We start from the raw sequence: 52195 nt of genomic DNA, 5'->3' as shown, positions 1-52195 counted from the left end.
TCTATCCGTTACTTTTAAGATGCTATCCTACACTTGGCTAGTTTTATCCTCTTCATTTGGACTCCTATCCGCGCTTTGCTGCTCTATCCTCTACTTTTGAAATTTTATCCGCTACTTTTAAGATGCTATCCTGCTCTTTGCTAATTTTATCCCCTACATTTGGACTCCTATCCACGCTTTGCTGCTCTATCCGCTACTTTTGAGGTTTTATCCGTCACTTTTTAGATGCTATCCTGCTCTTTGCTAATTTTATCCTCTACATTTGGACTCCTATCCGCGCTTTGCTATTCTATCCGCTACTTTTTAGATGCTATCCTGCTCTTTGGCTACTTTTTAGATGCTATCCTGCTCTTTGCTAATTTTATCCTCTACATTTGGACTCCTATCCGCGCTTACAAGCATAAAAAAACTACACTAGCTTCAGCACTAGTGTAGTTTTGGAATTGTTTTTTTGACGCGTTTAAACTGGATGAGCATTGCGATACGCCAGGGTACTAACATGGCAAAGGCTAAAATCCAGAACATACCTGCTAATTCACCGACATCGATGGAGCTACTTAAAATCATTTTCGCCACCACTCGGAATATTAACAATCCGATTAATATAAAAACAAATGCTTTTGAACGCTTTAAATAAATATCTCGACCTTTTACTTCAAATTTAGAAGTAGCAATTAATATTGTCGAGAACACCATTCCTACCGCTGCCGCCTCTAAGATTTGCATCGGTGGTACACGGAATTGCTCGAATAAAAACATCAATGCACCTGAGGACATCGCTATTGGTGGAATAATAATTTTCTTCTCATTTGTCGGCATTTTGGAAGCTCTCATTCGTATGACCATCACAAAGCTTCCCATAAGAATGGCCATAATGGTCGACCCTATAACATAATAGTGAGAAGGGATACTGCTTAACATAAAAAATCCTCCTCTAATGTCTAATTAACAATTTTGTCCCAGTAATTGATCAGCTACAGCCTTTAATCTTTCTGGCTCGAACGGCTTTGTGATAAAATCCTTTGCCCCACTCTCAATCGCTTCTACGATTAATTTTTGCTGACCTAGTGCAGTTACCATAATGATTTTCGCATCTGGAAATTCTGGGATGATTTTTTTTACGGCTGCAATACCTGTCATAACGGGCATCGTTACATCCATTGTGACTAAATCTGGTTGTAACTCACGATACATCGCCACAGCTTCCTTACCATTTACTGCCTTACCGACTACCTCATAGCCCCATTCTGTAAACATATTACTGATTGCAACACGCATAAATAGCGTATCGTCTACTACTAAAACTGTAGGCACATGTTCATCTCCCTCCACGTTAAAGTTCGGTATGCCTCTTTAGTTTAACAAATTAAAAGCCTGTAAATCCACCGAAAATAGGCTGTAAAACGCGTGTAATATACGTTAAGCCATCAAAGAATAATAAAATCCCAACAGCAATCATGATGTACCCGCCGATTTTTACTATTTTCTGGCTGTGTGTACGAATCCATGTCATTCGTGAAATGAAGAAAGATAGCACGAAGAATGGAATAGCGAACCCTAAATAATACGCAAACATATAGCTAAAGCCCGCACCTGGGTTTGTACTTGCTAACATGATAATCGATGCAAGGATTGGTCCTGTACATGGTGTCCAGCCTGCCGCAAAGGCAATACCAATTAAGACAGACCCAAAATAGCCAGATGGTCTATTTTTAAATTGGAACTTTCGATCCTTCATTAAGAAGTCTATCTGCAATAATCCTACAATCATTAAACCGAATACGACGATTAAAATAGCCCCAACCTGTCGTAATAATGTTTGATAATTCAGGAAGAATTCTGCTGCATATGAAGCACTTAGTCCAATAATGATAAAGATAATGGAAAAGCCTAGTAAAAAGAATAGTGTGTGGAAAATGGCACGTTTTTGTAGCATACCTTTTTCTGATTTTAGCTCATCTAATGTCATACCCGTTATGTACGATAAAAATGCTGGATACAGTGGGAGAGTACACGGTGAAATGAAACTTAAGAACCCTGCACCAAAAGCTAAAAATACGTTAATATCAGATCCCATATTTTTTATTCGCTCCTTACATTTACTGCATCCATCGTACCAAAAATCAAAATAAAAAGCGCCCTTCTAGTTTGTGAACGTTTCATGGCAAAATAATGAGATTTTTAAGAAGTCCCATCAAGCTACTTCTGCATTATGCGCTCCTGTTGATTTTCTGTCAACAAAATCCGCTAAGCTTCCCCCTTTTCAAAGAGAGTTTAGCTGCTTTTCTACCTTTTTCTTGACAGTGTCGATTACTTGTCGTTAATGTTGAAAGAAGCTGCTGTATTTCAAATTCACTATCACGACCGTATTATAGTAAGAAACCATTTATTTTTTCATTCATCATCCAATCTATCTGAAAACCAAGTCATCCGATGACCGTATTATAGGTTTATATGATCCCTGATTTTTTCCTCAAATTTCGACAATCCTCTACCCTACACAAAGTGTTCATGTTAAACCATGAGTAAATGACTTATTTTCATGTATAATGATGATAGCAAATGAGCGAAAAAAGAGGTGTAGCCCTTGGAATTAAGAAAGATTAGACCAAAAAAGATCTATGAAGAAGTATCCGAAATATTACATGAAAAAATACGAGCTGGTGTCCTAAAGCCAGGCGATCGGCTTGACTCAGTGGAGCAGCTTGCCGAGCAATTGCAAGTGAGTCGTTCCGCTGTACGGGAGGCATTATCTGCATTAAAAGCTATGGGATTGATTGAAATTAAACAAGGCTCTGGAACGTTTGTCAAAAGTGTACCAGCCCATCAGCTTGACTTTCCATTATCCACAGCTATGTTAACGAATAGACAGGATATTGCTCATTTACTAGAAGTGCGCAAAATTATTGAGGTGGGAGCAGCAGGACGTGCAGCCCTCCAACGTACAGATCAGGATATTCAGGCAATGCTACAAATTTTAGAGGCTATGAAGCAGGCACATGGTGATGGCGAGCTTGGTGAAAAAGTAGATTATCAATTTCATGCAGCTATTTCCAATGCCTCTCAAAATCCCCTACTCACTACAATTTTAGATCAAATTTCTGGTTTAATGATCGAAACGATGAAAGAGACACGGCGAATTTGGTTATACTCACAAAAAACAACGAGCGAACAATTATATGATGAACATATGCAGATTTTCCTCGCGATTAAACAGCAAAATGAAGAGCTAGCCAAGCATGCGATGGCATCTCATTTAAGCAATGTTGAAAAAGTGCTATTACAATATTTCGAAACAACCGAATCCAATTCACACTAAAAACTACCTAGTACACGCTAGGTAGTTTTTCTTTTCTGAAAATTCATTAAAAAACGTTTTCACTCTTTCAAATTTGTTGTATGATTAAAATATTGATAAGTCATCAGATGACCAGTTGTTTTTAAAAAGGAGCGATGAATATGAAAGTCACACTGTTCGCCACTTGCTTAGTGGATATGTTTCAAGGGGATGTGGGAAAAGCAGTTGTTGAAGTATTAGAAAGACTTGGCTGTGACATCGACTTTCCAGAGGATCAAATTTGCTGTGGACAGCCTGCTTACAATAGCGGCTATGTCAAGGAATCGAAAAATGCGATGAAAAAAATGATTACAGCCTTTGAACATGCTGAATATGTTGTCTCTCCTTCTGGTTCCTGCGCTTATATGTTGAAGGAATATCCAGCAGTGTTTAAAGGAGACCCAATATGGGAGCCAAAAGCGCAAACATTAGCAGCTAAAACCTATGAATTCACAGAATTTATTGTCAACGTGTTAAAGACAGAAGATGTGGGAGCGCGTCTAGAAGGCAAAGCTACTTACCATACGTCATGCCATATGACAAGATTGCTTGGTGTGACGGAGGCACCTTTGCAATTATTAAAGAACGTCAAGGGCTTACATTATGTGGACCTCCCTGGCAAGGATCGATGCTGCGGTTTTGGTGGTACCTTTTCAGTTAAAATGGGCAATATTTCTGGAGAAATGGTCAATGAAAAAGTGCTGAATGTGGAAGAAACAGGCGCTGACATTTTAATAGGCGCAGACGCAGGCTGCTTATTGAATATCGGTGGTCGCATTCAACGTCAGGATAAGCCGATTAAAGTGATGCATATTGCAGAAGTATTAAATTGCCGATAAGAGGGGGAAATAAACATGGCCATGAAAACAAGTGATGATCGGTTTCAACAACGTGTCACGAAAGAGCTAGATAATCAATTTATGCGTCGTGCGGTTTCGAGTGCCCAAGAACGTTTTCAAACACGTCGCCTTCAACAAGCAGAGGAATTAGGACATTGGGAAGAATGGCGTTCTCATGGAGAGGAAATTCGCAAGCATGTTTTAGCAAATCTTGATTATTACCTTTATCAATTAAGTGAAAATGTTGCTAAACGAGGTGGGCATGTGTTCTTTGCGCAAACTGCACAGGAAGCAACCGACTATATTCAAAGCATTGCTAAAAAGAAAAATGCGGCAAAAATTGTGAAATCCAAATCAATGGTGACAGAAGAAATTAACTTAAATACAACTTTAGAAGCGCTTGGTTGTGAAGTGATTGAGACGGACCTAGGTGAATATATTTTGCAGGTGGCAGATCACGAGCCCCCTTCGCATATCGTGGCGCCAGCCTTGCATAAAAATAAAGAGCAAATTCGAGATGTTTTTAAGGAAAAACAAGGCTACAATCAAACAGAAAAGCCAGAGGAACTTGCCCTTTATGTACGTGAAAAATTACGTCAGGAATATTTAACAGCCGATATTGGTATTACAGGCTGTAATTTTGCTATTGCTGAAAGTGGCTCGATTACACTCGTTACGAATGAGGGCAATGCTGATTTAGTAACAGCGCTACCAAAAACACAAATCACAGTTATGGGGATGGAAAGAATAGTTCCTACCTTTGAAGAAATGGAGGTCCTTGTTAGTTTATTAACAAGAAGTGCTGTAGGTCAAAAGCTAACGAGCTATATTACAACGTTAACAGGCGTAAAGGACGAAGAGGATACGGATGGACCAGAGGAATTTCATTTAGTTATTGTCGATAATGGACGCTCTGCTATTTTAAGTAGTGAATTCCAGCCTATTTTACAGTGCATTCGCTGTGCTGCCTGTGTCAATGCTTGCCCTGTCTATCGTCATGTGGGTGGGCATACGTACGGCTCTATCTACTCAGGACCTGTAGGTGTTGTCCTCTCTCCACTTTTAGGAGGCTATGATGATTTTAAAGAACTGCCCTATGCTTCTACATTGTGCGGTGCTTGTACAGATGCATGCCCTGTTAAAATTCCATTACATCAGCTCATTCATCGCCATCGTCAGGTCATTGTTGAAAATGAGGGCAAGGCACCTATCTCTGAAAAACTTTTAATGAAGGCATTTGGTCTAGGGGCTTCCTCCCCTACCCTTTATAAAATGGCGACAAAAATGGCTGCACCTGCCATGTCTCCATTTACCAAAGACAAGACCATTTCTAAAGGGCCAGGCCCATTAAAAGCCTGGACCGAGGCAAGGGATTTTCCTGCCCCGAGTAAAGACAGCTTTAGAGACTGGATGAAGCATCGTACAAAAGGAGGCGAGCAATAATGACTGGTATGATTCAGCATCGAGAAACCTTTTTAGCAAATATCGCGAAGCAACTCGGACGTTCGCCTAAGACAGAACTTCCACGACCAACTTGGCAGTATCAGCCTCAAGATCGTGTGCTCAAAGATGCGACAAAGGATGAATTGGTAGAAATATTAATCCAGCAGTGCGCCAACATTCATACCGATATTGTCATTTCTAGTACTGCCACACTTCCACAGGATTTACAGAAAGTTGTTGATAATTATGGAGGTCAGTCCGTTATTACATGGAAGGATAAACGGTTCCAAGATTACGGATTAGCCGCGCTTATGAACGAACAATGGTCACAAGCCAATATTCAGCTTTATGAATGGGATCCACAGCATCCTGAGGAAAATATACGACAAGCTGAAAAGGCAAATATCGGAATGACAATTAGTGAAATGACGTTAGCAGAATCGGGAACTGCCGTGCTCTTTAGTAGCAAAGATAAAGGGAGAAGCATTAGCTTTTTACCCGAAAAGTCGATCATTCTCATTCCTAAAAGTACAATTGTACCTCGTATGACACAGGCAGCACGCTGGATTAGTGAAAAAATCCGTCAGGGTGAAAAAATTGCTTCCTGTATTAACTTTGTTACGGGACCAAGCAACTCAGCCGATATCGAAATGATTCTTATCGTTGGAGTTCATGGTCCTATTCAAGCAACCTATATTGTCATTGAGGATCAGTAAAAGAACAGGCATGCATTTCACTGCATGCCTGTTCTTTTACGTTGTTGTGTTCGCGACCCCTTTTGGTAGAGGTGCTTTTTCATAATACTCTGGATGTGCCTCTTTTAAAATAGAGGAGCGCAGCATCACAAGTGAAATGATAATAATAATGATACTCGTTACTGGTAAAATAATCGTTGCTGGTAATGTATCATATAACATGCCATAGACTACCATACCAATCGGCATCATCGACATCGCCATCGTCTCCATTAGCCCAAAAACACGCCCACGGTACTCTTCCGCAATGATTTTTTGCATATACACCCCGATGGGCATATTAATCCCCATTTCGAAAATTGCGAAAATAAAGTAAATGATGAGATAGAAGATCACGATAGCAATATAGGAAAAATCAGTGACTAATGGGATGACTGCTAAGCCAACACTTCCCGCCAATAGTAATAAGCTGATTTTTGAAAAGCGTAAAGGGACCTTTACTTCAGGTCTTGTTGCGAAATAAACGGATGCCAAGAGCATACCTAATGCACCAGACGCTTCAATAAAGCCAAAGTGTGTAGATTTTACTTTTAACAATTCAATAATGATGTATGTTCCTCCAACAGCGATGGCAGAAAAGAATAGGTTGATCCACAATGCAACCCACATAATGGTCTTAATGACGTTACGTTGCTTGATATAATGAAAACCACTTTTAAGCCCTTCCCACATCTTTTCTTTTTTCGTATCTTCCCCTCTTGTACTATAAAGGTTAAAATCCATTGTTGCCTCTAAACAAAAGGCAATCGCATAGGCCACCATATTCACCATTAAAAATACATCCATATTAAAAAATCCATACATCATACCACCAATGACTGGTCCTCCAATTGCAGCTACAGACATTGACATTTGGTTAAATGACATCGCACGCTGTAATCGCTCTGGATTGACAAGTGTGGCAATAGCCGATGAAAACGTTACACCAGAAAAGGCTGAGCAAATCGTATTAAAAACAGTAGCTATGTAAATAGCATAAACGGACATTCCTACTGTTTCTGTATAAAGCAGTAATCCCCCTACTGTCAAAATGGTGCCTGCCTGTGCTAGTAAAATCGTACGCTTTTTTGAAAAATTATCTGCGACATAGCCAGCTAATGGTGCCACAAGAGCACGTGGTAATACGGAACAAATCATATTGGTAGCAAAGCTCATTGCAGACCCAGTCATCGCTAAAATATACAAGCTAAAACCAAATGCCATGACATTTGCACCCAACATGGCAATCATTTTACTCGCAGTGAACGTCCATAAGTGGTAGGTCGCCTTTTTTAATTTTTCTACCTCATTCATCTAAATCCCTCCTTTATTTAACTAAATTAAAAAGTTTAATTAAGTTAAACAAAATATACCACAGCTCCCTCTTTTCACGCAAGCAAAAGTTTAATATAATTAAACAAAAGGAGGCGAGGCAGTGGACTCTTTAGGCACACGAATTCGCAAATTAAGGAAAGAACAAAAATTAACATTAGAGGCACTCGCCGGTGATCGTCTAACTAAAGGAATGTTAAGCCAAATAGAAAATGATAAGGCCAAGCCTTCCATGGAAAGCCTTGACTATATTGCTGAACGTTTAGGTGTAAAAGCTAGTGAATTACTGGAAGAAGTAACGCCATCCTCCATTCGCCAGCTATTAGAGCAGGTGGAAAGTTTATTTGCAGAAGTAAAACGTGGAGATGCCGATCATCATCAAGAAATTGTCGATTTAATAAAGCCGTCTGTGGAGGGCCTACCTCAAAGTTATGAAGCTGGCCGTTTATTGTATATTTACGCAGATGCCCAGTATGAAGCAGGATTAACAACATGGGAAGTCCCTCTTCAGCAAGCCCGCACTATTTTTAAGGAAATTAATTTACTCAGCCATTGGTTCAAAACCTTTATCCTAGAGATGGCTATTTTAGCAGCAAAACGTCAATATACATTGGCTTACGATCGTATCTTACAGGCAAAAGACATTATCGAACAAGAGGACTATCAGCTTGATTCTCGTGATGCCTTATTAATGACTTATTATAAAAGTATTTTCCAACTTGCAATTGGTGAACATGAGGAAGGAAAAAAATTAATTCAAGAGACGATTGCCAATGCTCATAAAAACCAACTGTTCTATCAGATTGATAATATGTACAGAATTGGTGCCTATTGTGCGATGATTGATCATGATTTTGAACAAACCAATCATATGTTTATGAAACTGGAGCAATATCAGGCATTTGCTGAACGTGTGGAGGTTGATGCTTTTATTTTTGTATTGAAGGCACATTATTATAATAATTACATCTATAATTTTGAGCAGGCTCTCCTCGAAATAGAACGTTTTAATCAGCTTCGACACGATGATTATTTAGACAAGCTTGATCCAAACTTTTATTATGCTGAAAAAGGAAAATCCTTATATTTACTTGGTCGTTATGAGGAAGCGAAAGCTGCATTTGAACAGTATAAACACATCCCGATCTATATTAGTCATCCATATGATATTTTAAGCTTAAATGAATGCTTTTCCTATAAAGCCCTTTGCTATGCACATTTTGGTAAGCTAACAACAGCCTATGAAATTGCAAAAATGGCCTATACTGATTCATTGGATTTAGTGGATTTACCCTATAAACGAAAAATCGAGGAAGTCTATCGAACGATTAAGGCACAGATTGATTCCATAACCTAATGAGTAAAGGGATTGCACGAGGCTGTGCAATCCCTTGTTTTTATTGCTGACGATCGTTCTTAATTTGTTTATGGATCTTGCGTAACGCTTTTTTCGAACCACGCTCGATATCGTGCTGAAGCTTCCGATCCTGATAGTCTACAAATAATGTCTCTAAATCATATCCTTCAGGGTATAACTCTGTTGCAGGTAATTCAAGGGCAAGTCGCTTTACGTTCACTTCTAGTATTTGCCCCTGATAGAATACCCTGACATTATTGTACGGATTCATTTCTTCATATACCAATCCCACATCATCATAGTCCAATAATTTCACACGATCCCCTTTGGCAAATGTATAAACTGCTGCCAAGCTTTTTTTCTCTTCTTTAGGCTTACGAATTTTACTGTCCTGAACGAGCGTCAGCTGATATTCTTTATTATTTATATAATCCTTCGCTCTTTGTAAAACAGCTTCGCGGACATTCATTTTTTTGGAAATCCATAAAGCATTGCTTTCTCCAGACGTGCCGATGAGTAATTGATACAAAGGCTCTAATGTTTCAGCATGAAAGCGCATTGCTGCATTCATAAAATCAGGATGCATTTCAGAAAATCGTTTAATTTCACCATAATGTGTAGTTGCCACAGTTATACAGCCCATTTGATAAAATTCCTCTAGTATCGCAATGGCTAGTGCTGCTCCTTCATTTGGCTCTGTTCCACTGCCAATTTCATCAAACAGTAAGAGTGTATGATTATTAGCAGCTCTCATAATATCGGAAAGATTTTTCATATGAGAAGAAAACGTACTAAGTGCATTCTCTATACTTTGATTATCGCCAATATCAACAAAGATATGATCAAATACAGCCATTTCCGTTCCTTCGTCCGCTACAATATGGAAGCCCGACATCGTAGCTAATGTTAAAAGGCCAATGGTTTTCAACACAACTGTTTTCCCACCAGCGTTTGGCCCTGTAATAATTAAGCTACGGTAGTCTTTCGCAATGGAAAATTGAAGGGGTACCGCATTTCCTGGTAGTAATGGATGCTTACCATTGATTAGTTGAATATAACCGTAATCATTTATACGTGGCTCCCTACCACCAATTTGTCTACTGAACTTCGCTTTGGCAAAAACCATATCGTATTGACTAATCAACTCCATGTTAATGGTGATGGCATGCAGATGTTCCATCAATAGCCCTGATAAAGACGCTAAAATCTGGTATTCCTCCACGGCTTCCTCAGCCTTTAAGGTTGCTAATTCTACATTTAATTTAGCGACAACACTTGGCTCCATAAAAACGGTTGCCCCTTTTGAGGAAATTTCAACGACCGTACCCTGTACATGATTTTTATAGGTCGCCTTAATCGGAATCGTATAGCGATCATCCTTTTGACTAATAAAAAATTCCTGGATATACGGTTTATTGGCACTGTTATTTAAAAATTTCGTTAAACGTTCTTTTATTTTTTCCTCTGTCGTTTCCATATGATGACGGATGCGTTTTAATTCACGACTAGCAGCCGAATCTACACGATTGGCTTTGATCGCAAAATTTATCTCCTCCTCCACGCTTTTAAATTCAGCCATAGAATGAGCGTAAGAGGAAAGAACAGGCGCAAAAAATGCCTTATCTAACATAAATTTTTTGATGTTGCGGCAGCCTCGTAAAAAATCGGAGATGCTCACTAGCTCACTGGGATCTAGAAGCATCCCCTTTTCAAGCTTTGTCATAATATGCTCAATATTTGATACCCCTAAAAACGGAACATGCCCCTCTGCATCCAATATGGCACGAGCTTCAGTTGTTTCATTCAACCGATTTTTTACCACTGCTAAGCTGGAGCTTGGCATTAATTTATCTAAAAGCTGTTTTCCTAACCCGCTGACACAGTAGGATTTAACGATGTCCTTTAATTCATGATATTGTAATTTTTCAAGTGTAGTATTATTCATTTCTTTTTGCTCCTCATTGTCATGTTTTATCATACATGAAGATACCTACCCAATATTAGATAGCAATGATGGTTTAAACAACATAAAAAAAGCTGTGAGGAATCCCCACAGCTTTATCTTTAAAAGGCGCGTTTTCTCGGCATCACAAATAAAACTTCATCTAATTGAAGTTTCAATCCTTTATGCCACGCTTAATAAAGTATTGTAGGTATCTACATAGGTTGTTGAAATAGGTCCATGACAAAATAAGGGGTGTTCATAACATATATCCCCTGCTGTCGTCATCGCCACTATTTCATTCAATTTTTACCTAGTTAGAACCTACCGCACTCACAAAAAGCACCTCTCATTAATTGATCATTGTTATCTAATTATTGACATTTTACTATATGCTGGCATGAAAGTAAAGGTGCCTAAGCTTCAAAAGGTTTTCTCCTAATTTTGTCGAATCTATCAAAAAGACTCTATTTGGAGGGAGTACCTAAATGCAACAAAAGACTCCCCTATGCCTGTTTACCATTATTTTTTATAATCCCTACAGCCTCTGCCACATCAACTGTGATTGATGAAAGAAACGCAATGGGCTTTCATTATGCAGTCTTGCATGAGAATGACCACTTTAAGTGGAATGAGAGTCAAGACAATGCAATATAGAGTAAGCCGTGCATAAGTTACACGCTACATTCATTGTTAGCCTCATCCTACTCAGTGCACTCCTAATGGCTGCCATTATTTGTTGGCTATTCTATAGAAAGCAAAAGCATGAGCTGAAAAATTCAGCAGCCATCGTAATCGTTTTACCATTCGTTCTAGCGATTTTAATAGTTTTCAAACAGGCACTTCATCTCAACCAGACAATTCAAGAAGCTACCTTTATTTTTTACCATATTAGTGGATGAATTTTATCGATCTTTAAAATACGATTAAACAAAATAGCGGGCAATCCGATAAGGAAATAAAAAAGTTTTGTGCATTACAAAGCGAAGTGGTAAAAGTTACATAAAAAAGACCTGTAGAAAAATCTACAAGTCTTTTACGAAACTGATTTATGATGGGCTTTTCTTGTTTCGATAATTTTGGAACCAGAAAATAAGAGTAATGCTGCCCAAATAATACTGAATGCAAGGAGCTCAACCTGACTAAATGGCTCTTTGTATAGCACGATGCCTAAAATCAGGACAATAGTTGGCGATACATATTGGATAAACCCTAGTAAGTATAAAGGTATATTTTGTGCCCCCTTCGCAAATAAAATAAGGGGGACGGCTGTTACTAAGCCACTGAAGATCATCAAAATATCTGTTTTAACATCGACATGTAAAAACGAGGCTTGATGTGTAGCAAAAAGATAAACATAATAGCCTAATGCAAAGGGTAAAATCAATAACGTTTCAATGGCTAGCCCTCTTGTTGCATCCAATGTAATTTTCTTTTTCAGCACACCATAAATTGCGAAGGATAGCGCAATCAATAAAGCTACCCACGGGACAGAGCCATAATTCATCGTTAAAATAATCACCGCAATAAAAGCAATTCCTGTCGCTACCCATTGTGCACGACTGAGCGATTCTTTAAAGAAAATCACCCCGAAAATTACAGACAAGAGCGGATTAATATAATAACCTAAGCTCGTTTCAATGAGATGATTATGCGTCACTGCCCAAATATATAAATACCAGTTCATTGAAATGACAAAGGACGCACCCGCAAGCTGCCAGAAATGCTTTTGATGTGACCATAAATATTTTAAATCTGCTACGAGGTCATGACGCATGCGAAATACGATCACTGCCAGCACCGTAAAGACAAAGGACCAAATGACACGGGATAATAAAATCTCCATACTTGGTACATGCTCAAGTAATTTCCAATATAGAGGGAATGCTCCCCAAAAGGCATAGGCAAAAAAGGCAGCCAAAACTCCTTTTTTCTCATTTGACATGATACTAACGCTCCTACTCTTATTGAAATCGGTCAACGATTTCCTATAATCTTAAACTAGTTAAAGAATAGACTCATTATAGGACTTTGAGTAGCTGCTGTAAATGCCAAATTTCTAGTTCCTTTTAAAAGCTGTTAACCTTTCTGTTCCGATTCTAGCTCAGAAATATACTTGCGTACGGTACTATAGCTAATCTCTGGATTGATTTGGCGCTTAATGCGAATATGGATTTCTTTAATTCCAACCCCTTGCTCACGCATAGCCCGAATCATCGACTTCACAGGCCCCGTCAATGTCTCTCTTGACATCGCTTTATATTTACTAAGCTCCATAAGAAGATCTGTATTTTCTTGGCGGAGCACCTTCATCTCCTCCACTACACAATTGTATTCAGTTACCTTTTTCTGCAAGACTGTGTTTTGCTGCTTTAACTTTTGTAGATTTTCTGTTAGCTGTGTATTTTGTTTTTTTAGCATTTTTCGTTCTCGTTCTAAACCATTTTGCTTGTTATCTAAATCTTTATGCATAGCATTATGTAACTCTTCCATATGCAAAAGCTCTTGATAGCGACTTTGCGGTACAATCATTAAGCTATCTGTCGTGTATAGAGCAAGCGTTCCATCTTTAAAAGGCTCATACGACAATGTAGAGGCATTTATCTTATTTGCCATTTATTTTCACTCCTCCAAGAATAAATACATGTAATCGAATACCCTTGTGCAGCATCTTTCCGCTTCCTCTTCATTTGATAATCATTCTCATTTGATTTTATCATAATCACTATTTTGCTTTTTGTCAAAGATCATTTCTCACACATGGAAGGAGTCCTTGCTCACCTACACTTTCCATAAAAAAAGCCTCTTGCAACAATAGCTGCAAGAAGCTTTAGCCTTACATTTTTTTCAGTTTCTCATATTCTAATTGCAAACGCTCAATACGTTTACGACCTTCTTCACGGTTTCTTGCTGTTTCTGCTTGAATTTGCTTCGTTTCTTGAATACCAGCCATAATTGTTTGCCATGTTGTTTCAATCGTTTCGATTTTAATGCTTGGGCTACCAGCTTGACGAGCGATATTCACACTGTTCTTACTAATATTTTCTGCATTACGCACAAGCATTTCATTCGTACGGCGATCTAGTTCCACCATAGAATCAGAAATCAACTTTTGGCGCTTCAATGTCACTGCGTGAATTAGCCCCTGCTTAAAGATCGGAATCGTTGTGACAAAGGCAGAATTAATCTTGGCAATCAAATGATTGTTCCCTTGCTGCATTAAGCGAATTTGAGGTGCTGATTGGAATGATACTTGTTGTGCCATTTCTAAATCATAGCGACGTTGCTCTAATAATTCCACAGCGCGAAGCATTGTTTCATATTCCATAGCTGCCAATTGGTCACCACTTTGAGCCTTTTGTTCAAGTGCTGGTAAAGTGGCACGGACCTCTTCTGTTTTCACTTCAATAGCTGCAACAAATTTACTTAATGATTGGAAGTAGTTTAAATTTTGTTCATACAGATTTTCAAGGTCAATGGTATTACGCTTCATTTCCCCTTCATATTTTTGAATTTCACGGTAAATGACATCCACTTCTTTATTCATGCTGTCATACTTAGATAAGAACCTTTCCAATTGCTCTTTTCCTTTGTTAAAGAGCTTGGAGATGAAACCGCCCTTTTTCTCTTCCGCAAAATCCTGTGGATCGAATTTATCCATAATTTTATTCAGGTTATTTAATAGCACACTCGATTCTTCCAGCTTACTAGCTTTCATCGTTGCGAGCATTTTATCTGAAAAGGTCGAAATGCCACTTGCTGTTTCTTTACCGAGCTCTAGCATGGCAATTTGATCTTTGACATCAATTTTTTGTGCAAGTGTATGAACCTCTGGATCTTGCTTTAACATTAGCTGATTTTGTGCGATTTGTGATAGCTCCTGCTCAGATACAAGTACCGGCTTTTGCTCAGTTGCCTGCTGTAAAAGTGGATTTGGCTGTAATAAAGGATTTTCTGAAGCGAATGGGTCCTTGGATTTTAAAAGATCATTGTTGAATTCAGACATACGTTTTACCCCCTGCAATTTATCTCTACTAATTACTTACGATTACCATGTAAAAAAGTTTCATTTTCTATAGGATGAAAAAAGAAGAATCTGCTATACAATAGCCATTTTGATTGAACTTATATTGCAAACTATATTGATTAGGGTGAGCATCATTAACAAAAATTTCCACCACAGTCCAATAGTGAAGAATTGCTTCTATTTCTTTACTTGTAGGGCATAGCTGTTGAAGCTTTTGAAAGAGCTGTGCTTTTTCTTCGGTTGTTGCTAAACGCTGATTTGATGGTCGGTCAAGGATTGTTTCCACCTCTGATTTAGCTAACATCGTCTCATCCCCTTTTATAAATTATAGCTTCTTTCTATCCAAAATTCGACTCATTCCGTAAATTCCTTTACATTGTTTGCTAACAATGGCACCATGACACCAAAAAAGCAGCTACATTATCCATGTAGCTGCCATTATGTTATGTTGTTACTTTTAATACCGTTTTAATTTTTTGAATGACACCGCCAGAGCTATATGTCAATACACTACGTTTGTAGAACGATAAACTAAATAGGTACACAACAACAATCGTTACGATTAAAATTCCTAATGAAAGTAATGGTACAATGCCACCGATATCTGTAGCGCCAATACGCATTGGCATGATCATGCCAGAAGTTAGTGGGATATAAGAGAATATTTTAATAATAATTGTATCTGGATTACCCATGCCTGTCAGCATAACATAGAAGCCGATGATCGTAATAATCATCGCAGGCATTAATACTTGACCCGCCTCTTCTACTTTCGATACTAAAGAGCCGAATAATGCACCGATGATAAGATAAAGAATAACTGTTAACAGTAGGAATACGATAGCATAGATGACATAGCCAACGGACAATTCCTTGACAATGCTAGCAGCTGCATCCCATACCATCCCACCTTTTATAAATTTCGCATAGATAAGGAACACGACCGCAATAATGCCCATCTGTGTTAAAGCAAGCAATAAAACGCCAGCAATTTTTGCTTTAAAATGTGTACCAGGTTTGACACTTACTAAGAGCATTTCCATTGCGCGTGAGCCCTTTTCAGAGGCTATTTCAGTCGTAATCATCGATAGGAATGTAGAGATAAAGAAATAGATTAAAATCCCTACCGCATAGGAAACTACTAGCCCTGATTGCTTTTCTTCTTCACTTTTTCCACCTGTTGATGCCTCATTTAAGTTTTTCGTTGAAATCGTTGTTTGAGCCGCCATAATTTGTGCTGCTTGCTCAGGCGAAAGCGATAATTGCTGAACAGCATAATGCTGACCAGCATACTGTAATAATGATGATAATGTAGATTGATCGTTCAATTTCAGTGGTGTGAACGTAGCAATTTCCGCATGTAGCTGACCATTTTGATCGTTAATCGTTACAATAGCATCAAGCTTGCCGTCCTTTACCCTTTTTTCAAGGGCTGAAACATCTTGTTCATCCTGAATAAAGGCCATATCTCCATTCGAGACAAAAATACCACTTAAATCGGCAGAGGTTTCATTGATAATCGCGATTTGCTGTGCTTCATCATCACCTGTGAATAGTTCCTTAATTTCTGACCAGAAGACAGCCACAGACATGACAAGGACATATAAACAAGTCATTAAGATAAAGGATTTTGATTTAATTTTAGCTTTATATAATTGCTTCATTAATAAATTAAACTTCGACAACATGGCCACCTACCTTATCTTTAAAGATTTCATCTAACGATAAATAATCTAAGCTAAATTTTTCAATATACTTCCCGTTGGATAGCTGCTCAAAGATACTTTGAGCAAAGCTTTCGTCTGCTAATGTAAGCACTGTTTGTTCCTTTTCAACGCGCACATCCTTGACACCCTCTAGTGCCAATAACTGTGTAGTCGACCAATCCGTTCGAACAGCAAGCTTTGTTTTACCATATTGTTTCTTTAAATCTAGTAAGCTTCCAGAAAATAAAGAAACACCTCGTTTTAATAAGCATAAATGATCACAAAGCTCCTCGACATTGTCCATTTGGTGACTGGAGAACAAAATCGTCGTACCCTGCTCTTTCAATAGTAAAATAGCATCCTTTAGTAAATCTTTATTGACTGGATCTAGCCCACTGAACGGTTCATCTAAAATTAAAAACGCTGGTTTATGGATAAAGCTCGCAATTAGCTGTACCTTTTGCTGATTCCCTTTTGATAAAGTTTCTGCTTTATCCTTGCGTTTTTCTTCCAGTTCAAAACGTTGAATCCAAAAATCAATTTCCTTTTTCAGCTCTGCTCGTTTCATGCCACGTAGCTCACCAAAAAAGTAAAGCTGCTCTTCTACCTTCATTGTTGGAAAAATACCACGCTCCTCAGGCAAATAACCAAGGACATCTCGGTTTATGGCATTAACTGGCCGGCCATCCCACGTAATTGTTCCCGCCGTCGTCTCCTGTAAATCTAAAATCATTCGGAATGTTGTTGTTTTCCCTGCACCATTTTGACCAATTAGACCAAAAATTTCACCTTTTTCAATAGTAAAATTCAAATCATCTACAGCTGTAAAATCCTTGTACTTCTTTGTAACATGCTGTAACTGTAACGTCATGTTGTCTTCCTCCTTATCCTTCAAATATATGTAAGTCTTGTTTCAAGCCCTTTTTACGATTTTCATTTTTTACTATAGGAATGAATAGCAGTAAGGCGACAATCAAATTCATGCACCCCACACTAGTGTTCATCGTTCCTACAACGAATTCACGTAAACCTAGCGATAGATTATAAATACCAATGATTAAATTTAACAGTAACACAGATATAAAAATGCGATTCATTGATTTAATATAGTTTATTTTCGAGGAAGCATCTGTAAAGATCTCAAAAGGGCCCTCCGATTTTGGTTTTCGATAATAGGCCCAACCACCAAACTTAGACACACACTCGATATTCATTTCGTCTAGAAACTCAAAGTAATCCTTCGATTTTCTATTGACAAATTCATTTCGATAAATATATTGACCTGGTGTTCCTTTTTCAAAAACAAAGTAGCCTACCACTGTCTTTTTAAGATTCCACCCCCGCTCTGCCATGTCATTGACCCATCGTTCTTCCTTTTCGTAATCAATAAAAAAACGAAACATTCTTTTTTTCATTTTGCATCACCCCTACTATAAAATCACGCTTCCTTTTTCATTATTTTCTGATTTCCCGGAAAATAATAGACGCTTCGTTAATCCGAAAATACATTTAATTCTCTCTTTGATCGATTACGTATACGCATAAGCTTATAGAATGGGAGGGTGAATAATACAACAACCACAAGATTCAGCGTATTTAACATGAAACCAACCCAGTCTGTTGTTTTCTCCGAAAAATCACCAATTAAACCGATGAGACCAATGAACAAATTAAGTAGAATAAGAGAAAGTAAGAGCATCATCTTTTTTGACAGGTTACCAATTTTCGTTTTTTTATCAAATGGACCTTCCTGTGCTGCTTTTCTAAAAAATACAATATGGCCAGAGCGATCTACTTGCTCATAGTCCTCTTCATAGGGCGAACCGAATCGCCCTAATTCATCATGGCGATAAATATAACTATTTGGTTCTCCACGTTCAAACGTAAAGCGAATCCATGTGAATTTTTTCAAATGCCAGCCCGCACAAGCCATGTCATTGACCCACTTCTCTATTGCATAGGGATTAATCATTAATCGATATTTATGCATATTATTCAACTCCTCTCGTTATACGGATACCATTGTCAAAAAGTTCCCTTAATCTCAAAATTTCATATTCCACCACTGTTTTTCCAGTTTCAGTAATAATATATTCTTTCTTTCTACCATCCCCATCAAGTGCCTCTATCCAGTCTCGTTCCAGCAACGTTTTAATCGCACCATATATGGTTCCGGCCCCTAAGCGCACACGTCCATTGCTCATTTCTTCCACCAATTGCATAATGCCATAGCCATGCCTCGCCTCATATAATGCTAACAAAATATAATAAACGCCTTCTGTTAATGGCGGATGTTCCTGCGTCATACAAATCCTCCTTTATATCGCCTATCAATATATCGTCAGTCGATATACTTAAAATATATCAGCAGTCGATATAATTGTCAACGTTCATTCATGGTGTTGCAGTTCACCGTACATTATGCTAGGATGTAAGTAATTACTTGCATGGAAGGAAGTATGTTTTTGACAACGAAAGGAACTGCACAACGAATTATCGAAGCTGCTCTACAATTGATCAGTGAAAAAGGCTATACAGCTGCAACTACCAAAACCATTGCAGAATTAGCAGGTGTCAATGAGGTCACTCTTTTCCGTCATTTTGGCAACAAACGTGGTTTATTAAAGGCCATCATAGAGCAATTTTCTTATTATCCTCTTCTACAGCAGGAGATCAATCAAAATGTAACGTGGGAATTAGAAAAGGATTTATTAAATTTCTCATTGAAGCATTTTCATTTTTTAATGTCGATTAAAGATTTTGTCATGATCGGCTTTAAGGAATCCATTCAATTTCCTGAAATTAGTGAGGAAATCGCCAATATCCCTCTCCTCATCAAAAAGGAGCTCATTCACTATTTTCAAGAGATGCATCAGCAAGGGAAAATAAGAGAAGTTGATTTTGAAGCAGCAGCGTTATCGCTTATTGCTTTGAATTTTGGTCATTTTATGTCACGTGCTCGACTTGGAACTATCGTGTCTGACTTACCAACTGAAGAACTTTTACAAACTAGTGTTGCTATTTTTTCTAGGGGACTTGTTTCCTAGAAAAAATTTTTCTAATCAATGCAAGTAAGTACTTACTTAATATTAGGGGGAATAAAAAATGACAGGTTTACAAGCACTATTGCGAGTTCGTGAAACCTATATCGGCATTGTTGCAACCATTGCCTTTCAATTAATCTTTTTTACGATCTGGATGACTGCCTATGATGGTGTCAATGAAAGAGCTGAACAGTTAAGCATTGGTCTTGTTGTGGAAGATTCTGCAATGGGTCAGCAGGTAGCACAGAACATCAAAGGCTCCATCTCCTTTTCAATGGAGGACTATCCATCAATGAAGAAAGCTGAGAGCGCATTAAACGAACGACAAATTAATATGATAATGCACATTCCTGCCGATTTTACAAATCAAATACAAGCAGGGAAAGAGGCTGAAATTATTTATGCGATTAATCAAGCCAATGCAAGTGTAGCGAAAAATATGATGGAGGGGGTAGCAAAGCAATTAACAGAAGAGATCAATCAAGCCCTTTATCCAATGCAACAAAATCAAGCAGTTGAGGTCTTCGCTCAACAATTTGCTCAGCTTCCCTTTGAGCAACAAACTGCCCAACAAATTACCACTTCTGTCAAAACAACTGTAATGAATGTCAAAGACCATGTCGTCGATGGGACCATTATAAAAACAAATAATGTAAAGGGATTTGCCGCAAACTTTGTCCCACTTATGGTCATCATCTCTTCCTTCGTAGGAGCGATGGTCATGATTATGCAACACCAGCAAGCAGCACAGCTCGTTCAAGAAAGCCTATCAAAATGGCAATTGTTCCTCGCCCGACAACTACTCAATGTGGGCGTAGCCTTTACATTACCATTCATAACAATTGGTTTGATGCACCTTTTTAATATCGCTAGTCAGGAAAGCCTGCTATCGATTTATTTCTTTCAATCTGTAATGTATCTTGCTTTCCTTAGCTTGGCCCAAGTATTTGTGATTGCCTTTGGGAATATGGGGATGGTATTTAATATTTGTGCTCTCTCACTCCAATTAGTAACATCAGGCGTACTTGTTCCAAAAACCATGCTATCTGAAGGATACAAGCAGGTCGCTGCTATGCTACCTGCCACTTATGGAGCAGATGGCTACTACACGATCATCTTTGGTGGTAGTACCGACAATCTCCTGCAAAACAGTAGCTCCTTAGGCATCATTATCTTCGTAACACTAGCCATTGCTACGCTGATCGTCACATTTAAGCCAGCTCCAGTCCGATGATTTAATAGAAAAAAGAAGGTCTACATGCTGATGTAGACCTTCTCTTTGCGTGGTTATCCGCTACTTTTTCTGTTCTATCCTTCAATTCAAGCGTTCTATCCGCCACTTCTCCTCTATCCTTCAAATCGAGCGTTCTATCCGCTACTTTTTCTCTTCTATCCTTCAAATCTGGCGTCCTATCCGCCACTTTTTCTCTCTATCCTTCAATTCGGGCGTTCTATCCGCCACTTTTTCTCTTCTATCCTTCAAATCGAGCGTTCTATCCGCCACTTTTTCTCTTCTATCCTTCAAATCTGGCGTCCTATCTACAGCTTCTTACCCTATCCTTCAAATCGAGCGTTTTATCCGCCACTTTTTCTCTTCTATCCTTCAAATCTGGCGTTCTATCCACTGCTTCTCTCTCTATCCTTCAAATCGAGCGTTCTATCCGCTACTTTTTCTCTTCTATCCTTCTATTCTGGCGTCCTATCCGCCACTTCTCTCTCTATCCTTCAAATCGAGCGTTCTATCCGCCACTTTTTCTCTTCTATCCTTCAAATCTTGCGTCCTATCCACAGCTTCTTACTCTATCCTTCAAATCGAGCGTTCTATCCGCCACTTTTTCTCTTCTATCCTTCAAATTGGGCGCCCTATCCGCTACTTCTCTCTCTATCCTTCAGATCGAGCGTTCTATCCGCCACTCCTCTCTTTATCCTTCAATTCGGGCGTTCTATCCACCACTTTTTCTCTTCTATCCTTCAATTCGGGCGTCCTATCCGCCACTTCTCTCTCTATCCTTCAAATCGAGCGTTCTATCCGCCACTTTTTCTCTTCTATCCTTCAAATTGGGCGTTCTATCCGCCACTTTTTCTCTTCTATCCTTCAAATCGGGCGCCCTATCCGCTGCTTCTCTCTCTATCCTTCAAATTGAGCGTTCTATCCGCCACTTTTTCTCTTCTATCCTTCAATTCGGGCGCCCTATCCGCTGCTTCTCTCTCTATCCTTCAAATCGAGCGTTCTATCCGCCACTTTTTCTCTTCTATCCTTCAATTCGGGCGCCCTATCCGCTGCTTCTCTCTCTATCCTTCAAATCGAGCGTTCTATCCGCCACTTTTTCTCTTCTATCCTTCAATTCGGGCGCCCTATCCGCTGCTTCTCTCTCTATCCTTCAAATCGAGCGTTCTATCCGCCACTTTTTCTCTTCTATCCTTCAAATCGGGCGCCCTATCCGCTGCTTCTCTCTCTATCCTTCAAATTGAGCGTTCTATCCGCCACTTTTTCTCTTCTATCTTTCTATTCTGGCGTCCTATCCGCCACTTCTCTCTCTATCCTTCAAATCGAGCGTTCTATCCGCCACGTTTTCTCTTCTATCCTTCAAATCGGGCGTTCTATCTGCCACTTCTCTCTCTATCCTTCAATTCAAGCGTTCTATCCGCCACTCCTCACATTCTTTAAAATAGCTGCTAGCTGCTGATTTAACATGGTCACGCTATCGCTGAAATCGCCGCGATACCATTGGATGATGAGTCCGATGATGGCGTTTGCTTGATAGGCACTATAATAGTCGATCGAGATATGATCCTCCATTTGATGCACGTGATGTGAGGTAATATCTCGTTTTAGTAGGGAATAAATACCATCAAAAAGCATGTAATAGTAGGTCAACGGGACATTTTTAGAAAAGACGATACGGTAAAACATTTTAAAGCGTTCAATATGATGAAAAATACGGATAGTATTGGGATCTAATTGATTTGTGTCCAATGTCGTGACGGCTCGATAGGGTTCTTCATAGGATTGATATAAATCCTCCATTATCTCCTGAAAGTATTCCTCAAAGAGCCCCTCTTTTTGCTCGTAATGTAAATAGAACGTTCCTCTATTGACCTTTGCTTCTCTACAAATTTCAGCAATGGAGATTTGCTCCAATGGTTTTTGGCTAAGCAAGGTCAATAAAGCATCGTGGAGAGCTTGCTTCGTTTTAATAATCCGTAAATCCGTAGTGCGCAATTTTTTCAGCTCCTTAATAAACAGATTGTCCAAATGTGTTGATTACTCAACACATCCCGTTTTTTTGCATATTGAAATCGCTTTCATCTTTATTATATGATTTTAATGAACAGATGTTCAATAAGTAAAGAAATTACTATGAGGAGGTCTTTGAGATGAGATTAGCAGGTAAAGTAGCCATTGTGACAGGTGCAGCTTCAGGTATGGGGAAAGCCATTGCAGAAGGATATGCAAAAGAAGGCGCTAAGGTTGTCGTTTCAGACTTAAATTTAGAGGGTGCCCAAGCGGTTGTGGAGGGTATTCAAGCGGCTGGAGGAACAGCATTTGCCATTCAAACCAATGTCGCATCAACAGAAGACTTACAACGTTTATTTGATGAAACAAAAACGAACTATGGTCAATTAGATATATTAGTCAACAATGCAGGTATTATGGATGGTATGGAGCCAGTTGGAGAAATTTCTGATGAACGATGGGAAAAAGTATTTGCAGTAAACACAACAGCTGTTATGCGCTCTATGCGTATGGCGACAGAAATCTTCCTTGCGCAAGGACACGGTGTCTTTGTCAATAATATTTCTGCTGGTGGCTTATATGGTGCACGGGCTGGGGCTGCTTATACAGCTTCAAAACATGCGGTAGTTGGTTTAACAAAAAATACAGCCTTTATGTATGCTGATAAAAATATTCGCTGTAATGGTATTGCGCCAGGAGCAGTGATGACCAATATCGCCTCTTCTATGACAAATATGAGCCAAACAGGTGCTGCACGACAAGCACTAGGACTATCCATCAATCCGCGGGCTGGTCAGCCAGAAGAAATCGCTCAATTAGCGATCTTCCTAGGCTCAGATGAGGCTAGCTTTGTGAATGGACAAGTTATTGCAGTTGATGGTGGCTGGACAGCTTACTAATCCATAAAGAAACACGCACAGAGACATTTTCTGTGCGTGTTTCTTTCATTATATAACTTTTCGAGACGGAATCATGCTTCCAATTACTGCCCCTATTAACGCTGGCAGTATCCATCCTAAGCCAATATCATAAAAAGGTAGTATCGCAGAATAGTATTTCTCTACTGCGTCCAACACACCTAACTTCGCATCTGGCACACTTTCTACCAGCGCTTTATAGCCATCAATCAGGCTAATGAAAAATGTAAAAATCATCGCTATGGCATACACTGTTTGCTTATTCTTAAAGAAGGATGAGCTTAGAGCAAGCAAGATTAGGACGATTGCTAATGGATATAAGAACATTAAAACTGGAATAGCATATTTGATAATATTGTTTAAACCAAAATTTGCAATCGTAAAGGATACAGCACACAACAGGAACACAAACCATTTGTAACTGATTTTTGGAAATACCTCATGGAAAAACTCGCTACAAGATGTAATTAAGCCGATACTTGTTTTTAAGCAAGCGAGCACGATGATGACGGCCAATAAAATAGCTCCAAATGAGCCGAAGTAATGATCGGCCACTGCCGCAAAGATTAAACCACCATTATCAAAAGTCCCGACAGCATTCATACTGGAAGCGCCCATATACGTAATGAGACCATAAATAAGCGTCATTAAAGCCATCGCAAAAATACCTGATGTCCATGTAGCCTTGGCAATTTCCTTACGATCTGTAATCCCTGCACTTTTAATTGCATTAATGACAACAATCCCGAAGGCTAGAGAGGCAAGGGCGTCCATCGTATTATAGCCTTCTTTAAAGCCTGTCATAAAGGCAGCATCCATATATGCACCGATTGGCTGCTGGAAATGGCCCATTGGCTTCGTAATGCTTGTAATAATTAAAATAAATAAAACAACTAAAAATGCGGGCGTTAAATATTTACCGATATAATCCATTATTTTCGCTGGATTTAAAGAAAAATAATAGACAATAGCGAAAAATACAAAGCTAAATACAGCTAGTAGCAGTGTTGCATGTTGTGCTTGAATATATGGCTCAAACCCTACTACAAAAGGTACAGTTGCTGTACGTGGGATGGCAAAGAATGGTCCGATTGTTAAGTACAGTGCCAATGAAAAAATAATGCCAAATATAGGATGAACACGATTGGCTAGATCACGTAAACCATTACTACCTGATAAGCCAATTGCCAAAATTCCGAGGAATGGTAAGCCGATAGCAGTCACTAAAAAACCGATTAATCCAAACCAAAAATTTGTCCCAGCAAATTGACCCATTTGAATAGGAAAAATTAGGTTCCCTGCTCCAAAATACAGTCCAAATAACATGGTTCCAATGACTGCGTAAGTTGAAAAAGGTATTTTTTGTTGCATAATTGATGTGCTCCTTAGAAGTTTTAAACTATAGCAAATTATTTTAATCGAATGATTTTTCACTACAATTTCATCATGTTATCAAGCATTTATTATAATTACAATAGTTTTTTCGTTTATCCAGTGAGATTCAACAAAAAAAGAGCTGTCTGCTGACAGCCCCTTCTTAGTTTGCAACTGACCATTCAATATGATCTAAAAATTTATAAACATCTTCATACACTTTATCGCGTTCTTTATCCAATGTAATAATGTGGCCAGAGTTTTCATACCAAATGATTTCTTTGTCGTCTGTTTCCACAGTATTTAAAATAAAAGGTGCGCTTTCTTGATATAGGTCATCATCTAGTGAGCCTTGTAACACAAGTGTTGGTGCTTTGATCGTTGATAATTCTTCACGCGTTTCTGCTGTTAAACGTGTTACGCCGTCCAATGAATCCTTCGGTGAAATACGTAATTCATGTAATTCTGAAATAATTTGATCTTTTGATTTATTTTCAAAGTGTTTATATAAACGAGCATAATGGTACAAACGTGTAAATAAGCCTTTTGAATTATCACGTGTAATCGGTGCACACATCGCTACACATGCTTTCACTGGGAATGTCTCTGCCACCTTTAATGAAAAGACACCTCCAAGTGAAATCCCAACAACAGCGATTTCTTCATAGCCTTTCTTTTGTAGGAAGTTATAACCTTCTACTACATCGTTCCACCAATCTTCTGGTTTTGTTTCTAATAATGCTTCTGGTTCTACGCCATGCCCACTATAAATTGGTGCATGCACAGTATAACCTCGTTGAGATAGAAATTCTCCTAGCTTTTTCACATCTTTTGTGCTACCTGTGAAACCATGCAGTAATAGTACGGCTTTTTTGCCTCCCTCAATTGTTAGAGGTTGTGGCTTTGTTAACTTCATTTTATGATATCCCCTTCACGGAAATTAATAATTGTGTATTTTATGTGTCTATCTTATCACCCTTTATTCATAATGTACAATTTATAGTTTTTATCAAATCAATGTGTATCGTGCATGAATGATGTCAACTTAACGGCTGTACTATCACACTTTCTGCTACTTAACTTTTCCATTCTGCTAAATAATTGCAATCTGCTTTTAAAAATTTTTTGTTCCCTATACTTCCCGTCTGTTTCCCGTTATAATGCAGATAACTTAAAAATAACAAGAAAAGAGGTGAAAAAATGGAGTGGCAACAATTAGAATATTTTGTAACCGTTGCAAAGTTAGAGCATATGACACGGGCTGCCGAAGCATTAGCGATTTCACAGCCAGCACTTAGTCGTTCAATTTCAAAGCTGGAGGAAGAATTAGGTGTACCGCTTTTCGACAGACAAGGGCGCTCAATTATGCTAAACCGATATGGAGAGCTATTTTTATATCGTGTTCAGCGCATGCGGAAAGAATATGAAAAGGCTGTTTTAGAATTACAGGAGCTTAATAATCCAGAGCTTGGAGACGTATCACTCGGTTTTTTACATACACTTGGAACGAGTATTGTACCCGACTTGATTCGTGCCTTTCGTCAGAAACATCCCCATATCCGTTTTCATTTCACACAAAACTACTCCCATTCTCAGTTAAAACAATTGCTGGCGGGTGAGTTAGACCTGTGCCTACTAGCTGCGATTGATACAGAGCCGCCAGTATGTTGGAAGGAATTATGGCGAGATGAGCTCTTTATAATGGTCCCCATTGACCATCCTTTAGCCCATCGCAAAAGCATCAAAATGAAAGAATTGGAGCATGAAAGTTTTGTCTTAATGAAAAAGGGCTATGCACTACGCCGCTCTGCTGATCGCTTATTAAATGCTGCGGGCATAAAGCCAAAAATTTCTTATGAAGGCGACGAAGTGTCAACCATCGCTGGATTTGTTGGTGCGGGACTTGGCGTTTCCTTACTACCCGATGATGAGGATTTAAACCCGAAAAAAATCGTTAAAATCCATGTTGAGGATATGGTATGTGAACGAATTATCGGCATGGCCTGGATCGAAAATCGTTATTTACCGCCATCTGCACGTCAGTTTAAACAATTTGTCTTTGATTTTTATGACAATAAATAGAAAGAGCGAGTAACACCATCGTCTAGATGTCCATGTTACTCGCTTTATTTTCTAAAAGACACTGTTTCACCATACTAGGGAGGTAATAAATTGAATTTATTACTTAATACATTAGGTTTCTTTGTATTTTTATTTACCTTGATCGTATTGTTCATTTTTGTAATCAAATTAATGATTTTCTTTTTTAAACAGAAAAACTTCCCTAAAAAAACACTAACAGCACTATTGGCAGGTTTAGTCCTGTTTTTTGGGATATTTATATATATCCAATATTTTTTTACGTTTGGTACTTTAGATAAAAAAAATACGCAACAGGTGCCCGAATCTGTCTCATCTCCTACAGGGGAATATACAGCGCACGCTTATTATGAACCATATGGTGGTGCAGGCCCAAGTGGTGGTGTTCATGTATGGATAGAAATTTTAAATAATAAAGCTCACACAAACAAAATCGTCTATTATGCAGAGGCTAAAAGTCAATTTTCGATGAAATGGCTAGACGAAGAAAAATTATCCATTATTAATAAAGAGCCTAATTATACCAATTCAAATAGAAGTATAGTATTAAGTATTGATAAAGAAATTTATCATGAAAATGGCTTGGCTTGTCAAAGTTTGTTGATGAAAGATGAATATGAAAAGTGTTATCAAAATTAAAACGGTTAAGAGTTACTGTGCTGAATCATTATGTTGAAACGACTGACTTTGAGCACTACTAATACAAACAGCTTCATGCATTTGGAACAATAAAAAATCAGGCTTTGCTCGCCTGATTTTTTACTGTTCATTCACTTAAATGTATTAAAGTAATTTAACCTGATAGGAAAAAATATCCGTTGTATCGCCTTTCATGGCAAATACCCCCTGTTCGACGAGCGTTAGCAAGCGATACTCTACAAAATCATTTCCTACATAATGGACAAATGTTTCAAATGTCTGTGCCACAATATGCGTGGGCATTAGCCACTCTTCATTTTGCTGTATATGCAAATTTTTTGCACTGGCGATAATGTATGCATCCATTGCATCTTCCTCTACATGCAATAGTTCACTTTTCCATAACCGTAATGTACTTGGCTGTTCCTTGATGTTTTCCCATTCCTTAGCGAGTTGCTGACATTCTTGCACAGAGAATCGCTTTGCACTAGGGCGAAGCTTCATTAGCATTTCTGAGGAAAGCTCGCCTGTATGGCGAATGTCTAGATTGGGGTGAATACTCTTCAGACCCTCCGTTGCATCAATCCCATACACCATACTGCATTTATGAATTAACTCACTCATTACATAGCGCAGTCCTATTTGTTCATGTGTGTTGTGACTATACCAAATCCACACATCCACATCACAGGGTAAATTAGCAATTTTCTTCTTCCAGTTTTCATACATCTCATCATACAATTGCTGGTCATCATTGTCTAAAATATGCGCAGCTAACCAAGCTTTACGTTCTTCAAAGTTTTGAAGAGGTCCAATCGAGAGATCATCATGGACACTTAGAACTGATTCATTTCGCTGCAAACGATGTTGACGGATTGCGAGTTTCATAGAACCCTGTGTTGCTAAGCTAAAGGTGATATGTAAAATAGCCATGTCCATTCCTCCCTACTGTTTGCTGATGGCAATCTGTATCCCGATAAATGTGAATAGGATACCTTGAATTGTATTTAGTCGTTTAGCAATCGCAGGTTTACCAATAATGACTTGTCTAACTTTCCCTGCAAATATGCTAAACAATGAAAATAATACAAGTGCTTGTATTAAAAATACAATACCCAAAATAAGCATTTGAAACGCCACATGTCCTTGCGATGGATTAACAAACTGTGGTAAAAGCGCTAGGAAAAATAACGATACTTTAGGATTTAAAATATTCATTAATATTCCTTTTTTATATAATTTGATATAAGCTTGCGTATTTTGCTGTTGCAACGTAAAGGGGTCCCCCTTAGCACGAAATGATTGCCAAGCTAGATACAATAAATACGCTGCTCCTGCAAATTTGACGATTGAAAAAATAATGGTCGATTGATAAATTATCGCAGAAATACCGAGTACTGCTGCACTAATATGAACAAGTAGTCCTGTACACAATCCAAGTGATGTGGCAATACCCGCTTTTTTATCTTGTGTAATACTTTGGGCAAGCACAAATAAATTATCGGGCCCTGGCATAATGGTTAAAATAATCGCAGCCCCTAAAAACGCAAATAACGTTGAGATTTCCAAAACTTTCCCTTCCTTCAACTTCTTTTAAAAAACTATTTACATTATACTACATGACGTTGTTCTCACTAGATGTAAGTTTATGACTTTATCCAAAACTTTTTTAAATTTCGGTTTCACAATTTATGCTCGCTCAAGCGATACTTTTCTTCCCTAATCCATTATAATAGTAGAAACTCATGATAAAACAGATAACTTCCATAAGAGGTGATTGATAATGGCAGTAAGTGATATTGTCACGCAATATGAGGATGAGCATGGACAGGTTTACTATAAAATGAAATCCCATGACATTGAGGTGAAGGCCACACAAAACGCAGGCTTAGCACCTGTCATCACGTATTGGATGGCTGACAAAGAGATTACGGATTCCATTCGAAATTTACGCTTCAGTCCACGTGCTCCATCTAGCTATATTCAAGATTACGAAGAATTTCAAGCAATGCTTTATGCGAAAGAGCAACGAGCCATTAACCAGCTATATGAACAAATGAGCATCAAACCTAAAAATATGTCTTCTGGGAAACAGGTCATTTGGAGCTTCTTTGTCATTGTGTTGGCGATGCTTCCCCTTTTCATTGCTATTTGGTGGTTTAAATAATCGAATAATTGGCCTTTTCATCATTTTAACGCATCCCTTTCTTAATTTATCAAAACTTTCAAGTAATTTACCCATTCAGCTTGACAGACTTATAGAAGTAGTGCATCCTTTAGTCAATAGATGAGAAAACGAACGAAGACCAGTAGTTAGCCACTGCTTGAAAAGAGAGCGATGCCCATCGGCTGCAAGGCATTGTACAAGGAAGACTAATGAAACCTACTTTGTGAAACGTCCTAGCCAAACTAGGCGCAGTCTCTAGCGTTATGAGAAAAGTGGAATGTCGCATGATATTCAATGTAGGTGGTACCACGGAAGGCAAGTCTTTTCGTCCTAATTTTTAGGATGAAAAGGCTTTTTTTATCTTGATTCAGCAATGATGGAGGTCGTGAGATGGAGAGAAAAAGAATTGTTGTTAAGATTGGCAGTAGCTCTTTAACGAATGCAAAGGGTGAAATCGATAAAGTTCGCTTAATGGACCATGTGCAGGCAATCGCCGAGTTGAAGAAATTGGGGCATGAAGTTTTGCTTGTGTCGTCTGGTGCCGTAGCGGCGGGTTTTAAACAACTAGGCTACCCTGCTCGTCCTGTGACAGTGAAGGGTAAGCAGGCAGCTGCTGCTGTAGGACAGAGCCTACTCATTCAAACGTACAGTGCTTTGTTTAGTATTTATGATATCATGCCTGCCCAGATATTATTGACACGAACAGATTTTTCTAAAAAAGAATGCTATAAAAATGCCTATGCGACTTTCGAGGAGTTATTAGAACGATCCATGCTACCGATTATTAATGAAAACGATACAGTGTCTATTAGCGAATTAACCTTTGGAGATAACGATATGCTTTCAGCACTCGTCAGTGGACTTGTTCACGCAGATCAGCTCATCATTTTAACAGATATCAATGGCCTTTATAATGCCAATCCCAATAAAAACCCACAGGCAGAGCGTATTGATCGATTAGCTGCCATTACGGATGACCTGCTAAGCTTTGCGGATGGTACAGGATCAAAGGTTGGCACAGGAGGCATGGCCTCAAAGCTTCTGGCAGCACGAACAGCGCTACGTGCAGGGGTGAAGGTATTTATCGGTACAGGTCATGGTGCACAGAAGCTCGTCGATATTTTAGCAGGACATGGTGATGGCACTTATGTGGGGCATGATGAGCTCGCCGTGTTAACAAATCATAAACAGTGGATTGCACTCACGGAAATTTCTGGTAAAATTTTTATAGACAGTGGTGCAGAACAGGCTTTAATGAATAATGGTAAAAGTCTATTACCTGCTGGCGTCTATCGTCTAGAAGGTGAGTTTGTCAATGGTGATGTTGTAGAAGTCTATAGTGAGAAGGACTTACTAGGACGTGGCGAAGTACTGTACTCTTCCCAAGAGCTTCTCTCTGCCATGGGAAAACGGACTGATACATTGCTGAAAAGCCCTATTGAGGTAATTCACCGAGACAAATGGCTGAAAATTCAAACGAATTAAGGAGGAATGACAAATGACAAGTGAAATTCAAGAAAAAGGACAACGCGCAAAAGCCGCAAGCTATATGTTAAATATTAAAACTACCTGCGAGAAAAATGAGGCATTGAAAAAAATTGCAGAACAGCTATTAATCGATCAACATGACATTATGGCTGAAAATGCAAAGGATTTGGCACAAGGTGAGCAGCAAGGTATACCTGCATCTACGTTGGATCGTATCATGCTCAATGAAGAACGGATTGCGGCAATGGCCGATGCCATTCATTTACTCGTCTCCTTAAACGATCCAGTAGGTACAATTGTTGAACATATTGAAAAGGACAATGGGCTACGCATTGAAAAACGAATTGTGCCACTTGGTGTTATTGGTATGATCTATGAAGCTCGACCAAATGTGACGATCGATGCAGCAACACTATCTCTAAAAACGGGCAATGCAGTTATTTTGCGCGGAAGCTCCTCCGCTAAGTTTTCTAATATGGCTCTTGTCGCAAGTATTCATCGCGCGCTTGCTAAAACTTCTATCCCTACCGATGCTGTTCAATTAATTGAGGATACAAGCCGCGAAACAGCCAAAGAACTATTCCATTTAAAAGAGTACTTAGATGTGCTCATTCCTCGTGGGGGCAAAGCCCTGATTGATTTAGTTGTCAATGAGGCGACTGTTCCTGTACTCGAAACAGGTGCAGGCAACTGTCACATTTATGTTGATGAAATGGCGGATTACATAAAAGCAGAAAAAATCTGTCTGAATGCTAAAACACAGCGTCCTTCTGTTTGTAATGCAGCAGAAAGCTTACTCATTCATCAGGCTTGGTTTAAAGAACACGGCGTCCAGCTTTTAACGGCCCTTCATCATGCAGGTGTAACCATCATCGGTGATGAGCAAGTATGTCAGCAATTTGAAGCTGCCCTTCCAGCTACAGCGGATGATTATGCGACAGAGTACCTTGATTTAAAAATAAGCGTTAAATTGGTGGAAAATGTCTATGAAGCGATTGAGCATATTCAATACTTTGGAACGAATCATTCTGAGGCCATCATTACAGAGGATCAATTAACCGCCGAGACGTTCTTAAACAATGTCGATGCAGCAGCAGTGTATCATAATGCCTCCACCCGCTTCACGGACGGCTTTGAATTTGGCTATGGTGCAGAAATCGGTATTAGTACACAAAAGTTACATGCCCGTGGACCAATGGGCTTGCCTGCATTAACATCAACAAAATATGTTATTCATGGCAACGGCCAAATTCGTGAATAGTTGTATACGTATAGCTTAATAAAATAATAGAATAATAGAAGGAAGGTTTCGTATGAACATCTCAGCAATCATTAAACTAACAGTCTCCATGGCACTGTTTGGTTCCATCGGCTTTTTTACCGTTCACACTGGTGTTCCCGCTACAGAGCTTGTCTTTGTTAGATGCATTTGCGCAACCCTCTTTCTAGGAGGTATGTGGCTCATCACGGGTGGACATAAAACAGAGGTGTGGGATAAGAAGGAAATTTTCCAAACGCTAATTTGCGGTGTCTTTATTGTGTTAAACTGGGTATTTTTATTTAAAGCCTTTGAGGAAATGTCCATTTCGATTGCCATTTCCATCTATAATTTAGCCCCTATATTTGTGTTAATTTTAGGCGCTATTTTTTTGAAGGAAAAAATGACCATTCAGGCACTTGTCGCAACAATCACTTGCTTTATCGGTAGTATTTTTATCATCGGTCTCAATAATTTTGTGTCGTTCTCAGAATTTATGCAATCTGGCTTTATCTGGGCATTACTGTCAGCAGTATTTTATGCCCTTACAATGCTAACAAGCAAAACCATCACGAAGCTTAGCTCGTATGCGTTAACCTATATTCAAACAACAGTTGGAATCGTGATACTACTGCCCTTTATCGACTTCTCGCTGTTTGATGGATTAACGTCAACCAATTGGTTTTATATACTCGGGACAGGCTTTATTCATACAGGATTTGTTTACTATTTATTTTTTGATAGTATTCGTAGCCTGTCTACGATTCTTGTCTCCGTATTGGTTTTTGTCGACCCTGTTGTCGCCATTTTACTGGATATGCTATTGCTTGATTTTATGCCAAGCTTTACGCAAACGATGGGGATCCTTCTTATTTTCGCTGGTATTTTTTATACCATTTATGTTCCTAAGAAAAAGCGACTACCACAGGAGGTCTCATAATGGGCAAGCTCTTCACAATTGGAGAATTATTAATTGACTTTACACCGACACAGCGGCACGGCTCCCTAGCTAACATTGAGCATTTTACTAAACATGCAGGAGGGGCACCTGCCAATGTAGCCGCAGTCTGTGCAAAGCTAGGACAGCAGGCGGCACTTCTCACACAAGTAGGTCAAGATGCCTTTGGTGACTTCCTCATCAACACGTTGCAGCAAGCAGGTGTAGATACACAGTTTATTCGTCAAACAACGGATGGCGAAACAAGTCTTGCCTTTGTTTCATTAAATGAACATGGCGATCGAGATTTTCAATTTTATCGCCGACATGCTGCAGATCTCTTATACAAACAGGAATACCTCCCCTCGCAGCTATTAACAGCGCACGATATCGTTCATTTTTGCTCTGTTAATCTTGTAGAGAGTCCTATGAAACAAGCACATCTTGCCCTTATTGAACAGGCACATCGAGCAGGGAGCCTTATATCCTTTGATCCGAATGTGCGCCTTCCTTTATGGCAGGATAAGGAGGCGTGTTGTGAAACCATTTTAGCCTTTTTACCAAAAGCCCATATTGTCAAGCTTTCAGAGGAAGAACTGTTGTTTTTAACTACTCTAGAAGATGAACAGGAAGCTGTTCAAACTCTATTCAAGGGATATGTAGAAGTTATCATCATTACACATGGTGCAGCTGGGGCTACCCTATATACGAAAAAGCATCATGTGAAGGCTCCTGCTGACAAGGTACAACCAGTTGATACAACTGGGGCTGGTGATGCTTTTATTGGCGCGATTTTAAGTCAATTTCTTCATCATCCACTAACAGTAGATCAAGTGGTGGCTCATTGTGAACAGCATGCAATGTCTCTGCTTTCTTTTGCTAACCGTTATGCAGGCATCTCAACAACAAAGCATGGGGCGATTCCATCCTATCCTGTACTTTCACTAGATTTGAATCTAGGGTAAATCGAAACTTTTTGTCCTTATTCTTCGTATGTACTAGTGACAGGTCAATAGAGGAGGGCTTATATGGAATTGATGACAAAAAAACGCACAGCAGCATTTTTAATCGATACAGCTGTTTCAACGGCTGTCACGTTTGGGGTTGAATACCTCCTACGAAAAAAAGTAAAAAATGAGGCTGTTCATGCACTCGTTACGCCAACTGTAGTATTGTGGGCGCTAGAATATGCACAACTCCGTAAAAACGGACAAACGATTGGCTACAAAGCAATGGGATTAGCACTCGAAAATGAAGATGGTCGTCCATTATCAGCAGGTCAAATTATTAAACGCATGGCATATCGAGATACTATCAGTACGTTCGATTATCTAAAAGATCGCCAAGCCTTCGAGCAGCAGCACGGTCAACGTCTTCCTCATGATAGCTTTGCAGGTACGGTTGTAAAGCAAAAATAAATGAAAGCTGCCTTATGTTTGGGCAGCTTTCTTTAATTGGCGCATTTTGCTAAAGTGATAATCCGACTGAACCATTACAGAAGGTAGCATGGCATTATCCTTCAATACGAGAAGTACACTAATCTTTGGAAATAAACTGCTGTATATCATCCGATAAAAGCGCGTTTTCTGACGGAAACCAAAAATAAGTAGTCCCATCAAATTGTATGCCATATTGAAAAGCAATGGCATCGTCTGTATAAAGGAGTATATCATAACGTTTCGTATCTCCATTTGGCTCAAAGGATGGGTCTAGTTTACTGTTGGCTAAAATTGCCTTTATATTTTCCATGTCAGACTGATCTGTATAGCTAGCCGTTTTCCGATCGCCTTCTTCCATAGATGCGTAAAATTCTATTTTCTTCACTTCTTCTAATGGAACCTGATCAAAATTCCGTCGCGGCGGAGCGTCATCTCTTATCATATAAATTCGATAGCCATTAATAACCGACTGATCCTCTACCGCAATGGCATCGTCAAGACCCTTTATCGCATAAAGCTTTGTCCCCTTCTCGTGGAAGGCTGCATCGCCATCCTTAAAACGATAGGAAGCTCTTTTGATATGATCAGCTACTTTAAAATCAACTTCCCCTATTTCCTTATCAATGAATGAACGATCGGCTAACGCTACTTCATATACAGCTTCATATTGCTTACCATCCCATTTGATTAAATCAACCCATTCGATGATGACTTGACTACCGCAAGCAGTCAGTAACAAACACATGGTACAAAGGCATATCCATTTCTTCAACAACATACCCCCTTTAAGCAGTAGACCCAAGCAACGATTAAAAAGTTACAAAGTATTATGCTAAGTCTGGCATGTTCTATCATCGTGTGATTTTCATCTGCTACCAGTATTTCTTCATTAAAATATGGGGAATGCCACAATCCATAAATTCTTCGCCTTCACGCTGATAGCCTAATTTTTCATAAAAGCCTTCTGCATAGGACTGGGCATTTAATTTTGCCTTTGTTAGCCCTTTATCTCGTGCAATTTGCTCTAGGCCCACAATAACTTCCTTACCAAGTCCAAATTTGCGGTATTCTTCTAATATACAAATACGCTCCAATTTGCCATAGCCCTCTACAACTCGTAGTCTACCTGTTCCAACCGGTTGCTCATTGTAATACACCAAAATATGATCGCATGGAGCATCTAGTGCATCAAATTCATCATATTCTTCTTCCTCAGGGACTTGCTGCTCTTCAATAAAAACGCTTCTTCTAAAATCAAATGCTGTTTGTAGTTCTGCTTCAGTTGTCACTTTTTTTATAGTCATTACTATTCCTCCTAGTTTCTCCTGAATCATCTTCTCTAGGTGCAATTTCACTTTGAAGATGATAGTATTAGTATAGAATGATTTTTATTGCAATTACAACAAAAATCTCAGGAGGATCGAACATGAAAGAAATCTTACGTGAAATAGGTGCCATTGCACGGGCATTAGACTCGATAAGCAATATTGAATTCAAGGAATTGGATTTGACGAAGGGGCAATATTTATATGTTATCCGTATTTGTGAAAATCCAGGTATTATTCAAGAGAAAGTTGCAGAGCTATTGAAGGTAGACCGTACAACGGCTTCACGAGCTATTCAAAAATTGGAGACCAAAGGCTTTATTGAAAAACGAATTGAACAAGGGAATAAGAAAAATAAATTACTTTTTCCTACAGCTAAAAGCATGGACATCTATCCTTTTTTAAAACGGGAGGGCGAATATTCCAATGCCCGTGCGCTTGAGGGGTTTTCCAATGAGGAGATTAACAGCATTCACAGTCTTCTAACACGTGTGTTGCATAACATCGAAATTGACTGGGAAGAGGTGAAGAAAGGGCATAAACGACAGTATTAAAGGCGATTCCTCGTGTTTTTTGCACATTTGGAATCGCCTCAGGCTAGACGTTGGCTGCAAATACTCGTTTTAATACAGCAACCATAAACTCAAAGTCCTCGTCTGTACAGCAAAGCGGTGGACTTAACGTAATGATATTATTGAAGCCTTCAACTGTATCACCATTTCTTCCAACAATTAAGCCATTTGCTTGACAATCAGCCATAATTTTCGCGATTAGCTCAGGCTTGGCAGGTGTTTGAGATTGTTTATCTTCGACCAGCTCGATGCCAATGAGTAGCCCAAGCCCACGAATATCACCAACGAAGGGCAGCTCTAATAGGTCTTGCAAATCATGTAGGAATTGAATACCCAAATCTCTTGCTCGCTGCACAAGTCCTTCCTCTTCCATGATTTTTATATTTTCTAAGGCCACTGCACAAGCTGCTGGATTGCCCCCAAATGTATTGATATGGCGAAAATGACTATAGCCGTCCGTCTCTTTAAATTTTTCATAAATGTCTTTACGTATAGCTGTAATGGATAGTGGTAGGTAGGCACTCGTTAATCCTTTCGCCATGGTAATAACATCTGGTCGAATATCAAAATGCTGATGGCCAAATAGCTTACCTGTCCGTCCGAAGCCACATATGACCTCATCCATGATGAGTAATACCCCATGCTTTCTACAAATGCGCTCGACTTCTTTGACATATGTAGGATGTGGGATCAGCACTCCACCACCCGTGATGAGTGGCTCCATAATGACAGCCGCAATGGTTTCTTTTTGCTCCCAAATAATCTTTTCTTCCATTTCTCGGGCAAGTGCTAGGCTGTATGTCTCAATTGATTGCCCTTTTGGACGACGATAGTGATCAGGTGGAGCAACATGTAAGAAGCCTGGTGTCAGCGGCTCGTACTTAAATTTACGTAATGCCTGACCTGTAGCTGCTAATGCCCCAAGTGAACTGCCATGATAGCCCCGATAGCGAGCAATGATTTTGTAGCGGTTCCCTTCCCCATTTTGTTGATGGTATTGACGTATTAACTTAAACGCCACTTCATTCGCATCTGAGCCACTATTGGAATAAAACATCATATAGTCATCATCAAGTAGGCTGTTAATTTTTTCAGCGAGCCTAATAGCAGGTTCATGGCTTTGTGTTAAAGGAGCATAGCAAAGCTTTTTTAGCTGCTCATACGCAACCTTGGCAAGACGCTCACGCCCATACCCTACATTCACTGCCCATAAGCCTGACATACCATCTAAAAAGCGATTGCCTAAACTATCTGTAATCCACGCCCCTTCTCCCTGTTCAATAATGGGAGGTGCTTTGTCGTTATAGATAGACATGTGATGCCAAATGTTTTCATGATCTTTTTGCTGTAAAGTATGTGTAAACTGATCGTTTCGCTCCATATCATGACCTCCAATCGTGTATCATCGGTGTCTTTTTGTCTATCACCATTTTCCCTATTAAGCTAGTTAATATTGAAATTTTCTGATTTCTCTAACATAATGAAATAGACATTGTACATTCGAAGGGCAGGTGCTAATTGATGTCGAAACATCCTCTACTCGTACGTGATGTCCTCAAGCGCAAGCATTTTGAATCGGCGAAGCTTATTGCAGGGCAGCACGGCCTTGATCGCCAAGTATTGTGGACACATATATTAGAAATTAAAGATTTTGAAACATTAATCAATGGTGGTGAATTAATTTTAACTACGGGAGTCGGCTTACAGCTAGAACGAGAAACACAAATTGCCTATTTACAAAACCTTATTCGTAATGAGGCAGCTGGCCTTTGCATCGAAATTGGCGACTATTTTGACCATGTTCCCGTAGAATTGATTGCCATGGCAAATGCCCATCATTTCCCTATCATCATCTTTGAAGAAATTGTACGATTTATTGATATTACACAAGATTTGCACACGTACATAATTAATCAACACCAGCAGGCACTTACACAGCTTGATACACTATCCAAAACTTTTATGGAATTATCATTAATGCCAAATGGTATTTTAAAAATATTACAAGTGCTCCATCAAGATACAAATGCGCCATTTCTATTTGTCTCAGAAGATACTAAAAGCTTTTATTATCCTATGGAGGCTAAAAAATACTTACGTGTCATGGAGGAGCATTGTCAGCAGTTAGAACTACAAGAGCCCTTGCACCTACTATCCTTGGGTAAAGACCATTTTGTCATTATTCCTGTTAATGGGCTTGGACAAGTGTGGGGCTATTTATGTATGCATTCTGAACTGCCAAAGCAGAGTGATTACACCTTGTTAAACCTTGAACGAGCAACTATGTCGATTGCCCATATTTTAATGCGTAACCGCATGCTTCAGGAGCGACAGCAAAGCCGTGAGGATGAATTCATACTAGCATTAATTCAAGGTCAGCCAGTAGATATTCAATACTACCAAAGCTATCTACCAATCGAAAGTCGTAATTTATTTTACCGAGTCGTCGTGTTCAATCTACATGATGAAGCCAATACCGTGCCTGAAGAAGAATGGCAGGAAATCCAGCTACAAAATGCCATGTATGTTCGTTCGATTCTGAAAAAGCTTGGATTTTTTCCTACTGTTTCAGTAAGACAGCACGAGATTATTATATTAGCCTTTTTCATTGCCGCAGATTATATGAAAGACAATCGCGACGCCTTTGATCAAGCGATCTCACAGATTGTTGCACGAAAAGCAGCACAATTTTTTGAGCAACTTACCCTTAGCTGTGGTATTAGCAATGTCTATCAAACGATCGAAAGTGTTCATCTGGGCTATAAGGAAGCCAAATCAGCCATCCAAATGCAGCATCATCAATTGACGAGCTCCATCTATTATAAGGATTTAGGTGTCTACCGATTGTTATTACAGCAGGATCAAACAGCCCTCCTACAATTTGTAAAAGATTATTTACAGGAAATTTTAGTATTAGATCAAAAAAGTAGCCATGATTTATTTCAAACATTGGCTGTTTATCTGACCTGTAATGGGGCTAAAAATGATACAGCGGAACAGCTGTTTATTGTCCGTCAAACACTTTACAAACGAATAGAACGATTAGAAAGTATACTAGGTGCTGATTTTTTACAAGCTCCCCATCGCCTCAATATTGAAATGGCTGTTAAGGCATATGAACTGTTGCAAAAGACAGCACCTGATCTATTACGATTTTGAACGTGGGTCCATAAAATCTCGTAAAGCATTACTGAGCATATATAAGCCTAGAACGAGAATCGTAATGGCTCCCCCAGGGGCATACGTATACCAAGGGGCACCGATTAAATAGGCTTGTGAATCTTTTAACATTCTACCCCAGCTAGGGTTTGGTGGCTGTACCCCAAGCCCTAAATAGCTCAGTGCTGCCTCGGCTAACATTGCTGTCGCAAACGTCACGGTTGCTGCAACAATAATTTGCGACGAAATGTTTGGCAATATATGACGGAACATGATGCTATAAGGCTTAACACCAATTAATTTCGCTGCTAGCACATATTCCGAGTCGCGCTGTTGCACAAAGCCACTGCGGGCAATCCTCGCAATAGCTGGTATCGCGATAATTCCAAGCGCTATCGCTGTATTCGTTATTCCTGGACCGAATACTGCTACAAGCATTAATGCTAAGATGATTCCTGGAAAGGCCATTAAAGCGTCCATCGTGCGCATAAATATTTCATCGACCCAGCCACCAACATAGCCTGCAATCCCGCCTATGAGAATACCAAATACTGTTCCGATTGCAACCGTTAATAGACCCACGGCAAAGGCTGTTTGCGTCCCCTTCATAATGCGGCTAAAAATATCTCGCCCGAATTCATCTGTTCCAAACATATAGGCTCCACCTGGACCACGCAATTTTTCAGGTATATTCATCGCGTTGACATCATGGGGTGTATAAAAAAAGCTAACAATCATGACGAGCAGAAAGCCAACAATGACGAGGAGACCAATGATTAAATTGATTTTTTTAGTATAGCGCTGTAGTTGTTTCATGGTAGTCACCTCTTAACGTAATCGAATTCTAGGGTCCAACACAGAATATAAAACATCGACGATAAAATTAATCATGACAACAGCTACTGTAATATACATAACGATTCCTTGTACGAGTGGAAAATCACGATTACTGATAGCCGTAATCAATAACTGACCAATCCCTGGCAATGAAAACACCTGCTCCACAATAATCGTTCCTGCCACAACCTCCGCCATAATCAACCCAAAAACCGTCAATATCGGAATCATGGAATTTTTCAATACATGCTTATACATTACATTTTGTTCTGACATCCCTTTACTGCGTATCGTGCGGACATAATCGAGCTGGACCTGCTCCAAAATGGCTGTACGAACATAACGAAAATTCACCGCAATTTGCGGAATCGCAATCGTTAAGGCTGGAAGTATTAGGGTACTGAGCGCCCCTGCTACACTTTGTGTCCAAGGTATATAGCCACTAATTTTAAAGAAGCTGAACTGTAGGCCAATGTAAAGAATAAGCATCATCCCTAGCCAAAAGGAAGGCACTGCCATACCGATCTGGGTTACAGTCGATAATGACACATCACTTAATTTATTTTGTCTTCTTGCTGCAAACATCCCTAAAGGTAATGAGATGATTAAGACAATGATAAGGGTAAGTCCTGCTAATGACATGGTAACAGGAAGTCGATCAAATAATAATTCTTTTACTGGCATGGAAAATCGAATGGAATTCCCTAATTGCCCTGTCAATAAGCCCTTCATCCAATCCACATATTGTTCATAAAGAGGACGATCCAAGCCAAGCTCAGATCGTAAATTTTCAATTTGAGTGGGATCCGCCTCTGTCCCTAGCATTGTGCGAACTGGATCACCGGGTAAAATTTGAAAAACACCAAATGTAATAATGGATACTAGAAGGATGGTTGTTATTAACAGGATGATTCGACGTAGAATATACATCATAAGCACTCATCCCTTTCTAGTTTGAAAACTTGACCTCTGACATATCGTGGAACCAGAATGGATAGCTCTTGAGCCCCGTCACCTGTTTGTCAGATCCCCAAACAATTTGATAATCCGCAATATATACTGCTGTCGCCTGCTCTGCTAATATTTCTTGTGCACGATGATAGTACTCTATTTGCTTAGCCTGGTCGGTTTCCTTTAAAACATCAGCCATAATTTTGTCGTATTCTTCATTTTTAAATAAGAAGAAGTTTTCACTATCGTTTGTAGAAATGTAATCATTCAACACTTCAAAAGCAGATGCACGACCTGTTAAGTCAATCGTTGTCATTGCATAGTCACGGCCAAAGTAAACGCGATCTAGCCAAATTCCCCATTCCACTACTTCAATTTCTACATCAATTCCGATTTCTTGCAAATTAGCCACGACAATTTGTGCAATATTTGAGTAAATATCATTGTGTGAAGACACGGTAATTTTTGTTTTAAAGCCATCCGGATATCCTGCTTCTGCTAATAACGCCTTCGCTTTTTCCACATCTCGCTCATACATGCTTTCTAAGCCCTTCTTTTGGAAATCGCCCATCGCTGGACTCATATTAGAGCCAAGTGGCACAGCATAGCCTGCAAACACAGAGTCAATAATATCGGCTTTACTAATTGCGTAATTGATTGCTTGACGAACCTTCACATTGTCAAATGGTGCCTTTGTTTCGTTAAATGTAACAATAAGAGAAGAGTTATTATTTTGGTGTGATAAATTATAGCTTCCCTCTACCTCGCTCACACGGTGCCAAGGAACACTCGTTAAATCAACTTCGTTTGCCATTAAGCTCATAATGGCTGCCTGATCATCTGATTGGAAGGCAAAGGTTACTTTATTCAAATAAGGTAATCCTTCTTGCCAATACTGTTCATTTTTCTTAAGCTCTAAATTTGTACCTGGTGCATATTTCACAAAGGCAAATGGACCTGTACCAATTGGATTTTCATTATGCTTCCCATCATTGCTCTTTGGAATAATAGCTGATTGTCTGCCTGTTAATGAATACAAGAAATTTGAATTTGGCTCTTTTAGCTTAATCACAAATGTACTTGCATCAGGCGCCTCTGTAGATGCTACATTATCAAAGCTATTGGACATTTTTTCCCCACCATTTTTCCCCATTAAACGGTCAAAGGAATATTGAATATCCTCCATTGTTAAGTCATCACCATTATGAAACTTCACACCTTGGCGAATTTTAAACGTATAGGTTAAGCCATCCTCAGAGATTTCATAGCTTTCCGCAAGTCCCTCTTTTAAGGAGCCATCTGTTTCAGGAGCCATTAGCCCCTCAAAGATATTTAGAATCATTTGATACGAAATGGACGCTGTCGCTTTATGTGGATCTAAAAAATCTGGATCATCATTCACACGCACAACAATTTCCTGTGGAACATCTGTTGCCGTTTGACCATCTGTAGTACCTGAAGTAGTCGTCGTTTTCTCTCCATCACTTGAACAAGCTGCCATAACGATTGCCATCAACACTGTTAGTAGTAACAATCCGCTTTTCTTCCATTGCATGGCTGTTCCCCCTTTTCCTAAATGCTTTTCTTTTGAATGCTTGTATAACTTTCAACATCCGCCAATTGCTCAGCGGCTTTAATGCCAGCTAGAATCGCTTCCTCCATCACCTTTGTTGCTAGCTGGCCTAAATAATCAAGTGCATAGCATTGATCTCCTGTACCGAGTACAAAAATCGTATCGCCATCCAGCATCGTATGAACAGGATAAATCGTGCGTGCTAAGGCATTTTGCGTAAGCTGCGCAATCTTTTTAGCCTCTGCCTTCGTTAGCTTGGCATTCACTGCCACAACACCAATGGTTGTATTGGTACCCGCTAAAGCCTCTGATTGCGCATGCTCCTCTAGATAGGCACAGCAATCCACCCATTGACCAGAATGCTTATCTCTTGCTCCAGCTAAAATTTGCCTTGTTGTAGGGTCCTTGACATCTCCTACTGCATTGACAGCCACGATAGCACCTGCTACAAGACCATCTTTCCCCGCATAGGAAGCACTACCAAGCCCACCCTTCATTGCAAATTCTGGACCAGCTAATTTGCCTACAGTTGCTCCGTAGCCTGCGCCTACATTGCCGTTTGGAAATGAACCAACTTGTGCCGCTTGTGCCGCTTCATAGCCCATAAGTGCAGTAGGTCGTGCATGCGGATCACCGATAAACAAGTCAAAGAGTACTGCACTTGGTACAATCGGTATTTTCGCTACCCCTGCATCGACTCCAATCCCTTGCTCCTCTAGAAATTGCATTACGCCTGTAGCAGCATCTAACCCAAACGCACTACCCCCAGCTAAACAAATGGCATGGACCCGGTTAATTTCATTGATGGGATCTAACGCATCAGTTTCACGAGTACCTGGTGCAGAGCCTCGAACATCCACTCCACAAACTGCTCCGTTTTCCACTACTAGCGCCGTACAGCCTGTGATGCCCTCCTTATTCTCGCGATGTCCTACCTTAACACCTGGCACATCTGTTATATTGCCAAACATTCTTCACACCTCACTTTTTAAATAATTATAATTTTCTGATTTTTTGTCATATAAAAAACAGGCAACTCGTTGATGATCATTTTCATTGAGAAGCTGCGGTCTCTCCTGATGGCATCTTTCCATCACATACGGGCAACGTGTATGAAAGACACAGCCAACAGGTGGATTCATTGGACTTGGTAACTCGCCCTGTAAAAGTATTTCTTGTTTGGGCTCATCAAAATTAACAACTGGTATTGCAGATAGTAATGCTTGTGTGTAGGGATGTAACGGATTGGCATATAGCTCCTTCTTTGTCCCAACCTCCACTACTCTCCCTAAATACAGCACTGCCACACGGTCACTAATATGTTTCACAACGCTTAAATCATGTGAAATAAATAAATAGGTTAATTGAAATTCATCCTGTAAATCCATCATGAGATTGAGCACTTGTGATTGCACCGACACATCCAGTGCTGAAACGGGCTCATCAGCAATTATGAATTCTGGATGAATCGCTAATGCCCGTGCAATCCCAATACGCTGCCGCTGCCCACCAGAAAATTCATGGGGAAACTTATGCATGGCATCCTCAGGTAGCCCTACCTTTTGTAATAGCTCCTTCACACGCTCTTTGCGTTGCTCCTTCGTCAATGTTAATTGCAGCTTCATCGGTTCTTCGATTATAGAACCGATTCGCATCCGCGGATTGAGAGAGGCAAAGGGATCTTGAAAAATCATTTGCATTTGATTGCGATAACTTTGTAGCTTATTCCCCTTTAAATGCTGGATGGGTTGTCCTTTATACAACACTTCTCCTGCTGTTGGTTCAACAAGCTTTAAAATTGTTCGCCCAAAGGTGGATTTTCCTGAGCCTGATTCGCCAACAATACCAAGTGTTTCCCCTCTATAAATCTCAATCGAAATATCATCAACCGCTTTAATGACCTTTTTCTCTTCCTTCATCGACTTACGCTTCACAGGAAAGTAGGCTTTTAAATGATTAATTTCCAACAAAACTTCTTTCTCCGTCATGAGCCAGCTCTCCTTTCTCCGTGAATAAATGACAGCGTACCTTATGTGCCTCTTGAATATGATAAACAGCAGGTTGCTCCTGATGACAATGTGCCAGCGCATGAGGACAACGTGGCGCAAAGCGACAGCCATCAGGTAATGCATACGCTGGTGGCACAGTACCAGGAATCGATGGTAGCCTTTTGACATCTGTTTCAAGGCTTGGCATCGTCTTTAAAAGTGCTGTTGTATAAGGATGCTGTGGATTTAAAAAGAGCTCTCTTACTGGGGCTTCCTCGACAATCTGTCCTGCATACATCACCATAACGCGGTCTGCTGTCTCTGCAACAACGCTCATATCATGGGTAATGAATAAAATGGCTGATCGATGCTCTTCCTTCATTTTCAGCATCAGCTTTAAAATCTGTGCCTGAACCGTGACATCAAGTGCAGTAGTTGGCTCATCCGCAATCAATAGCTGCGGATTATTAGACATTGCGATGGCAATCATAACGCGTTGTCGCATCCCGCCTGATAGTTGGTGAGGATATTCCGCAATGACCTTTTCTGCATTCGCAATCCCGACTTCTTTTAAAAGCTGTAGCGCTTTATTCCATGCCTCTTTTTTCGATACCTTTTGGTGTCTTCGTATGCCTTCAATCATTTGATTGCCAATCGTAAAAACGGGATCTAAAGAGGTCATAGGCTCTTGAAAAATCATACTAATTTCATTGCCTCGAATACGGCTCATTTCTTTATTTTTATAGGTAAGTAGATTTTTACCGTTTAAAGTGATAGAGCCTGTCGTAATTTCTCCTGGAGGTATAGGCAACAACCGCATAATGGCTAAGGATGTAATACTTTTGCCACTTCCTGATTCACCGACCAGTGCAACGGTTTCTCCTTTATGAATAGTAAAATTCACATCTTCAACTACTTTTGCCTCTTTCCCATTCTTTAAATGGAATTTAATTGATAAGTGATTGACCTCTAAAAGTACATCTTTTTCTTTTGGCTGTTCCATATGCGTCCCTCCATCTCAGTGTTGATTAGGTGGTGCATAGCGTATAGCGATATTTTTCATTTGCGTATAGTTTCGCAGTGCAACAAAGCCCTTCTCTCGACCAATTCCGCTTTTTTTATAGCCTCCAAATGGCATTTGAATGCCTCCAGCAGCCCCATAATTATTGACAAATACTTGGCCCGCCTGCACACGACTTGCCACATAATGAGCCGTATCGATATTTTGTGACCAAATGCCCGCCACTAGGCCATAGTCCGTACTATTAGCTAATGTGATGGCCTCCTCTACAGTGGAAAATGTCAAGACGGTTAACACCGGACCGAAAATTTCCTCCTGAGCTAATGGATCATTTGGATCGACACCATCAAGTATAGTTGGCTGAACATAAAAGCCTTTCTCATAGCCTGCCAATGTCAATGGTTCCCCACCTGTCACAACATAGCCATCTACCTTTGCTTGCTGTAATAATGCAGTGATTTTTTTATATTGTTGTTCATTCAGTAATGGTCCCATCTCCATATCTGCTTCACCTGGTCCTACTTGGATCGCTTGGAATCTTTGCGCTAATCGTGAAATGAAGGAGTCTTTTATACGTTCCTCAATGAGTAAACGTGCCCCTGCTGAACAAGTTTGACCAGCATTTTGGATAATCGCACGTACGACTCCCTCTAATGCCTGCTCCATGTTAGCATCCGCAAAAACAATATTAGGAGATTTACCACCAAGCTCTAATGTCACAGGCACAACATTTTCTGCAGCCGCCTTCATCACCGCAATTCCTGTCGGAACAGAGCCTGTAAACGTAATATGATTAATATCGGGATGTGAGGTTAAATAAGGACCAACCTCTCGTCCCAAGCCCGTAATATGCTGGAAAATCCCTTTCGGCAACTTATCGGCGAACCATTCTGCAATGGCATGCGTTGTTAGCGGTGTATCCTCCGCACTTTTCACAATGACTGCATTACCAGTTGCTATAGCGGCTGCTACACTTCTTGCCGTAATTTGAATCGGATAATTCCATGGCACAATATGTACCGTAATACCCACTGGCTCTAGCACTACTGCATTTAATAGCCCATCCTCAATCGGAATTGTATCTCCCATCACCTTATCCGCTGCACCGCCATAAAATTCAAAATAGCGAGCCGCTGCTTCAATATCTGCTCGTGCCTGTGATAAGGGCTTTCCTACATCCCGACATTCTAGTAAACTCCATTCCTCTGCATGCTTACGAATATAATGAGCAAATTCGATCAATAGCTGCCCACGTTCATAGGCTTTCCATTGACGCCAGTCCTCTCGCTCAAAGGCTACACGAGCTGCACGTACTGCTTCTTCTACATGTTCTTTACTCGCGTTGCTAATTTGTGCAATCACTTCACCTGTTGAGGGATTCTTAACATCGAGGTATGCCTGTGCATCACCGTGAACCCACTCACCATCTATCAACATAGGAATTTTTTTCATTGTACCCCTCCTATAATCCACGGCCACCATCTACATGTAATGTCGTTCCTGTGACCATGCTTGCTGCATCTGAGAGTAAATAATTAACAGCTCCTGCTATATCCGCTGGCTTCACCAATCGTCCTAGTGGCACAGATTGCACAAAGACACTTTGCTTCGTCTGCTCTACATCTGCACCCTGTGCGGCAAATTGACCAAGCATTTGTGTGTCTGCTGGTCCTGGATGAATCGTATTAACCCGAATTTGACTAGATGCTAGTTCAATTGCCAGTCCTCTCGTAAAGCTCTCTGCTGCACCCTTTGACGCAATATAAGCCTGTAAGCCCGGTCTTGGTCGCACTGCTGAAATGGAGGCAATTGTAATAATAGAACCCATTTGCTGTTTTTTCATAAAAGGTACAACTGCCTTTGTCGTGATAAATAAACTTTTCACATTAACATCCATTAAACGATTCCATTCATCCATTGTGACCTCTTCAATCGGCGTAGCTGACTGGGCAATTCCCAGTGCATTAACAAGACCATCTATTCTGCCATACTTATCAAAAACCTGCTGGCAGATGTCTTGCACACGTTCCTCCTGTAATACATTGACCTCAAAGCATTGAAGGGCATCCTGTGCAATATCTGATAAGGCATCTATGGATAGATCAAGTCCAACAACTCGATTGCCCTGCTTTAATTGCTCTTGAATAATAGCCTTTCCCATACCGCCTCCTGCACCAGTAACCACAATCACCTTTTGCTCAACTGACATGCTAAACACCTCCTGCTGTTAAAGTTCTATTAATAATTTCCTGACAGATCGCATCACCCATTTGTGCTGTTGTCGCTTGTCCACCAATATCTGCCGTTTTCACGACCCCTTCTTGTAGCACTGCTGTAATGGCTTTAACAATGAGCTGTTCTAAATCTGGTCTGCCTTGATGGCCAAGCAATAAAGCAAGCGACCAAATTTGAGCGATTGGATTGGCAATGCCCTTACCTGCAATATCTGGTGCTGAGCCATGAACAGGCTCAAACATCGATGGAAAATCCTTTTCGGGGTTCAGGTTGGCTGATGGTGATAGACCAAGTCCTCCGACAATAGCAGAGCCTAAATCGGATAAAATATCGCCAAACAAATTGGACGCCACCACCACCTCAAAATTCTGTGGTCGTTCTACGAAATAGGCGACGAGCGCATCGATATAAATGGATTCGAGCTGTAGTGCTGGTGAGCTTTGCGCCACCGTTTTGCTAGTATGCTCGTCCCAGAATTTCATCGAATGAATAATGGCATTCGATTTTGTCGCACTTGTTATTTTGGTTTTACCGTGTTGCTTCGCATAATCACAGGCAGCATGGACAATCTTTTCAATCCCAATTCGTGTCATGATTGTATTTTGAATCGTCATTTCCTGCGGCTGCTGTTGGTACAGTCGGCCACCACTGTCCGAATATTCACCCTCTGCATTTTCACGGAAGATCACAAAGTCAATTTCTTTTCCGTTAGCCAAGGGCGACGCTATTCCAGGTAGCGATTTAATAGGACGGAAATTCACATATTGCTGAAAATGCTTTCGAATGGGCATAATTAATTCCCAAACGGTAACATCATCGGGCACACGAGCATCGCCAATAGCACCAAATAAAATCGCATCATATGTTTGAAGTGTTGCCAGTGCATCATTAGGCATCATACAGCCATGCTGCACGTAGTAATCGGAGCTCCAAGGAAAGATGGTTGTTTCAATTTGTAAGGAGCTATGTTGTTCTTGCAAACAATTTAAAACTTTTAACGCTTCCTGCATAACCTCTTTTCCTATGCCATCTCCTGGTATTACTGCTATTTTGATAGCCGTCATTGTGCATCACCCGCCAAAAATTTTAATGCTGCTAAACGGTAAATGGCTGTTGTTTCTGCCAATTCTTCAATATCCACATACTCATTGATTTGATGAGGGATTTCTCGATCTCCTGCACCAACCGTTACAATGGGAATACCATGCACATGAAGAAACGTACCATCTGTCGCACCTGGAACACCGTTATATTTTGGTTCCTTTTCTGTTACCTCTGCCACAGCCTCATAAATAGCCTGTACAACAGGGTCTTCCTTCGCTGTTGCAGTTGCAGGTCGGTTATCAAGAACTGTCAGTTCAACTTTGAAATCAGGATCATCTGCTTGTAATCGTTTAATAATCGCTTCAATCTTGCCGAGCAGTTCATCATGGTCCTGCGCAGGCACCGTACGAATATCGAGTGTTGTCATACAGTGATCCGGAATAACATTGATTTGTGCATCGCCTTTTACAGGCGCACGTAAAATCGTAGGTGTAATAGATGGCCAATTCAGCATTGGATCACGCCCTAATCGTGCTTGCTCCTCTTTTTCCAGCTTTTCAAGCTCTACGATGAAGCGCGCCATACGCCAGTTAGGATTGATGCCACTCCATGAAATCGCACCATGCGCCATTTTTCCGAAAATATCTACCTGTAAACGAATAGCCCCACGTTGTGCAATACACACATTATTTTCCTGTGGCTCACAGATAATCGCACCATCCACGCCATCAGCCCAACCATTTTTAATAAAATGTTTAATGCCTAGCATAAGCCCTTCTTCATCACAAGGAATACATAAAATAATCTTGCCCGTAAACGCCTCTTGATCTAGTAGCAATGACTGACAAGCCGTAATCATACAAGCAAGATTCCCTTTTGTATCATTCGTTCCCCTGCCATACATACGCCCATCTACAATTTCTGCTCCAAATGGATCATAGGCCCAAGCCTCTCGATTGCCCTCTGTCACCACATCCGTATGTCCTTCGAAAAGTAATGTTTTCCCAGGCTTGCCCGAATCAATAATGCCAATGACATTCGGTCGCCCTGGCACAACCTCCTCGATATGCGTCTCGATCCCGATATCTCGTAAATACGCCGCTACAAAAGTTGCCACCTCTTGCTCATTGCCCTTCGGATCGTTCTCACGGTAAACGCTTTCAATGCGCACGAGCTTCTGTGTTAGATCGATGACCGCCTCACGATCACGCACATACGATTTTGTTGTCTTTAAACTAGTTACTGTCATGCAAAGGACCTCCTATTTTTAAAGAATATTCTGAATTTATGTTATTTTAACATTGTCCTTTCTCTATGAAACTAGACAATATGTTAATGATTCAAAGAACGCCCTTAACTTTTTGTTTAGCAATAAATCACTAGAAAACAACATTTTTTTCTGTTTTACACGGTTTTTCGATCAATTCATTGAATGAAAGAGAGTATTGTTTTTAATTTTGAGTTGGTTAGAATATTGTTAGTTTGGAAGAGGGTAATACTTTTTTGAGCGAGATTTCTTTAATTTGGAGAAAGAGTCTTTGGTTCTTTTGAGCAGGTCCTCACTTCTCAGGAGCGGCTTTCCAATTTTTTGGAGTAGGTCTTCATTCCTTTGGAGTGGTTCGCTCACTTCTTGGAGCAAGACCCTCACTATTCAGGAGCAGCCTCAACCACTTATGAGCGCAAATCCAACCATGACAAAACAGAAAAAAACCAGCACATGCTGGTTTTTTCCTGATTATTGTTGACGGGATTCGGTCATTTGCTTCCAGACCGAGCCTTTTGCTTCCTCGCCCTGTTCGATACGGGCAATGGCCATTTTCACTTGTAGCTTCACTTCGAATTCTTTGTCGTCCTCAGCAGCCTTCAATGCTGGTAAGGATTGCTCCGTGCCGACCTCATATAAATACATCGCTGCTCGCCAGCGAACCAATTTGTTTTTGTCCTGTAAGGCTTGCTGCATGGCTTCTTCAAATTCTACAAAGCCAAGGTCACTCATACAGTCACCTGCTGTTCGACGCACTGCTGCACTTTTATCTTGTAGGGCTCTTTCTAAATAAGGTACAACTGCCACATCCTCAATCATGCCTAAGTACACGGTAGCTAGTCGACGGATAGACATTTGTTCATCCTGTAAGGCTAAATCTAATAGCGGTAGATCGTCTAGCTCAGGAT

At 39.9% G+C, this 52195-nt stretch carries 53 protein-coding genes (1 of these 53 running past the window's edge); 19 read left to right on the top strand and 34 right to left on the bottom strand.

All coding sequences use genetic code 11. The annotated features are described in order from the left end of the window. Positions 1-426: 426 nt before the first annotated feature. The 3 genes from CD31_RS06560 to CD31_RS06550 are packed head-to-tail and all read right to left on the bottom strand — an operon-like array spanning position 427 to position 2077. Positions 427-921 (bottom strand): CcdC family protein, encoded by a 495-nt coding sequence (locus CD31_RS06560; RefSeq protein WP_016995207.1) that lies wholly within the window; start codon positions 919-921, stop codon positions 427-429. 24 nt (positions 922-945) lie between these two features. Further along, positions 946-1332, bottom strand: coding sequence for a response regulator (locus tag CD31_RS06555; RefSeq protein ID WP_004229473.1), 387 nt, complete (start codon positions 1330-1332; stop codon positions 946-948). 34 nt (positions 1333-1366) lie between these two features. Then, positions 1367-2077 (bottom strand): cytochrome c biogenesis CcdA family protein, encoded by a 711-nt coding sequence (locus CD31_RS06550; RefSeq protein ID WP_016995208.1) that lies wholly within the window; start codon positions 2075-2077, stop codon positions 1367-1369. A gap of 510 nt (positions 2078-2587) precedes the next feature. On the opposite strand from CD31_RS06550, the gene CD31_RS06545 reads away from it, so the two are divergent. The 4 genes from CD31_RS06545 (at position 2588) to CD31_RS06530 (ending at position 6335) form a co-directional block, all read left to right on the top strand. Continuing rightward, positions 2588-3319 (top strand): FadR/GntR family transcriptional regulator, encoded by a 732-nt coding sequence (locus tag CD31_RS06545; protein ID WP_036076368.1) that lies wholly within the window; start codon positions 2588-2590, stop codon positions 3317-3319. A gap of 140 nt (positions 3320-3459) precedes the next feature. Beyond that, on the top strand, positions 3460-4176 hold the full coding sequence (locus CD31_RS06540) for a (Fe-S)-binding protein (RefSeq protein ID WP_036076367.1): 717 nt from the start codon (positions 3460-3462) through the stop codon (positions 4174-4176). Positions 4177-4191: 15 nt separating this feature from the next. After that, on the top strand, positions 4192-5619 hold the full coding sequence (locus CD31_RS06535) for a LutB/LldF family L-lactate oxidation iron-sulfur protein (protein ID WP_036076366.1): 1428 nt from the start codon (positions 4192-4194) through the stop codon (positions 5617-5619). After that, on the top strand, positions 5619-6335 hold the full coding sequence (locus CD31_RS06530; protein WP_036076365.1) for a LutC/YkgG family protein: 717 nt from the start codon (positions 5619-5621) through the stop codon (positions 6333-6335). Before CD31_RS06535 ends, CD31_RS06530 begins: the two co-directional genes overlap by 1 nt. Before the next feature lie 36 nt (positions 6336-6371). Here the strand turns inward: CD31_RS06530 and CD31_RS06525 are convergent, their stop codons facing one another. Then, positions 6372-7667, bottom strand: a complete 1296-nt coding sequence (locus CD31_RS06525) for an MFS transporter (protein ID WP_036076364.1) — start codon at positions 7665-7667, stop codon at positions 6372-6374. 121 nt (positions 7668-7788) lie between these two features. Here CD31_RS06525 and CD31_RS06520 point away from each other — a divergent pair, with 121 nt between their 5' ends. Then, complete coding sequence (locus CD31_RS06520) at positions 7789-9042, top strand: helix-turn-helix domain-containing protein (protein WP_036076363.1); 1254 nt, start codon at positions 7789-7791, stop codon at positions 9040-9042. Between the two features lie 40 nt (positions 9043-9082). On the opposite strand, the gene CD31_RS06515 is transcribed toward CD31_RS06520, so the two are convergent. Beyond that, positions 9083-10987 (bottom strand): endonuclease MutS2, encoded by a 1905-nt coding sequence (locus CD31_RS06515; protein WP_036076373.1) that lies wholly within the window; start codon positions 10985-10987, stop codon positions 9083-9085. A 662-nt stretch (positions 10988-11649) separates the two neighbouring features. Between CD31_RS06515 and CD31_RS06510 the strand changes: the two genes are divergently transcribed. Beyond that, on the top strand, positions 11650-11886 hold the full coding sequence (locus CD31_RS06510; RefSeq protein ID WP_140423008.1) for a hypothetical protein: 237 nt from the start codon (positions 11650-11652) through the stop codon (positions 11884-11886). A gap of 134 nt (positions 11887-12020) precedes the next feature. Here CD31_RS06510 and rarD read toward each other — a convergent pair whose 3' ends face one another. The 9 genes from rarD to CD31_RS06465 form a co-directional block, all read right to left on the bottom strand. Continuing rightward, positions 12021-12929: an EamA family transporter RarD gene (rarD, locus tag CD31_RS06505; protein WP_036076361.1), complete on the bottom strand. Its 909-nt coding sequence runs from the start codon at positions 12927-12929 to the stop codon at positions 12021-12023. Positions 12930-13063: 134 nt separating this feature from the next. Continuing rightward, positions 13064-13600 carry a hypothetical protein gene (locus CD31_RS06500; RefSeq protein WP_036076360.1) on the bottom strand — a complete coding sequence of 179 codons (537 nt, stop codon included), beginning with the start codon at positions 13598-13600 and terminating at the stop codon, positions 13064-13066. Positions 13601-13820: 220 nt separating this feature from the next. Then, entirely contained in the window at positions 13821-14990 is a 1170-nt protein-coding gene (locus CD31_RS06495; protein ID WP_036076359.1) for a toxic anion resistance protein, read from the bottom strand. A gap of 67 nt (positions 14991-15057) precedes the next feature. Next, entirely contained in the window at positions 15058-15315 is a 258-nt protein-coding gene (locus tag CD31_RS06490; RefSeq protein ID WP_036076358.1) for a hypothetical protein, read from the bottom strand. A 139-nt stretch (positions 15316-15454) separates the two neighbouring features. After that, positions 15455-16699 carry an ABC transporter permease gene (locus CD31_RS06485; RefSeq protein ID WP_081977461.1) on the bottom strand — a complete coding sequence of 415 codons (1245 nt, stop codon included), beginning with the start codon at positions 16697-16699 and terminating at the stop codon, positions 15455-15457. Continuing rightward, a complete protein-coding gene (locus CD31_RS06480; RefSeq protein WP_036076356.1) occupies positions 16683-17588 on the bottom strand; it encodes an ABC transporter ATP-binding protein in 906 nt (301 codons plus the stop codon). Before CD31_RS06480 ends, CD31_RS06485 begins: the two co-directional genes overlap by 17 nt. 13 nt (positions 17589-17601) lie before the next feature. Then, positions 17602-18132 carry a DUF2812 domain-containing protein gene (locus CD31_RS06475; RefSeq protein ID WP_036076355.1) on the bottom strand — a complete coding sequence of 177 codons (531 nt, stop codon included), beginning with the start codon at positions 18130-18132 and terminating at the stop codon, positions 17602-17604. A gap of 77 nt (positions 18133-18209) precedes the next feature. Next, on the bottom strand, positions 18210-18707 hold the full coding sequence (locus CD31_RS06470; protein WP_036076354.1) for a DUF2812 domain-containing protein: 498 nt from the start codon (positions 18705-18707) through the stop codon (positions 18210-18212). Between the two features lies 1 nt (position 18708). Beyond that, on the bottom strand, positions 18709-19023 hold the full coding sequence (locus CD31_RS06465) for a PadR family transcriptional regulator (RefSeq protein WP_016995386.1): 315 nt from the start codon (positions 19021-19023) through the stop codon (positions 18709-18711). Positions 19024-19176: 153 nt separating this feature from the next. On the opposite strand from CD31_RS06465, the gene CD31_RS06460 reads away from it, so the two are divergent. Both CD31_RS06460 and CD31_RS06455 read left to right on the top strand, forming a co-directional pair. Beyond that, a complete protein-coding gene (locus tag CD31_RS06460; protein WP_036076372.1) occupies positions 19177-19764 on the top strand; it encodes a TetR/AcrR family transcriptional regulator in 588 nt (195 codons plus the stop codon). Positions 19765-19822: 58 nt separating this feature from the next. After that, complete coding sequence (locus CD31_RS06455; protein WP_036076353.1) at positions 19823-20995, top strand: YhgE/Pip domain-containing protein; 1173 nt, start codon at positions 19823-19825, stop codon at positions 20993-20995. A gap of 1 nt (position 20996) precedes the next feature. On the opposite strand, the gene CD31_RS23270 is transcribed toward CD31_RS06455, so the two are convergent. After that, positions 20997-21161 carry a hypothetical protein gene (locus CD31_RS23270; protein ID WP_156113262.1) on the bottom strand — a complete coding sequence of 55 codons (165 nt, stop codon included), beginning with the start codon at positions 21159-21161 and terminating at the stop codon, positions 20997-20999. 1241 nt (positions 21162-22402) lie between these two features. Continuing rightward, complete coding sequence (locus CD31_RS06450) at positions 22403-22984, bottom strand: TetR/AcrR family transcriptional regulator (RefSeq protein ID WP_016994383.1); 582 nt, start codon at positions 22982-22984, stop codon at positions 22403-22405. Positions 22985-23139: 155 nt separating this feature from the next. On the opposite strand from CD31_RS06450, the gene CD31_RS06445 reads away from it, so the two are divergent. Next, positions 23140-23898, top strand: coding sequence for an SDR family oxidoreductase (locus tag CD31_RS06445; protein WP_016994382.1), 759 nt, complete (start codon positions 23140-23142; stop codon positions 23896-23898). Positions 23899-23946: 48 nt separating this feature from the next. Here CD31_RS06445 and brnQ read toward each other — a convergent pair whose 3' ends face one another. Beyond that, the gene (gene brnQ / locus CD31_RS06440) at positions 23947-25287 is read right to left on the bottom strand and encodes a branched-chain amino acid transport system II carrier protein (protein ID WP_036076352.1); all 1341 of its coding nucleotides are present in this window, start codon (positions 25285-25287) and stop codon (positions 23947-23949) included. Between the two features lie 166 nt (positions 25288-25453). Continuing rightward, on the bottom strand, positions 25454-26206 hold the full coding sequence (locus tag CD31_RS06435; protein WP_036076351.1) for an alpha/beta hydrolase: 753 nt from the start codon (positions 26204-26206) through the stop codon (positions 25454-25456). Between the two features lie 284 nt (positions 26207-26490). Here CD31_RS06435 and CD31_RS06430 point away from each other — a divergent pair, with 284 nt between their 5' ends. Further along, positions 26491-27372, top strand: a complete 882-nt coding sequence (locus tag CD31_RS06430; protein ID WP_016994379.1) for a LysR family transcriptional regulator — start codon at positions 26491-26493, stop codon at positions 27370-27372. A 90-nt stretch (positions 27373-27462) separates the two neighbouring features. Beyond that, complete coding sequence (locus tag CD31_RS06425; protein WP_036076350.1) at positions 27463-28029, top strand: DUF5412 family protein; 567 nt, start codon at positions 27463-27465, stop codon at positions 28027-28029. 144 nt (positions 28030-28173) lie between these two features. On the opposite strand, the gene CD31_RS06420 is transcribed toward CD31_RS06425, so the two are convergent. Next, complete coding sequence (locus CD31_RS06420) at positions 28174-28962, bottom strand: DUF1835 domain-containing protein (protein ID WP_036076349.1); 789 nt, start codon at positions 28960-28962, stop codon at positions 28174-28176. 12 nt (positions 28963-28974) lie between these two features. After that, a complete protein-coding gene (locus CD31_RS06415; RefSeq protein WP_016994376.1) occupies positions 28975-29598 on the bottom strand; it encodes a LysE family translocator in 624 nt (207 codons plus the stop codon). 214 nt (positions 29599-29812) lie between these two features. On the opposite strand from CD31_RS06415, the gene CD31_RS06410 reads away from it, so the two are divergent. The 6 genes from CD31_RS06410 to CD31_RS06385 all read left to right on the top strand — a co-directional run bounded on the left by CD31_RS06410 (position 29813) and on the right by CD31_RS06385 (position 35297). After that, positions 29813-30196, top strand: a complete 384-nt coding sequence (locus CD31_RS06410) for a hypothetical protein (RefSeq protein WP_004229554.1) — start codon at positions 29813-29815, stop codon at positions 30194-30196. A gap of 390 nt (positions 30197-30586) precedes the next feature. Continuing rightward, a complete protein-coding gene (gene proB / locus CD31_RS06405) occupies positions 30587-31681 on the top strand; it encodes a glutamate 5-kinase (RefSeq protein WP_036076348.1) in 1095 nt (364 codons plus the stop codon). 13 nt (positions 31682-31694) lie between these two features. Continuing rightward, positions 31695-32945 (top strand): glutamate-5-semialdehyde dehydrogenase, encoded by a 1251-nt coding sequence (locus CD31_RS06400; RefSeq protein WP_036076347.1) that lies wholly within the window; start codon positions 31695-31697, stop codon positions 32943-32945. 52 nt (positions 32946-32997) lie between these two features. After that, complete coding sequence (locus CD31_RS06395) at positions 32998-33882, top strand: DMT family transporter (protein ID WP_004229564.1); 885 nt, start codon at positions 32998-33000, stop codon at positions 33880-33882. Then, positions 33882-34844 (top strand): carbohydrate kinase family protein, encoded by a 963-nt coding sequence (locus CD31_RS06390; RefSeq protein ID WP_036076346.1) that lies wholly within the window; start codon positions 33882-33884, stop codon positions 34842-34844. The genes CD31_RS06395 and CD31_RS06390 overlap by 1 nt, the downstream gene beginning before the upstream one ends. Before the next feature lie 63 nt (positions 34845-34907). Then, positions 34908-35297, top strand: coding sequence for an RDD family protein (locus CD31_RS06385; RefSeq protein WP_036076345.1), 390 nt, complete (start codon positions 34908-34910; stop codon positions 35295-35297). A 118-nt stretch (positions 35298-35415) separates the two neighbouring features. Here the strand turns inward: CD31_RS06385 and CD31_RS06380 are convergent, their stop codons facing one another. Both CD31_RS06380 and CD31_RS06375 read right to left on the bottom strand, forming a co-directional pair. Then, positions 35416-36096: a hypothetical protein gene (locus CD31_RS06380; protein WP_244905069.1), complete on the bottom strand. Its 681-nt coding sequence runs from the start codon at positions 36094-36096 to the stop codon at positions 35416-35418. Between the two features lie 94 nt (positions 36097-36190). Then, positions 36191-36622: a GNAT family N-acetyltransferase gene (locus CD31_RS06375; protein ID WP_016994369.1), complete on the bottom strand. Its 432-nt coding sequence runs from the start codon at positions 36620-36622 to the stop codon at positions 36191-36193. Between the two features lie 122 nt (positions 36623-36744). Here CD31_RS06375 and CD31_RS06370 point away from each other — a divergent pair, with 122 nt between their 5' ends. Then, positions 36745-37197, top strand: a complete 453-nt coding sequence (locus CD31_RS06370; protein ID WP_016994368.1) for a MarR family winged helix-turn-helix transcriptional regulator — start codon at positions 36745-36747, stop codon at positions 37195-37197. Between the two features lie 43 nt (positions 37198-37240). On the opposite strand, the gene CD31_RS06365 is transcribed toward CD31_RS06370, so the two are convergent. Further along, a complete protein-coding gene (locus CD31_RS06365; protein ID WP_016994367.1) occupies positions 37241-38596 on the bottom strand; it encodes an aspartate aminotransferase family protein in 1356 nt (451 codons plus the stop codon). A 140-nt stretch (positions 38597-38736) separates the two neighbouring features. Between CD31_RS06365 and CD31_RS06360 the strand changes: the two genes are divergently transcribed. Further along, on the top strand, positions 38737-40374 hold the full coding sequence (locus CD31_RS06360; protein ID WP_036076343.1) for a PucR family transcriptional regulator: 1638 nt from the start codon (positions 38737-38739) through the stop codon (positions 40372-40374). Here the strand turns inward: CD31_RS06360 and CD31_RS06355 are convergent. From CD31_RS06355 to CD31_RS06305, 11 genes are all read right to left on the bottom strand, one after another. Continuing rightward, positions 40363-41190: an ABC transporter permease gene (locus CD31_RS06355; protein WP_036076342.1), complete on the bottom strand. Its 828-nt coding sequence runs from the start codon at positions 41188-41190 to the stop codon at positions 40363-40365. The genes CD31_RS06360 and CD31_RS06355 overlap by 12 nt on opposite strands. 12 nt (positions 41191-41202) lie before the next feature. Beyond that, complete coding sequence (locus tag CD31_RS06350; protein ID WP_009374228.1) at positions 41203-42144, bottom strand: ABC transporter permease; 942 nt, start codon at positions 42142-42144, stop codon at positions 41203-41205. A 16-nt stretch (positions 42145-42160) separates the two neighbouring features. Beyond that, a complete protein-coding gene (locus CD31_RS06345; RefSeq protein WP_036076341.1) occupies positions 42161-43717 on the bottom strand; it encodes an ABC transporter substrate-binding protein in 1557 nt (518 codons plus the stop codon). A 17-nt stretch (positions 43718-43734) separates the two neighbouring features. Further along, positions 43735-44706, bottom strand: a complete 972-nt coding sequence (locus CD31_RS06340) for a P1 family peptidase (RefSeq protein WP_036076340.1) — start codon at positions 44704-44706, stop codon at positions 43735-43737. Between the two features lie 3 nt (positions 44707-44709). Next, entirely contained in the window at positions 44710-45723 is a 1014-nt protein-coding gene (locus CD31_RS06335) for an ABC transporter ATP-binding protein (RefSeq protein ID WP_016994361.1), read from the bottom strand. Beyond that, entirely contained in the window at positions 45692-46726 is a 1035-nt protein-coding gene (locus CD31_RS06330; protein ID WP_016994360.1) for an ABC transporter ATP-binding protein, read from the bottom strand. The genes CD31_RS06335 and CD31_RS06330 overlap by 32 nt, the downstream gene beginning before the upstream one ends. 15 nt (positions 46727-46741) lie before the next feature. Next, positions 46742-48196 carry an aldehyde dehydrogenase family protein gene (locus CD31_RS06325; protein WP_036076339.1) on the bottom strand — a complete coding sequence of 485 codons (1455 nt, stop codon included), beginning with the start codon at positions 48194-48196 and terminating at the stop codon, positions 46742-46744. Positions 48197-48206: 10 nt separating this feature from the next. After that, positions 48207-48953, bottom strand: a complete 747-nt coding sequence (locus tag CD31_RS06320) for an SDR family NAD(P)-dependent oxidoreductase (protein WP_036076338.1) — start codon at positions 48951-48953, stop codon at positions 48207-48209. A gap of 1 nt (position 48954) precedes the next feature. After that, positions 48955-50043 carry a tartrate dehydrogenase gene (locus tag CD31_RS06315; RefSeq protein ID WP_036076337.1) on the bottom strand — a complete coding sequence of 363 codons (1089 nt, stop codon included), beginning with the start codon at positions 50041-50043 and terminating at the stop codon, positions 48955-48957. Beyond that, a complete protein-coding gene (locus CD31_RS06310; protein ID WP_036076336.1) occupies positions 50040-51272 on the bottom strand; it encodes a M20 family metallopeptidase in 1233 nt (410 codons plus the stop codon). Before CD31_RS06310 ends, CD31_RS06315 begins: the two co-directional genes overlap by 4 nt. Positions 51273-51758: 486 nt before the next feature. Next, positions 51759-52195, bottom strand: the final stretch of a protein-coding gene (locus CD31_RS06305; protein ID WP_016994356.1) for a conserved virulence factor C family protein. 691 nt of this gene lie beyond the right edge of the window; 437 of the gene's 1128 nt are visible here — the last part of the coding sequence; the start codon falls outside the window, past its right edge; the stop codon is at positions 51759-51761.

Source organism: Lysinibacillus boronitolerans JCM 21713 = 10a = NBRC 103108 (assembly GCF_000772935.1).
GTDB lineage: Bacteria > Bacillota > Bacilli > Bacillales_A > Planococcaceae > Lysinibacillus > Lysinibacillus boronitolerans.
The sequence above is the reverse complement of the archived record's forward strand: the minus strand, read 5'-3'. Positions and strand labels throughout refer to the sequence as shown.

Coding starts and splice junctions, on each gene's coding strand:
- CD31_RS06310 (WP_036076336.1), bottom strand. CDS start 51,272: ATGACAGTAACTAGTTTAAAGACAACAAAATCGTATGTGCGTGATCGT.
- CD31_RS06430 (WP_016994379.1), top strand. CDS start 26,491: ATGGAGTGGCAACAATTAGAATATTTTGTAACCGTTGCAAAGTTAGAG.
- CD31_RS06480 (WP_036076356.1), bottom strand. CDS start 17,588: ATGACGTTACAGTTACAGCATGTTACAAAGAAGTACAAGGATTTTACA.
- CD31_RS06335 (WP_016994361.1), bottom strand. CDS start 45,723: ATGACGGAGAAAGAAGTTTTGTTGGAAATTAATCATTTAAAAGCCTAC.
- CD31_RS06515 (WP_036076373.1), bottom strand. CDS start 10,987: ATGAATAATACTACACTTGAAAAATTACAATATCATGAATTAAAGGAC.
- CD31_RS06490 (WP_036076358.1), bottom strand. CDS start 15,315: ATGTTAGCTAAATCAGAGGTGGAAACAATCCTTGACCGACCATCAAAT.
- CD31_RS06370 (WP_016994368.1), top strand. CDS start 36,745: ATGAAAGAAATCTTACGTGAAATAGGTGCCATTGCACGGGCATTAGAC.
- CD31_RS06345 (WP_036076341.1), bottom strand. CDS start 43,717: ATGCAATGGAAGAAAAGCGGATTGTTACTACTAACAGTGTTGATGGCA.
- CD31_RS06495 (WP_036076359.1), bottom strand. CDS start 14,990: ATGTCTGAATTCAACAATGATCTTTTAAAATCCAAGGACCCATTCGCT.
- CD31_RS06375 (WP_016994369.1), bottom strand. CDS start 36,622: ATGACTATAAAAAAAGTGACAACTGAAGCAGAACTACAAACAGCATTT.
- CD31_RS06330 (WP_016994360.1), bottom strand. CDS start 46,726: ATGGAACAGCCAAAAGAAAAAGATGTACTTTTAGAGGTCAATCACTTA.
- CD31_RS06325 (WP_036076339.1), bottom strand. CDS start 48,196: ATGAAAAAAATTCCTATGTTGATAGATGGTGAGTGGGTTCACGGTGAT.
- CD31_RS06465 (WP_016995386.1), bottom strand. CDS start 19,023: ATGACGCAGGAACATCCGCCATTAACAGAAGGCGTTTATTATATTTTG.
- CD31_RS06365 (WP_016994367.1), bottom strand. CDS start 38,596: ATGGAGCGAAACGATCAGTTTACACATACTTTACAGCAAAAAGATCAT.
- CD31_RS06435 (WP_036076351.1), bottom strand. CDS start 26,206: ATGAAGTTAACAAAGCCACAACCTCTAACAATTGAGGGAGGCAAAAAA.
- CD31_RS06540 (WP_036076367.1), top strand. CDS start 3,460: ATGAAAGTCACACTGTTCGCCACTTGCTTAGTGGATATGTTTCAAGGG.
- CD31_RS06380 (WP_244905069.1), bottom strand. CDS start 36,096: ATGTTGTTGAAGAAATGGATATGCCTTTGTACCATGTGTTTGTTACTG.
- CD31_RS06355 (WP_036076342.1), bottom strand. CDS start 41,190: ATGAAACAACTACAGCGCTATACTAAAAAAATCAATTTAATCATTGGT.
- CD31_RS06535 (WP_036076366.1), top strand. CDS start 4,192: ATGGCCATGAAAACAAGTGATGATCGGTTTCAACAACGTGTCACGAAA.
- CD31_RS06530 (WP_036076365.1), top strand. CDS start 5,619: ATGACTGGTATGATTCAGCATCGAGAAACCTTTTTAGCAAATATCGCG.
- CD31_RS06350 (WP_009374228.1), bottom strand. CDS start 42,144: ATGATGTATATTCTACGTCGAATCATCCTGTTAATAACAACCATCCTT.
- CD31_RS06420 (WP_036076349.1), bottom strand. CDS start 28,962: ATGGCTATTTTACATATCACCTTTAGCTTAGCAACACAGGGTTCTATG.
- CD31_RS06560 (WP_016995207.1), bottom strand. CDS start 921: ATGTTAAGCAGTATCCCTTCTCACTATTATGTTATAGGGTCGACCATT.
- rarD (WP_036076361.1), bottom strand. CDS start 12,929: ATGTCAAATGAGAAAAAAGGAGTTTTGGCTGCCTTTTTTGCCTATGCC.
- CD31_RS06385 (WP_036076345.1), top strand. CDS start 34,908: ATGGAATTGATGACAAAAAAACGCACAGCAGCATTTTTAATCGATACA.
- CD31_RS06550 (WP_016995208.1), bottom strand. CDS start 2,077: ATGGGATCTGATATTAACGTATTTTTAGCTTTTGGTGCAGGGTTCTTA.
- CD31_RS06525 (WP_036076364.1), bottom strand. CDS start 7,667: ATGAATGAGGTAGAAAAATTAAAAAAGGCGACCTACCACTTATGGACG.
- CD31_RS06390 (WP_036076346.1), top strand. CDS start 33,882: ATGGGCAAGCTCTTCACAATTGGAGAATTATTAATTGACTTTACACCG.
- CD31_RS06400 (WP_036076347.1), top strand. CDS start 31,695: ATGACAAGTGAAATTCAAGAAAAAGGACAACGCGCAAAAGCCGCAAGC.
- CD31_RS06485 (WP_081977461.1), bottom strand. CDS start 16,699: ATGTTGTCGAAGTTTAATTTATTAATGAAGCAATTATATAAAGCTAAA.
- CD31_RS06475 (WP_036076355.1), bottom strand. CDS start 18,132: ATGAAAAAAAGAATGTTTCGTTTTTTTATTGATTACGAAAAGGAAGAA.
- CD31_RS06320 (WP_036076338.1), bottom strand. CDS start 48,953: ATGTCAGTTGAGCAAAAGGTGATTGTGGTTACTGGTGCAGGAGGCGGT.
- CD31_RS06360 (WP_036076343.1), top strand. CDS start 38,737: ATGTCGAAACATCCTCTACTCGTACGTGATGTCCTCAAGCGCAAGCAT.
- CD31_RS06395 (WP_004229564.1), top strand. CDS start 32,998: ATGAACATCTCAGCAATCATTAAACTAACAGTCTCCATGGCACTGTTT.
- brnQ (WP_036076352.1), bottom strand. CDS start 25,287: ATGCAACAAAAAATACCTTTTTCAACTTACGCAGTCATTGGAACCATG.
- CD31_RS06445 (WP_016994382.1), top strand. CDS start 23,140: ATGAGATTAGCAGGTAAAGTAGCCATTGTGACAGGTGCAGCTTCAGGT.
- CD31_RS06460 (WP_036076372.1), top strand. CDS start 19,177: ATGTTTTTGACAACGAAAGGAACTGCACAACGAATTATCGAAGCTGCT.
- proB (WP_036076348.1), top strand. CDS start 30,587: ATGGAGAGAAAAAGAATTGTTGTTAAGATTGGCAGTAGCTCTTTAACG.
- CD31_RS06315 (WP_036076337.1), bottom strand. CDS start 50,043: ATGACGGCTATCAAAATAGCAGTAATACCAGGAGATGGCATAGGAAAA.
- CD31_RS06410 (WP_004229554.1), top strand. CDS start 29,813: ATGGCAGTAAGTGATATTGTCACGCAATATGAGGATGAGCATGGACAG.
- CD31_RS06470 (WP_036076354.1), bottom strand. CDS start 18,707: ATGCATAAATATCGATTAATGATTAATCCCTATGCAATAGAGAAGTGG.
- CD31_RS06455 (WP_036076353.1), top strand. CDS start 19,823: ATGACAGGTTTACAAGCACTATTGCGAGTTCGTGAAACCTATATCGGC.
- CD31_RS06340 (WP_036076340.1), bottom strand. CDS start 44,706: ATGTTTGGCAATATAACAGATGTGCCAGGTGTTAAGGTAGGACATCGC.
- CD31_RS06500 (WP_036076360.1), bottom strand. CDS start 13,600: ATGGCAAATAAGATAAATGCCTCTACATTGTCGTATGAGCCTTTTAAA.